Source organism: Paraburkholderia sp. GAS206C, assembly GCF_050435645.1.
GTDB lineage: Bacteria > Pseudomonadota > Gammaproteobacteria > Burkholderiales > Burkholderiaceae > Paraburkholderia > Paraburkholderia phenazinium_B.
Genome location: NZ_JBNDKR010000006.1, coordinates 403,289 through 460,959 on the forward strand (window position 1 = coordinate 403,289; position 57,671 = coordinate 460,959).

At 62.2% G+C, this 57,671-nt stretch carries 46 protein-coding genes and 2 tRNA genes (2 of these 48 running past the window's edge); 29 read left to right on the forward strand and 19 right to left on the reverse strand.

Going from position 1 to position 57,671, the window contains the following annotated elements:
- The 4 genes in view from P3T20_RS19060 to P3T20_RS19075 are tightly spaced (at most 48 nt apart) and all read left to right on the forward strand, a layout consistent with a single transcriptional unit that may run on beyond the window.
- Positions 1-342 carry the 3' portion of a DUF3613 domain-containing protein gene (locus tag P3T20_RS19060; protein WP_074264960.1) on the forward strand. Its footprint begins 18 nt before the window's first position, so only the last 342 of its 360 coding nucleotides appear in the window; its start codon lies beyond the left edge, outside the window; the stop codon is at positions 340-342.
- 1 nt (position 343) lies between these two features.
- A complete protein-coding gene (locus P3T20_RS19065) occupies positions 344-2,143 on the forward strand; it encodes a TadG family pilus assembly protein (protein ID WP_074264959.1) in 1,800 nt (599 codons plus the stop codon).
- 10 nt (positions 2,144-2,153) lie between these two features.
- Positions 2,154-3,545 carry a sigma 54-interacting transcriptional regulator gene (locus tag P3T20_RS19070; protein ID WP_429287544.1) on the forward strand — a complete coding sequence of 464 codons (1,392 nt, stop codon included), beginning with the start codon at positions 2,154-2,156 and terminating at the stop codon, positions 3,543-3,545.
- A 48-nt stretch (positions 3,546-3,593) separates the two neighbouring features.
- Positions 3,594-4,322: a DUF2968 domain-containing protein gene (locus P3T20_RS19075; protein WP_074264957.1), complete on the forward strand. Its 729-nt coding sequence runs from the start codon at positions 3,594-3,596 to the stop codon at positions 4,320-4,322.
- Positions 4,323-4,481: 159 nt separating this feature from the next.
- On the opposite strand, the gene P3T20_RS19080 is transcribed toward P3T20_RS19075, so the two are convergent.
- A complete protein-coding gene (locus P3T20_RS19080) occupies positions 4,482-5,699 on the reverse strand; it encodes a low temperature requirement protein A (RefSeq protein WP_429287545.1) in 1,218 nt (405 codons plus the stop codon).
- A gap of 137 nt (positions 5,700-5,836) precedes the next feature.
- Positions 5,837-6,019 (reverse strand): hypothetical protein, encoded by a 183-nt coding sequence (locus tag P3T20_RS19085; RefSeq protein WP_429287546.1) that lies wholly within the window; start codon positions 6,017-6,019, stop codon positions 5,837-5,839.
- Positions 6,020-6,229: 210 nt separating this feature from the next.
- Between P3T20_RS19085 and P3T20_RS19090 the strand changes: the two genes are divergently transcribed.
- Complete coding sequence (locus P3T20_RS19090) at positions 6,230-6,466, forward strand: hypothetical protein (RefSeq protein ID WP_074264954.1); 237 nt, start codon at positions 6,230-6,232, stop codon at positions 6,464-6,466.
- Between the two features lie 98 nt (positions 6,467-6,564).
- On the opposite strand, the gene hfq is transcribed toward P3T20_RS19090, so the two are convergent.
- Positions 6,565-7,026 (reverse strand): RNA chaperone Hfq, encoded by a 462-nt coding sequence (gene hfq / locus P3T20_RS19095; RefSeq protein WP_074264953.1) that lies wholly within the window; start codon positions 7,024-7,026, stop codon positions 6,565-6,567.
- Positions 7,027-7,496: 470 nt separating this feature from the next.
- Here hfq and P3T20_RS19100 point away from each other — a divergent pair, with 470 nt between their 5' ends.
- The 6 genes from P3T20_RS19100 to P3T20_RS19125 all read left to right on the forward strand — a co-directional run bounded on the left by P3T20_RS19100 (position 7,497) and on the right by P3T20_RS19125 (position 11,803).
- Positions 7,497-7,628, forward strand: coding sequence for a hypothetical protein (locus P3T20_RS19100; RefSeq protein WP_302050853.1), 132 nt, complete (start codon positions 7,497-7,499; stop codon positions 7,626-7,628).
- Positions 7,629-7,652: 24 nt separating this feature from the next.
- A complete protein-coding gene (locus tag P3T20_RS19105; protein ID WP_074264952.1) occupies positions 7,653-8,171 on the forward strand; it encodes a sigma-70 family RNA polymerase sigma factor in 519 nt (172 codons plus the stop codon).
- Positions 8,171-8,995, forward strand: coding sequence for an anti-sigma factor family protein (locus P3T20_RS19110; RefSeq protein WP_429287547.1), 825 nt, complete (start codon positions 8,171-8,173; stop codon positions 8,993-8,995). The genes P3T20_RS19105 and P3T20_RS19110 overlap by 1 nt, the downstream gene beginning before the upstream one ends.
- A 277-nt stretch (positions 8,996-9,272) precedes the next feature.
- Positions 9,273-9,731, forward strand: coding sequence for a hypothetical protein (locus tag P3T20_RS19115; protein ID WP_429287548.1), 459 nt, complete (start codon positions 9,273-9,275; stop codon positions 9,729-9,731).
- A gap of 19 nt (positions 9,732-9,750) precedes the next feature.
- Positions 9,751-11,328 carry an FAD-binding protein gene (locus P3T20_RS19120; protein WP_429287549.1) on the forward strand — a complete coding sequence of 526 codons (1,578 nt, stop codon included), beginning with the start codon at positions 9,751-9,753 and terminating at the stop codon, positions 11,326-11,328.
- 85 nt (positions 11,329-11,413) lie between these two features.
- A complete protein-coding gene (locus P3T20_RS19125; RefSeq protein ID WP_429287550.1) occupies positions 11,414-11,803 on the forward strand; it encodes a hypothetical protein in 390 nt (129 codons plus the stop codon).
- Between the two features lie 41 nt (positions 11,804-11,844).
- Here P3T20_RS19125 and P3T20_RS19130 read toward each other — a convergent pair whose 3' ends face one another.
- The 8 genes from P3T20_RS19130 to P3T20_RS19165 form a co-directional block, all read right to left on the reverse strand.
- Complete coding sequence (locus P3T20_RS19130; RefSeq protein ID WP_429287551.1) at positions 11,845-12,909, reverse strand: DUF1571 domain-containing protein; 1,065 nt, start codon at positions 12,907-12,909, stop codon at positions 11,845-11,847.
- 67 nt (positions 12,910-12,976) lie between these two features.
- Entirely contained in the window at positions 12,977-14,746 is a 1,770-nt protein-coding gene (locus tag P3T20_RS19135; RefSeq protein WP_429287552.1) for an AMP-binding protein, read from the reverse strand.
- Between the two features lie 87 nt (positions 14,747-14,833).
- Positions 14,834-16,135: an acetyl-CoA C-acetyltransferase gene (locus P3T20_RS19140; protein ID WP_429287553.1), complete on the reverse strand. Its 1,302-nt coding sequence runs from the start codon at positions 16,133-16,135 to the stop codon at positions 14,834-14,836.
- 142 nt (positions 16,136-16,277) lie between these two features.
- A complete protein-coding gene (locus tag P3T20_RS19145) occupies positions 16,278-17,195 on the reverse strand; it encodes a MaoC/PaaZ C-terminal domain-containing protein (RefSeq protein WP_074264945.1) in 918 nt (305 codons plus the stop codon).
- A complete protein-coding gene (locus tag P3T20_RS19150; protein WP_074264944.1) occupies positions 17,192-18,601 on the reverse strand; it encodes a 3-oxoacyl-ACP reductase in 1,410 nt (469 codons plus the stop codon). Before P3T20_RS19150 ends, P3T20_RS19145 begins: the two co-directional genes overlap by 4 nt.
- Positions 18,602-18,694: 93 nt before the next feature.
- Positions 18,695-21,193: an acyl-CoA dehydrogenase gene (locus P3T20_RS19155; protein ID WP_074264943.1), complete on the reverse strand. Its 2,499-nt coding sequence runs from the start codon at positions 21,191-21,193 to the stop codon at positions 18,695-18,697.
- Between the two features lie 154 nt (positions 21,194-21,347).
- Positions 21,348-22,214, reverse strand: coding sequence for a TetR/AcrR family transcriptional regulator (locus tag P3T20_RS19160; RefSeq protein WP_074266101.1), 867 nt, complete (start codon positions 22,212-22,214; stop codon positions 21,348-21,350).
- Between the two features lie 305 nt (positions 22,215-22,519).
- On the reverse strand, positions 22,520-23,737 hold the full coding sequence (locus P3T20_RS19165) for an MFS transporter (RefSeq protein WP_074264942.1): 1,218 nt from the start codon (positions 23,735-23,737) through the stop codon (positions 22,520-22,522).
- Between the two features lie 291 nt (positions 23,738-24,028).
- Here P3T20_RS19165 and P3T20_RS19170 point away from each other — a divergent pair, with 291 nt between their 5' ends.
- Positions 24,029-25,390, forward strand: coding sequence for a chloride channel protein (locus tag P3T20_RS19170; protein WP_429287554.1), 1,362 nt, complete (start codon positions 24,029-24,031; stop codon positions 25,388-25,390).
- A gap of 12 nt (positions 25,391-25,402) precedes the next feature.
- On the opposite strand, the gene P3T20_RS19175 is transcribed toward P3T20_RS19170, so the two are convergent.
- The gene (locus P3T20_RS19175; protein ID WP_429287555.1) at positions 25,403-26,569 is read right to left on the reverse strand and encodes an acyltransferase family protein; all 1,167 of its coding nucleotides are present in this window, start codon (positions 26,567-26,569) and stop codon (positions 25,403-25,405) included.
- A gap of 455 nt (positions 26,570-27,024) precedes the next feature.
- On the opposite strand from P3T20_RS19175, the gene P3T20_RS19180 reads away from it, so the two are divergent.
- The 5 genes from P3T20_RS19180 (at position 27,025) to P3T20_RS19200 (ending at position 33,651) form a co-directional block, all read left to right on the forward strand.
- The gene (locus P3T20_RS19180) at positions 27,025-28,773 is read left to right on the forward strand and encodes a methyl-accepting chemotaxis protein (protein ID WP_429287556.1); all 1,749 of its coding nucleotides are present in this window, start codon (positions 27,025-27,027) and stop codon (positions 28,771-28,773) included.
- A gap of 293 nt (positions 28,774-29,066) precedes the next feature.
- The gene (locus P3T20_RS19185) at positions 29,067-30,086 is read left to right on the forward strand and encodes a 2-keto-3-deoxygluconate permease (RefSeq protein WP_429287557.1); all 1,020 of its coding nucleotides are present in this window, start codon (positions 29,067-29,069) and stop codon (positions 30,084-30,086) included.
- A 174-nt stretch (positions 30,087-30,260) separates the two neighbouring features.
- Complete coding sequence (locus tag P3T20_RS19190; RefSeq protein ID WP_429287558.1) at positions 30,261-31,415, forward strand: pyridoxal phosphate-dependent aminotransferase; 1,155 nt, start codon at positions 30,261-30,263, stop codon at positions 31,413-31,415.
- Between the two features lie 62 nt (positions 31,416-31,477).
- Complete coding sequence (locus P3T20_RS19195; RefSeq protein WP_074264939.1) at positions 31,478-32,254, forward strand: transporter substrate-binding domain-containing protein; 777 nt, start codon at positions 31,478-31,480, stop codon at positions 32,252-32,254.
- Between the two features lie 17 nt (positions 32,255-32,271).
- On the forward strand, positions 32,272-33,651 hold the full coding sequence (locus P3T20_RS19200) for an FAD-binding oxidoreductase (protein ID WP_074264938.1): 1,380 nt from the start codon (positions 32,272-32,274) through the stop codon (positions 33,649-33,651).
- A 25-nt stretch (positions 33,652-33,676) separates the two neighbouring features.
- Here the strand turns inward: P3T20_RS19200 and P3T20_RS19205 are convergent, their stop codons facing one another.
- Both P3T20_RS19205 and P3T20_RS19210 read right to left on the reverse strand, forming a co-directional pair.
- A complete protein-coding gene (locus tag P3T20_RS19205; protein WP_074264937.1) occupies positions 33,677-34,987 on the reverse strand; it encodes an MFS transporter in 1,311 nt (436 codons plus the stop codon).
- A gap of 207 nt (positions 34,988-35,194) precedes the next feature.
- Positions 35,195-36,289 (reverse strand): tartrate dehydrogenase, encoded by a 1,095-nt coding sequence (locus P3T20_RS19210; RefSeq protein ID WP_074264936.1) that lies wholly within the window; start codon positions 36,287-36,289, stop codon positions 35,195-35,197.
- 109 nt (positions 36,290-36,398) lie between these two features.
- Here P3T20_RS19210 and P3T20_RS19215 point away from each other — a divergent pair, with 109 nt between their 5' ends.
- Positions 36,399-37,325: a LysR substrate-binding domain-containing protein gene (locus P3T20_RS19215; protein ID WP_074264935.1), complete on the forward strand. Its 927-nt coding sequence runs from the start codon at positions 36,399-36,401 to the stop codon at positions 37,323-37,325.
- Between the two features lie 167 nt (positions 37,326-37,492).
- Here P3T20_RS19215 and P3T20_RS19220 read toward each other — a convergent pair.
- Both P3T20_RS19220 and P3T20_RS19225 read right to left on the reverse strand, forming a co-directional pair.
- Positions 37,493-37,579, reverse strand: a tRNA-Leu gene (locus tag P3T20_RS19220).
- A gap of 222 nt (positions 37,580-37,801) precedes the next feature.
- Positions 37,802-37,888 (reverse strand) — tRNA-Leu (locus P3T20_RS19225).
- Between the two features lie 273 nt (positions 37,889-38,161).
- On the opposite strand from P3T20_RS19225, the gene rnr reads away from it, so the two are divergent.
- The 4 genes from rnr to P3T20_RS19245 all read left to right on the forward strand — a co-directional run bounded on the left by rnr (position 38,162) and on the right by P3T20_RS19245 (position 43,393).
- Complete coding sequence (gene rnr / locus P3T20_RS19230) at positions 38,162-40,660, forward strand: ribonuclease R (protein WP_074264934.1); 2,499 nt, start codon at positions 38,162-38,164, stop codon at positions 40,658-40,660.
- Between the two features lie 172 nt (positions 40,661-40,832).
- Positions 40,833-41,582 (forward strand): 23S rRNA (guanosine(2251)-2'-O)-methyltransferase RlmB, encoded by a 750-nt coding sequence (gene rlmB, locus P3T20_RS19235; protein WP_074264933.1) that lies wholly within the window; start codon positions 40,833-40,835, stop codon positions 41,580-41,582.
- Positions 41,583-41,721: 139 nt separating this feature from the next.
- Positions 41,722-42,417, forward strand: a complete 696-nt coding sequence (gene rpiA / locus P3T20_RS19240) for a ribose-5-phosphate isomerase RpiA (RefSeq protein ID WP_074264932.1) — start codon at positions 41,722-41,724, stop codon at positions 42,415-42,417.
- Positions 42,418-42,970: 553 nt separating this feature from the next.
- Positions 42,971-43,393, forward strand: coding sequence for a helix-turn-helix domain-containing protein (locus P3T20_RS19245; protein WP_074264931.1), 423 nt, complete (start codon positions 42,971-42,973; stop codon positions 43,391-43,393).
- Between the two features lie 63 nt (positions 43,394-43,456).
- Here the strand turns inward: P3T20_RS19245 and P3T20_RS19250 are convergent, their stop codons facing one another.
- Positions 43,457-43,669, reverse strand: a complete 213-nt coding sequence (locus tag P3T20_RS19250; RefSeq protein WP_143787519.1) for a hypothetical protein — start codon at positions 43,667-43,669, stop codon at positions 43,457-43,459.
- A 418-nt stretch (positions 43,670-44,087) separates the two neighbouring features.
- On the opposite strand from P3T20_RS19250, the gene P3T20_RS19255 reads away from it, so the two are divergent.
- The 3 genes from P3T20_RS19255 (at position 44,088) to P3T20_RS19265 (ending at position 48,995) form a co-directional block, all read left to right on the forward strand.
- Positions 44,088-45,206, forward strand: coding sequence for a sugar transferase (locus P3T20_RS19255; protein ID WP_074264929.1), 1,119 nt, complete (start codon positions 44,088-44,090; stop codon positions 45,204-45,206).
- A gap of 268 nt (positions 45,207-45,474) precedes the next feature.
- Complete coding sequence (locus P3T20_RS19260; protein ID WP_254368846.1) at positions 45,475-46,689, forward strand: polysaccharide biosynthesis/export family protein; 1,215 nt, start codon at positions 45,475-45,477, stop codon at positions 46,687-46,689.
- A gap of 92 nt (positions 46,690-46,781) precedes the next feature.
- The gene (locus P3T20_RS19265; protein WP_074264928.1) at positions 46,782-48,995 is read left to right on the forward strand and encodes a GNVR domain-containing protein; all 2,214 of its coding nucleotides are present in this window, start codon (positions 46,782-46,784) and stop codon (positions 48,993-48,995) included.
- A 76-nt stretch (positions 48,996-49,071) separates the two neighbouring features.
- Here the strand turns inward: P3T20_RS19265 and P3T20_RS19270 are convergent, their stop codons facing one another.
- Positions 49,072-50,463, reverse strand: coding sequence for a calcium-binding protein (locus P3T20_RS19270; RefSeq protein WP_074266098.1), 1,392 nt, complete (start codon positions 50,461-50,463; stop codon positions 49,072-49,074).
- Between the two features lie 323 nt (positions 50,464-50,786).
- Between P3T20_RS19270 and P3T20_RS19275 the strand changes: the two genes are divergently transcribed.
- The 3 genes from P3T20_RS19275 to P3T20_RS19285 all read left to right on the forward strand — a co-directional run bounded on the left by P3T20_RS19275 (position 50,787) and on the right by P3T20_RS19285 (position 54,709).
- The gene (locus tag P3T20_RS19275; RefSeq protein ID WP_074264927.1) at positions 50,787-51,890 is read left to right on the forward strand and encodes a glycosyltransferase family 4 protein; all 1,104 of its coding nucleotides are present in this window, start codon (positions 50,787-50,789) and stop codon (positions 51,888-51,890) included.
- Complete coding sequence (locus P3T20_RS19280) at positions 51,878-53,095, forward strand: glycosyltransferase family 4 protein (protein WP_074264926.1); 1,218 nt, start codon at positions 51,878-51,880, stop codon at positions 53,093-53,095. The genes P3T20_RS19275 and P3T20_RS19280 overlap by 13 nt, the downstream gene beginning before the upstream one ends.
- Before the next feature lie 63 nt (positions 53,096-53,158).
- Positions 53,159-54,709: a hypothetical protein gene (locus P3T20_RS19285; RefSeq protein ID WP_074264925.1), complete on the forward strand. Its 1,551-nt coding sequence runs from the start codon at positions 53,159-53,161 to the stop codon at positions 54,707-54,709.
- A gap of 25 nt (positions 54,710-54,734) precedes the next feature.
- On the opposite strand, the gene P3T20_RS19290 is transcribed toward P3T20_RS19285, so the two are convergent.
- Positions 54,735-55,655 (reverse strand): glycosyltransferase family 2 protein, encoded by a 921-nt coding sequence (locus P3T20_RS19290; protein ID WP_074264924.1) that lies wholly within the window; start codon positions 55,653-55,655, stop codon positions 54,735-54,737.
- A gap of 376 nt (positions 55,656-56,031) precedes the next feature.
- Here P3T20_RS19290 and P3T20_RS19295 point away from each other — a divergent pair, with 376 nt between their 5' ends.
- Positions 56,032-57,671: the 5' portion of an acyltransferase family protein gene (locus P3T20_RS19295; protein WP_167379389.1), read on the forward strand. Its footprint extends 412 nt past the window's final position; 1,640 of the gene's 2,052 nt are visible here — the first part of the coding sequence; the start codon lies at positions 56,032-56,034; the stop codon falls past the right edge of the window.

A 57,671-nucleotide genomic window follows, 5' to 3' on the forward strand; every position in this document is an offset into this window, starting at 1 on the left:
AAAACAGGCAGGGCGCGTATCGCGGGCCTCTCGCTGACAACTGCTATGGCGGCGCTCGCATTGACGATAGCCGGCGGCGCGGATTCCGCCTATGCGGAGAGCGACTCGGCACAGCAGCCTCCGCGGAGCAGCGAGATCGATCACTCAACCAAAGAGTGGCTCGCGCTTCAGCGCAGCAATGCAGAGGCTGCACCCGCCCGGCCGATGCTCGGCGCGGAAGCCGGCCTCGCTTACAAGCGGTATCTCGAGTCGTTCAATTCGAAGATTCCCGATTTCTTCGGTTCCTCAGTCAGTCAGGCGGGCGCAGGCGGTTCACAGGGCGGCACGCTGCCGCAGAACTGATATGTCGGCATCCGAACCATCTCTCCGTTTTGTCCGGCGTGTGCGCTTCGCGCACCGGCGCCGCGCGAGCCATGTGTCGATGCGGCGCCAACGCGGCGTCACGATACTGATGGCTGCGCTTTGTCTCGGATTGACGGTGGTGGCGCTTGGCGCGATCGATATCGGCAACCTCTACTTTGCGCGGCGGGAGATGCAGCGGACCGCGGATATGGCGGCGACGGCTGGTGCGCAGACCGTCAGCAACGGTGGGGCATGTGCCTCGGCCACCACTTCGGCGCAGAACAATGCGGTGAAGGGCAACAATTTGTCGACGAGTGCCACCGTGACTGTAGTGTGCGGCCGCTGGGATCCGTCGGCCAATGCCGGTCAATCCTATTTTTCGACTTCTGGTTCGCCGATGAATGCGGTGCAGGTCACCGTCAGCGAGAAGGTGCCGTACTTTTTCCTGGGACCGGCGCGCAACGTCCAGGCCGTCAGCACGGCAGAAGCGACCAACGTTCGCTCGTTTTCGATCACCTCCGCCGTGGCGACCCTCTCGGGTGGACTCGTGAATGGCCTGTTGAACAGCCTGCTCGGCACTAACCTGAATCTGAGCGTGGCGTCTTATCAAGGACTGGCTACTACTCAGATCAAGCTGGGTGACCTGGCTGCGGCGATCGGTGTCGGTTCGATGACTCAATTGCTCAACACCAACATATCGCTTCCGAACCTGGTCTCAGCGATGGTCACGGCCGCGAGCAAGAGCACGTTGGTGGGCGCGACGGCTATTACCGATCTGGGTACGATTCAGGCTGCCATTCCGGGCGGACTGCAAGTCGCGCTCGGCAACACGCCAGGCACCAACGGTTTGTTAGCCGTAGCGCTCGACGATCCGCAAGCGGCGGTCAGCGCTACCGTGAATGCGCTCGACGTATTGATGGCGGCCGCCGAGATTGCCCACGGCAACTCGGCCATCAACCTCAACACCGCGCTTAATCTAGGTCCGTTAGCGAACATTTCGGCGCAGGCGAAGATCATCCAGCCACCGGTCATTGCAGTGGGCGAAGCCGGGACGTATGCGAACGGCACCCCACGCGCGAGTGCGCGTTCGGCGGAAGTGCAGGTCTATCTGAACGTCAACCTGCTGAATTTGAGCTTAGGCTTGACCTTTCTGGGACTGCCGGATCTCGTTAGCGTCAGTGCCTTGAACCTGCCGATTTACATCGAGGCGGGGTATGGAACCGCCACTTTGACAAATACGATGTGTACTACTCAACAGGCCACGAGCCAAAGCACCATTGTCGCGAACACTGGCATCGCGGGTCTATGCATCGGCGGGGACGCGCTGAATAACTTCACGAATACGACCACTGCGATGCAGTGCAACCAGCCGGCGACGATCACGTCCGTGAACGCGCTGGGGATGTCAGCTGTCAACGTATCGGTTGGATCGTCCTCGCCGGCATCGGGCCTGAATCTCACCTTGCAGCCGGCGCAGACCACGCTCACCTTCAATGGCGTGCCGAACAGCAGCACCGCATACCAGTCCACTAATACCAACGCGGTCGGCTCGGCCGCTGCCGGCTTGCTGACTCAACTTGCAGCGCAGATGGCCACTTCGATTCATGCAACGCTGCTTGGTGGCGACGTCAGCGCGGCGGCAGCGCCTTTGCTTAGTGCACTTGTCTCCGTGCTCAATCCGATCCTGGCCTCGCTCGACGCGCTCCTCGTCCCCTTATTGCAACTGCTGGGTGTCCAGATCGGCGTAAGCACGGTCCACGACCTCGGACTCGCCTGCGGCCAGGCCCAACTGGTTTACTGATTCTTCGCCAATGAGAACCACCGCCAAAATCGACGAACTCGATATCTACGTCTGGGAAGGTAAGGCCGACATCGTCGACCGGGTCGCACGCTGCATGGCGAGCTTCGATGTCGAAGTGATCCGCGCCGACGATATCGCGATCTCCCCCGAACGCACTGCACTGCGCCCGTCGCTCGCCATCATCAGCGTGTCGGTGATCGACAGCGGCGCGCTGATCCTGCGCGACTGGCAAGCCGCCCATGGCATGCCAGTGGTGTGGGTCGGCGCGGCGCCGCGCGATCACGATCCCGCGATGTACCCGTCCGAGTATTCGCACATCCTGCCGCTCGACTTCACTTGCGCCGAATTGCGCGGCATGGTCACCAAGCTCGTGCTGCAATTGCGCGCCCATACCGCGCAGACGCTCGAGTCGAGCGCGCTGGTCGCCAATTCGGAATGCATGCAGGCCTTGCTGCACGAAGTCGCCACGTTCGCCGACTGCGACACCAGCGTGCTCGTGCATGGCGAGACCGGTGTCGGCAAGGAGCGCATCGCGCAGCTTCTGCACGAAAAGCATCGCCGCTACGGACAGGGCCCATTCGTGCCGGTGAACTGTGGCGCGATTCCTGATGGTCTCTTCGAATCGCTTTTCTTCGGACATTCGAAAGGCTCGTTTACCGGCGCGGTGGTGGCCCACAAAGGCTACTTCGAGCAGGCCGACGGCGGCACCCTGTTTCTCGACGAAATCGGCGACCTGCCGCTCTATCAACAGGTCAAGCTGCTGCGCGTGCTCGAGGACAGTGCGGTTACGCGAATCGGTTCGGCGACGCCCATCAAGCTTGACTTCCGGCTCGTCGCCGCCACCAACAAGCACCTGCCGCAGCTCGTCAAGGATGGCACCTTCCGCGCCGATCTTTACTACCGGCTTGCGGTGATCGAACTAAAAATTCCCTCGCTCGAAGAACGCGGGGCGGTCGACAAGATCGCGATCTTCAAGGCGTTTATCGCCTCGGTAGTGGGAGCCGAACGGCTCGCCACGCTGCCGGATATTCCTTACTGGCTGGCCGACGCAGTAGCCGATACTTATTTCCCCGGTAATGTGCGCGAACTGCGCAACCTCGCCGAGCGGATCGGCGTGACCGTGCGCCAGATCGGCGCGTGGGATGCGGCCAGGCTGCATCGGCTGCTGGCGCTCGCGCGCAGTAGCCAGCCGGTGCCCGCGGAGAGCGCGGCAGAAGTGCTGGTGGACCGCAGCAAATGGGACATGGCCGAACGCAACCGCGTGCTCGCGGCGCTTGAAGCAAATGGTTGGCGCAGGCAAGATACGGCGGGCACGTTGGGCATCAGCCGCAAGGTGCTTTGGGAGAAAATGCGTAAGTATCAAATTTTCGACGAGGAGCCCGAAACCCGCGAAAGTGAGTAATAATGAGACAAGATGTAACAAAACAAAAACTGTTCAAGCAGGAATTACATGGACCACAAGTCGAAACTTCGACAGATTGCCTTGGGCGCTCTGATAACGCTCGGGACTGTGCAGGGCATCTATGCGCAGTCTCTGCCGGATAGCGGAGCAAGCGCCGCGGTCGTTTCCCAGCCGGGTACGACAGCTCCGTTGCCCGCCACGACCCAGGACCAGCAAGGGCAGAGCGCAGCGCTGACAGCGGACGAGGCAAAGCAATCCGCTGCCGGCAACGTCGCGGAATTGCAGCAGATGATCCGGGGTTCGGATCTGAAGGAATTGCGCACGACGTACAACGGTAGCTACGGCGCGAGCATGCTGTTCTACCCGCAGGAAATGACGTACTACGTCGCGCTGTTCCAGCAGAAAACCTTCTGGCGAGTCATCAAGACCGGGGACGAAACGCGCGCCGAGATGATCTACAAGGACTTCGCCCGTCAGACCGTGCAGCTGTCAGACATCGAGATCCGCCGCACCCGGCTGGAGGCGCAAAAGGCCTTCACCGACCGGATGATCGCGTTGTCACAAGACCGCGCCAACCGTCTGCAGGCCGACCTTACTGTCGCGCGTCAGCAACAGAACATCGTCGACAATCAGCAGCAGCAGACACGTGCCGAAGCTACGGCGCTTGCGCAGCAGAAGAGCGCCGCCCAGGCCCAGTTGCGCGATGCGCAGCGTCAGGTGCAGGAACTGCAGCGTCAACTGGATAGCGGCTTGCCGACGACCGGGACGCAGCACTGAGCGTAACGCCAGGCTCATCGCCGTCGCGGTAAAACATGACCTCGCCCGGTTCGCCGTGCGGGGTTTTGTTGCTTTTGCGGCGCCGTTCGCCGCGTGCCACGCGCCGGCCGTTCGCCTGTCTGCCGCAGGGTAGCCGCCAGTCGGGAGCGACGCGCGCGGTTACTCCACGCGAGCAGGCTCCTCAGCCTGCGTCGAGCCGCGGCGCGACACGCTCTCCCAGGCGGCTACCACGATCATCACGACAGTCGTGAGGCCGCCCGTCATGAGCAGATCGGTGTGAAATGCGAATGGTGCGAGAAGCGCGAGCAGCACCAGCCCCACCACGTGCGATAGCGGAAACAGGCCATAGACGACGCGTTTGTACAACCCGTTGCCCGCCACGTAGATGGCCGGGCCGCCGAGCAGCAGCCACGCCGTCGGCCAGTCGATACGCTCGGGCGGATGCAGGATGATGAGGTCGTCGGCGGCGGCCGACACGATCACGCCGGCTATCAGGATCACGTGCACGTAGTGGAAATAGGCTGCCATCAGGCCAGGCTCGCGCGAGCTTGCGATGGCGCGGCTGCCGGCGCTGCTGCTGGTGTCGAAGTAGACCCACCACATGGCGACGCTGCCGGCAAAGCACACCAGAAACGCGATGATCGAAGGCGCGGTCCATGTGGCCAGATCCGACAGCGTGCCGCCCGTCACCACCACCGACTCGCCAAGCGCGAGAATCACAAATGCCTGGCAGCGCTCGGCGATGTGGCCGCCTTCGGTGGTTCGCCAGTCCGCGCTGGTCGAGCGGCCAAGCACCGGTAGTGGGAAGCCGAACATCGGCGAGAGGTACTCGCATAGCACCGCTACGCTCCAGCAGGCGAAGCGCGGCATGCCGTCGAGCAGACCTCCCGCGATCCATGCGACGCCTGAAATCGCGAGCCATCCGCAGATACGCCGGAAGTTCGCGGTGAGCGCATGGTCGCGGCCCAGAAACCCCAGCACGACCAGACTACGGCCCACCTGGATCACCACATAACTGATCGCGAAGACGAGGCCGCGCTCGCCGTAGGCGAGCGGCAGGCTCGCGGCCATGACCATGCCGATCACCATCACCGCAAACAGCAGCAGACGGACCTGGATGCGCTCGGGATCGAACCAGTTGGTGACCCAGCAGGTGTACTGCCAGCCGAGCCAGACCGCGAACCACAGGACCAGCGTTTCGAGCGCGCCGAACGCGCTCAGGTTATGCATCAGCCGATGCGAGAGTTGCGTGACGGCAAACGCGTAGATCAGGTCGAAAAACAGTTCGACGTTGGTAACGTGGGCCTCGTGCCCGTCGCGTTCGCGCAGGAAACGCGCGGGGGCGCGGGTGAGCCCGCGGGCGGTGTCGCTGGACATGCTGTCGTTCCTTCTTGCGGGAGCGGGCAGGGTGGTTCGGTGGCTTTCATGCTGCGTGCTATTGCGCGGGCAGCTGTAGGGCGCAGTAAGTCAAAGTCAGGCGCGGCGTGCGGCAGCGTGCCGGTCAGACGCTGTGTCTAGTGGTGTTTCTTCGCTTTGTCGGGGTGATGGGTTGCCGGAGGCACAGGCGTGGGATGCGGCCGCTCGGTGGGATCGACCGCGATCGGGTCGCTCGCGGGGAAGGTTTCGTCGAGAGCCTCATCGAGACGGTCTTCGGCCGTTTGGGCGGGCGGCGGCGCGTGTGGCTTCGGCTTGGACATGTCCTGCTCCGCAAAGAGTGTCGAACGGTCAGGATAGCGCAAACCCGGCGCCGCGTTCCACGGCTTTTCTGTGGGCCGATGCGCCGCACGAAGCCACAAAACGTCACAAAAATGCTTGAAATTTGGGCCTTGTGACTCGTCTTGGGTGTGTCGCGAGAGACGGCCGGCATCGGTCGCATCCGGGCGGCTCAAAGACGAGGTGGCGCAGCTATGGAATCGAACGGATCGCGGCAGGCGCAACGCTTAAACGCACTGCATGTCGTGGAAGCGGAACTGGAACACCTCGACTGGGCCACACAGCAACCCATGCAGCGCATCCTGAACGCCGGCTATTGGCGCCGGCGTGTGCTCGCGGTCAAAGCCGGGTACGAACTGACGCACCAGCAGGGGGTGCGTCTCGAGCAGATCTTGCAGCGTCTGGGGAATGCGGCGCAATCGGCCGGCTGAAGCGGTGGGGTAACCGGGCGAGCCACTCAGGCCAGCGAAGCTGGCCAGTCAAGCGGATCAAGCAAGGCGGACCAGCCGGCCCGCCTCTGCAACACGACCTATTCCTGACCGTTGTTGTTGCCGTTACCGTCGCCATTGCCCGTGCCGAACAGGCGCCGGCGGCGCGTGACCACTACCGGGCCGTCCGAAGGCGCCCGGTCAGAAGACGGCGTGCGCTCGGCAGGCGGCTGGGCGCCATACGATTCGCGCGGCTCACGCGGTTCGCGGTGTTCCCGCGGCTCGCGCGAGCCATGCGGGCCGCGCGTGGTGTGCTCGCCGTGCGACGGCCGTCCGGCCCGCGGCGCGGGACGCGTGCCGGTGTCGAGCTGGATGGTCGAAATGGCGCGCTTGTAGATGCCTTGCAGGCCGACCGGCGTGCGCAGCATCACCAGATATTGATCGAACGACTCAATACACCCCGTCAGGCGAATGCCGTTGACAAGATAGATCTCGACGCGCTTTCTTTCTTTGCGCGCTGCGTTCATGAAGTCGTTTTGCGGATGCGATTCTGCGGATGCCATGGACAAGTCAGGTAAGAAGGACAGTTGCTCGCCGCGATTCTACCCTTTTCAGGGAAAAGCGCGCGGGGGGAGCGTTCTCTGCGTCCACTATAACGGCTTGCGCGGATAGAAGCATCTGATAACTGGCCCTCGTAACGTTGAGTTACCAATCTGGCGGGAGTCTGGCGGAGGAAGGCTGGCCCGGCTCCCGGCATTGCCGCCGCTCCACCTTGCCGCGCTTTATCTGCAAGAGGGCGGAATAAACCTGCTGTCGCGGCGTTAACGTTGCATGGGCGGCGTGTTCGTCGGCGCCCTGCTTCGACTTAGCCCGCGTCCGGACGGCCCTGCAGGCGGGCCAGTCTCGACGCGCCGGCGGTCACGGTCCGCTGCGCCCGTCGCGTGGCAATTCAACGCATGACACACCGCAACATCCCGGCATCCGGTCGCAAACCGGCGCGGGCCCCAAAGCGGGTGTCGTCAGGAGACTGCATATGAAATTGTCCCAACTGGTTTCAACCGCGTGCGTCATCGTGGCGCTCGCGCTAACAGCCTTCGGCACCACGGCTTGCACGACAGCGGATTCGTCCGGCGGCGGAAGCACGAGCAGCACTGGCGGTTATTAACAGCCCGCGCGCGCCGTTCGCTGCGTGAAGTTCGAAGCGGAAGTGATTTCATGGCTCCCGCAGTTGCGCCGCTATGCGCGCGCACTGACGGGCGATACCGCATGGGCAGACGATCTGGTGCAGGACACCGCCGAGCGCGCGCTTGCACGCTGGGCGGCGTTCCGGCCGAACAGCAATCTGCGCGCATGGCTGTTGACGATCCTGCGGCATCTCTACATCGATCAGTTGCGGGTGCGCCGCGAGGTCACGGTCGATGAGGAAACCGCGCCGTGGCGCGATCTCGCAGCGCCGCCCGGCGAAGTAGACGGGCTGGTATTGCGCGATTTGCAACGGGCACTGTATTGTCTGCCGATCGAGCAGCGCGAAGTGCTGCTGCTCGTGTGCGTCGAGGAATTGACTTATCAGGAGGCGTCGATTGCGCTCGGCGTGCCGATTGGCACGGTGATGTCGCGCTTGTCCCGTGCCCGCGAGCACATGCGTGTGCTGCTGACCGAAGGGCCGGCGCGCATCCCCACGCCGTTGAAAGTAGTGAGAACGCCGTGATGAGCCAAGACGACCACGATTCCGCTCTTCCCGATTCGCTGAAACCGGCGGATTTGCGCGCGCTCTCGGCGTTCATCGACGGTGAGTTGCCGCAAGGCACGCGCGCGGCCGTTCTCGAACATCTCGCCGACGATCCGGAGGCGGCCGCGCGGGTGGAAGCGTGGCGGGCGCAGAAATCTGCGTTGCAGGCCTTGTGCGGCGGTGTATCCCAGCGCGATGCGGGCGATGTCGCGCCGTCGTTCGTAGTCGTGCGCGTGCCGCCGCCGTGGTGGCGCCGCGTCAGTCTCGCGGCGTGCTGGCTGGCTGCGGGCGCGGGCCTTGCGCTCGCAGCGGGACCGCTCGCGTCGCGCTTGCCGAGCGGTTGGATCGGCGCGCAGCCGCTGAGCTTCGCCCGACGTGCGGACGTCGCCTATGCGGTCTATACGCCCGAGCAGCGTCATCCGGTCGAGGTCGCGGCTAGCGAAGAACAACATCTGATTAGCTGGCTCTCGAAACGGCTGAATAGGCCGCTCTCGGTGCCGTCGCTGCAGGAGTACGGTTATTCGCTGGTGGGCGGCCGCCTGTTGCCGGGCGAAGCGGGGCCGGCGGCGCAATTCATGTACGAGAATTCGGACGGCGCGCGGCTCACGCTTTATGTGACCGGGATTCCAGACGATGAAACTGCCTTCCGGCTGTTTCGCGAAGGCAACCGGCGCACCTTTTACTGGGTGAACAGCCACATGGGCTACGCGTTGTCGGGGCCGATCTCGGAGGGCAAGCTACGCGAGATCGCCATTGACGTGTGCGGCTCGCTGGGCGGCAAACCGTCGTCGTGGAAAGAATAGACCGGCGCGGCTGGCGCGCCGCCCGACACCTGGCGGCAAGGCCTGCTGAAACATGATGTAACGCAACCGGGCCGCGCGCCCGGCGCATCATCGGAATAGCGTTGTCCGGCATTTCGTTTACTCGTTGCAAGCCCATGCTAATGCGGCTTCTGCTTGCGCCGCTTGCGCGGTTTTAAGCAGACAGCCGCTGGGCGGATGCGAGGCGAAACGACGTGGTCTTTACGGCGACGGCCGCGAGTGCGGACGCAACACCGAAGCGTCGGGACAGGACGGAATCATGCGTTATATCAAAGGACGTTGGGCAGTATTAGCCTTGTGTGTCGCGTGTGCGGGGCCGGTAGCAGCGCAATCCAGTGAGGACGGGCCGCCATGCCAGACGGTCGCGGGTCAGGCCGAAATCAATGGCGCCATGCAGCAGATCACCGGACTCGCGTGCCAGCAACCGGACGGCACCTGGCAGATCGTGCAGGGTGATGACAATGCCGTGGCGCTGTATCCAGCGGGACTCTATCCGTACTACGATCCGTGGTATTGGAGCGGCGTCGTGACCGTCGGATTCGGTGGGCCGTTTATTTTCGTCGACCGGTTTCATCACCGCTACGCGCTGGATCATATTCACTTCAGCCGGGTGGGATTCCGTGGCGGCAGGCCGGCCGGCGGTTGGCACGGCGGCGGCTGGCACGGTGGCGGTGGCATGCATGGCGGTTGGGGCGGCGGAGGTGGGATGCGCCGGTAGTGACAGTGAAGGAGACGTTTTGACACGCATCTTGCCGCCGAATATCGCGGAAGCCCAGTTCGACCGGGCACTTGCCGAATGGACGGCGATTGTCGGCGAGGAGAACGTCGTGTCCTCCGGGATCGACCTCGCGTCGTATCGCGATCCGTTCGCACCCGGTCAGGCCGCGGCGTTCTCTGCATCTGCCGCGCTGCGGCCGGATTCGGTCGAAGCAATCCAGGCCATTCTGCGCATCGCGACGCACTACCGCATTCCGCTATGGACTGTGTCCACCGGCCGCAACTTTGCCTATGGCGGCGCCGCGCCGCGGCTGACGGGCTCAGTGGTGCTCGATCTGCAGCGGATGAACCGCATTATTGAGGTTAACGAAACGCTGGCTTACGCGCTCGTCGAGCCCGGCGTCAGCTACTTCGATCTGTACGCCTGGCTACGCAGCAAGGGCTACCGGCTGTGGGTCGATCCGCCGGCGGCCGGCTGGGGCAGCGTGATCGGCAACACGCTGGAACGCGGCTTCGGCTACACGTCGTACGGCGATCACGCTGCCACCCAGTGCGGCATGGAGATCGTGCTGGCTAACGGCGATGTCGTGCGCACAGGAATGGGAGGGATCGACATCGGCACCTCCTGGCAGACCTATCAGCCGGGCTACGGACCATCGTTCGACGCGATGTTCATGCAGTCCAACTACGGTGTGGTCACGAAAATGGGCGTGTGGTTGATGCCCGCGCCGCCCGCTTATCTGCTCGGCGAAATCCAGTTTCAACATGAGCAGGACCTCGAAGCGATTGTCGAGATATTGCGGCCGCTGCGCCTCGCTGAGACGATTCGCAATAACGCGGTGATCGAAGGCGGCCTGCGCCGCGCGGCGGGTATCACGTCGCGGACGCAGTGGTATGACGGCCCGGGCGCGATGCCGGAAAGCGCGCTTGCGGCGATGCTTGAGCACCTGAAGGTCGGCCGGTGGAATCTGCACTTCGCGCTGTACGGCACACCGGAGGTGATCGACGCGCAGTACGCGCTTGTGAAGCGTGCCTTCGCAGAGGTGCCGCAGGCCCGCTTTCTGGCGAGCCGCTATAGCGGGGATGCGCAGCCGTCCGGTGGCGGTGACCGCAACATGTCCGGCATTCCCGCGATGACCGCGTTCCGCATGCTCGACTGGCGCGGCGGCGCGGGTGCGCATGTGGACTTCTCGCCGATATGTCCCGCGACCGGGCGCGATGCGATGCGTCAATACACGATGGCGAAGGCGCGCGCGATCGAATACGGCTTCGATTACTACGGTGGCTTCACGGTGGGCACGCGCCATTTGCACCATATTTTTGCCGCGATTTTCGATCGCGACGACGCGCAGCAGGCGGACCTCGCGGGCGATCTGCTGCGCGTGCTGATCAGCGACGCGCGCGCGGCCGGATATGGCGAGTATCGGACGCATCTTGCGTATATGGATTTTGCCGCGGCGCAGTACAACTTTAACGACGGCGCCCTGCTGCGTTTGTCGGAAACGATCAAGGACGCGCTGGATCCAGCCGGGATTCTTTCGCCTGGGAAACAGGGTGTATGGCCGGCGGCGTGGCGTGACCGGCGTGGTTATACGTGAGTGATGTACAACAGATGTCAGCGCAAAGGCGCAACGGCGGATGCGATGAAGGCTTACGTCTGAGTGAATCACGCAGGTACGAACGATGGACAGGCGTACATTTCTGATGACCGGCGCGTGGCTCTCTGCGACAGGTTCTGCCTGGCCGTGGATGGCTCGCGCCGCTAGCGCGCCCTCCACAGTCGCGGTAGTGGATGCCAGCCTCGTGGACGCGAGAACGTTCTCAGTCGATGCGGGCCGCGGCGCGATGCCGGTTTTCGAAACCGGCGACGACATCGGCATGCTCTGGTACACGACACTTGCACCGCGGCTCGCTGCGACGCCAGGTTTGCTGGTCGGCGTCACGCGCGCATCCGATCATTTCGTGCTTCAACAACTTGCGTTGCGTTCGGGCCGGATGGTCGAACACTCCCGTCATCAGTACGCGAGAGGCAGCGCCGCGATTGCATTCCTGATGGGCCCGCGCGAAAGCTGAAGCGGTGGCCGGCGGCGTGGTGGCAGCACCGCCGTTATCGCTCAGAACTTATAGGCCGGGTTTTTCGGATCGAACGTCGCATCGTCGAAGGTCTTCGGCGTAATGCTCTCGAAGACGATCTTCTCGAAGATCTTCCCGTCGTTCGCGTAGGACTCGGCCGTGCGGAAATACGGATGCCGCAAATCGAGCCCGAGCGTTTCTTTCTTCGCATAGAACTGCGGCTGACCGATGGGCGTTTCGTATGTGAAGGTAACGACCCGTACCTCTTCGATAGTTTGCACACTGATGTGGGTAGAGCGCGGCACGCCTGCCTCGACGTATTTTTTCCCTTCATCCAGATACTGGCCGGCGATGTATTCGGTGCCGAGATCGCGCACCTGGTGGTTCGATTGCGAGCGAGCCAATGCGCCTGTCGTCGAAGTCCACAACGGCATCACGCCCAGTATGCCGCCCAGGTGCCCATACATTTCATCGGCCCGTTTGGACTCGTCGTAGATGATCTCCTGGCCTGCATGCGCGCCATCCGGCAACCATTTCGCGTAGATTCGCAGCGGGTCGTGAGCGATGCGCACCAGCATGTGATCGGGCTTGTCCGGCCACTCGCCCTTGAGACGCTCCCAGCGCAGCATCGTGAATTCGTACGATGGGTAGCCGTTCGGCCCGTCCTTGATTAAACGCGGCAGCGTGAGCGGATCGAGCGACTGGAACAACGACGTGAGTTGCGCATCGTCGAGCTTTTCCAGTTCGCCGCTTTCCTGCGCCTGCCGCAACCAGTGCACCTGTTGGTCGAGGGTCAGCTTGCCGGCCTGCGATGGCGGCGTGGAGGGCGCCTGCGCGGTGCTGGCAGCGCCGGCGTCCGCCGAGGCCGGTGCGCTGGCGGGTTGCGGGGCCGATTGCGCGAATGCCGCAGCAGGCGCCAAACCCAGCGCCGCGCCGGCGAGCAACGAGGAGGCCAGTGCGCGCCGCAGCAGGTGCGCGGTGCGCCTGAGCGCCGGTGCTGATGCGGCCGGAGCAGGCTTGAGCGATGGATGTAAGCTACACCCATCGTCAAGGGGGGGAAGGTAATCCAGACGGTGATCCAGGCTGCACGAGCGGCAGTGCTTCATTCATCTCCCTCCAGATCCAGTGTTGGCGGAATCGCGCTCGGTCATGCCGTTCGAGGCGTGCTTCCTCTCAGGCACGCTTTTCTTTCGCGAGTTCCTCGTCGCGTAGCGCCCGCCGCAAGATTTTGCCGACATTGGTCTGCGGGAGTTCGCTGCGGAACTCGACGGCCTTCGGCACCTTGTAGCCGGTCAGATTCTTGCGGCAGTGCTCGATGACCTTCTCAGCGGTCAGCGCGGGATTGCGCGAAACGATGAACACCTTGACGCGTTCTCCCTGCGCGGGGTCGGGAATACCGATAGCCGCCACTTCGCGTACATCGGGGTGCATGGCGATCACATCCTCGATTTCGTTCGGATAGACGTTGAAGCCGGAGACGAGAATCATGTCTTTCTTGCGGTCGATCAGGCGCATGAAACCGCGTGAATCCATCACACCGATGTCGCCGGTAGCGAGCCAGCCATCTTCGTCGAAGACCTTGGCGGTTTCGTCGGGCCGGTTCCAGTAGCCTTTCATCACCTGCGGACCCTTGACGCACAGTTCACCCGCTTCGCCGATATTGGCCCAGGCACCGTCGTCTTTCTTGAAGCGCACCTGGGTGGAGGGCGCCGGCAGGCCGATCGAGCCTTCGCAATCGCGCAGGTTCTTCAGGTCCACCGGGTTCATCGAGACGATCGGCGAGCATTCGGTGAGGCCATAGCCTTCGATGATCGGCTTGCCTGTCACCGCCTTGAAGCGCTCGGCGACAGCCTTTTGGGTCGCCATGCCGCCGGCCATGGCGAGTTTCAGGTTCGAGAAGTCGCGCTTCCTGAACTCCTCGTTTTCGAGGAACGCACTGTAGAGCGTATTGACGGCGGTGATGCCGGTGAATTTCTCGTTGCGGATGATCATCATCACGCGTTTGGTGTCGCGCGGATTGGCGATCAGGATGTTGCGCCCGCCGAGTCCCATGAAGATCATCGCATTCACGGTCAGCGAATAGATGTGATAAAGCGGCAGCGGGGTGAGCACGGTCTCGATCTCGCCGCTCAATTGCCCCTGCGACCAGACCTTCGCCTGCAGCAGGTTGGCGATGATGTTCTGATGCGTGAGCATCGCCCCCTTGGCGACGCCGGTCGTGCCGCCCGTGTATTGCAGGAACGCCAGATCGCCCTGCGTGAGACGCACTGGCGTCAGTGGTTTCGTATAACCGATGGCGAGCACGTCGAGCAGACGCACCGCCTTTGGCAGGTAATACTTCGGCACCATCTTTTTCACGTGCCGCAGCATGAAATTGAGTAGCCGTCCCTTGAGATTCAGGCCGTCGGCGAGCAGGTCGCCGAGACCGGTGACCACCACGTTCTGCACGCGCGTGCCGGGCAGCGCCTGTTCGACGGTCTTCGCGAAGTTCTCGAACACGATGATGGTCTGCGCGCCGCTGTCTTTCAGTTGATGCGCCAGTTCACGCACCGTGTAGAGCGGATTGACGTTGACCACCACCGCACCAGCCTTCAGGATGCCGAACAATGCGACCGGATACTGGAAGGTGTTGGGCAGCATGATAGCGACCCGTTCGCCCGGTTTGACGCCGATGTCCTGCAGCCATGCTGCGAAAGCCGTGGCCTTGCGCGCCAGTTCTCCATAGGTCAGATTGGCGCCGACACTCACATACGCAACCCGTTCGCGGAACTGCGTGGTGCATTCGTCGAAGAACTGCACGATCGATTCGTACTGCCGCACGTCGATTTCGTGTGGCACATCCGCTGGGTACGACGCATACCAGATGCCGTCGGTATTCGGTGCGCGCGGTGCCGGTTTGGCATCGAGAGGCGGAGTCGGTGCCGACTGGATAGGTTGGTTCATCTTTTGTCTCCTGAAGCGAAACGCTTCATCTGTGTCTGTTATGTATGCCTATGGCTGGCGATGTACGGTGCAAATGCATGGCGGGAGCTAGCGTTCGAGAATCGCAACAACGCCCTGGCCGCCCGCTGCGCAAATCGAAATGAGACCGCGCGCCGTGCCAGCCGGTTTGTCGAGCTGCGCAAGCATCTTCGCGAGGCCGGCGACAATTCGTCCACCGGTTGCGGCGAATGGATGACCGGTGGCGAGAGAGCTGCCGTTGACGTTCAGTTTCGCACGGTCGATCGCACCGAGCGTTCCGGATAAGCCCAGTTGTGTGCGGCAGTACTCATCATCCTGCCACGCTGTAAGCGTGCATAGCACCTGGGCCGCAAAAGCTTCGTGAATCTCGTACAGGTCGAAGTCCTGCAGGCTGAGTCCGGCGCGGGCCAGCATGCGTGGCACGGCGTAGGCGGGCGCCATCAGCAGGCCCTCTTTTTTGTCGAAGTAGTCGACCGCAGCGGTCTCCGACCAGCTCAGATAGGCGAGCACCGGCAGGCCGTGTTCTGCAGCCCACGCTTCGCTGGCGAGCAGCACCGCGGAGGCGCCGTCGGTGAGCGGCGTCGAATTGCCGGCAGTTAGTGTGCCGGCATCGCGGTCGAACACGGGTTTCAGGCCGGCCAGTTTTTCCAGCGTCAGATCGGCGCGCAGGTTGTTATCGCGCGCGAGGCCTTTGTAGGGCGTCATCAGATCGTTGAGAAAGCCACGTGTGTAGGCGTCGGCGAGCTTGCGATGGCTCTCGTAGGCCAGTTCGTCCTGCGCCTCGCGCGCAATGCTCCAGCGCTTGGCCATTAGCTCGCAGTGCTCGCCCATCGAGAGGCCGGTGCGCGGTTCGCCATTGCGCGGCAGGAGCGGTTTGAAGAACATGCCGGGCCTTAGTTTGGTCAGTGCGCCGACCCGTTGGCCCGGCGTCTTGCCGCGATTCGCTTCGAGCAGGATCTTGCGCATCCGCTCGTTGACGCCGATCGGCGCGTCCGAGGTGGTGTCGACGCCGCCTGCAACGCCCACTTCAATCTGTCCCAACGCGATCTTGTTGGCAACGAGGATGGCGGCTTCCAGGCCGGTGCCGCAGGCCTGTTGCACGTCGTAGGCTGGGGTTTCTTTCGCGAGGGTTGTTGAGAGGACCGACTCGCGCGTGAGGTTGAAGTCGCGCGAATGCTTGATGACCGCGCCCGCTGCCACTTCGCCGAGGCGCTCGCCGTGCAGGTTAAAGCGGTCAACCAGCCCTTGCAGGGTGAAGGTCAGCATGTCCTGGTTCGAGGCGCTCGCGTAGGCGGTGTTCGAACGCGCAAACGGAATCCGGTTGCCGCCGATGATGGCGACGCGTCGCACAGCGGGAAGCGGGTGGGACATGCGTGACTCCTTGCAGGGTGAAGCGGGTTGATTGGGTTGAGCGGTGGCCACGACTGCTGCGTGGATGGGCCGTTTGCAGCTTTGCGGGTATGGCGCACCGCGAGCTCAAAAGGGCGAACGATGGGTCATGACGGTGGCCGGTTCATAGAGATGTCCATTGAAAGCGGCCGCGCAAATGCGGTTTGTCACCAGCCGCGTCGCGCACTTCCAGTTCGCGTGTGCTGGGCGAGGGTGAGCTGGTCCATAACGAGGCGTCGCCGGGCAGCAGCATCGGCAGCTTGAATTCCGCGCTGATGACCGCTTCGGCGAGCGGCTTGGGCGGCTGCAGTGCGGCGGCGCTGCGCGCGAGCGTCCACATGCCGTGTGCGATGGCGCGTGGGAAACCAAATGCCTTGGCCGTCAGCGTGGTCAGATGAATCGGGTTGTAGTCGCCGGACGCATGTGCGTAGTCCCGCCCGAGTTGCGCAGGAAGCTGCCAGCGTGCCACTCGGTGCAACGTGTCGCGTTCGATCTCGAGTGCGGCCAGGGGATCGCCCATTGGGGCGGCACCGCGCTTCAGATAGACGCTGTCGCCGTCCCACACCGCTTCGCCGCGCCGGTACAGGCGCGTATGCAGTACGAACGCCTGACCCTTGTCGTGACGCAGCAAGGCACCGAATTCGACCTCAACCCGCAACGCCTCGTTGTACGCGAGCGGTCTGCGCAGCCGCACGTGATTGGCGAGATGCACGAGCCCGAGCGCGGGCCATGGGAAGGCCGGATCGGTCAGCATCAGCAGATGCAGCGGGAAGGCGAGCAGATGCGGGAAGGTCAAGGGCACGCCGTGCTCGGGGATAAAACCGCAGACCCGCGCATAGCGTTCGATCGCTGCCGGCTCGAGCGGCGCCGCCGGACGCACGAGCCGCAGCGCCGGCAACTGGGAGGGGCGGCCGCGTTTGATCAGGCCGGACAGCGCGCGTGCATACAGCTTCGCCGGCGCGGGTAACGCCTCGATGACCACCGTCTTCGGACGCACCGCGCCGTAAGCCTGGCCGATGCCGGAGGGCTCGTGCATGCTCATGCTCCGATCAAGCTTTGACCGCAGACGCGCACCACCTGGCCGGTGACGCCTGCCGATCCAGGATGCGCGAGCCACGCAATAGTCTGGGCCACGTCCACAGGTTGGCCGCCCTGACTCATCGAATTCATCCGGCGTCCGGCTTCGCGGATGGCCAGCGGAATTTTTGCGGTCATCTGCGTTTCGATGAAACCGGGGGCCACGGCGTTGATCGTGATGTTTCGTTTGCCTAACGGGATAGCCATGCTTTGCACGCGGCCGATCACGCCCGCTTTCGAGGTTGCGTAATTGGTCTGACCCATGTTGCCGGCGATGCCGCTGATCGACGACACGCACACGATGCGGCCGCCGTCGCGCAGCGTCCCGGCCGCGAGCAGGGCGTCGTCGAGGCGTTCCTGCGCGGACAGATTGATGTCGATCACGCTGTGCCACGCGGCTTCTGTCATGCGGGCGATGGTTTTGTCCTTCGTGATGCCGGCGTTGTGCACGACGATGTCGACACCGAGTTCATCGAGCGCCGCGGCGATCTGCGCGGGTGTCTCGGCGGCGGCGATATCGAAGGCGAGGGCGGTACCGCCGAGTGGCCGGATGGTGGCGTCGAGCGCGTCTTTGGCCGAGGGGATATCGATGCCGATGACGTGCGCGCCTTCGGCTGACAGGGCACTGGCGATCGCCGCGCCGATTCCGCGTGCCGCACCGGTTACGATCGCGCGTTTGCCGGCGAGAGGTTGAGCCCAGTCGAACGTGGTTGCGTGAGAGGTGCCGTTCGCAGCAACGCGCACCACCTGACCCGAAACATACGCCGAGCGTGGCGACAGAAAAAAGCGCAGCGTCGCCTCGGCCTCATGTTCAGCGCCTTCTGCAACGTAGACCAGATTCGCCGTGACGCCGCGCCGCGCCTCCTTGCCGAGCGAACGCGTGAGTCCTTCGAGCGCACGTTGCGCGGTCCATTGCCGCGAGCTCGCGCACGCTTCGGGCGGTCGCCCAAGCACAACGATGCGGCCGCATTTGCCGAGCGAGCGCAGCGTGTCGTGGAAGAACGCGAACAGCGTATCGAGCTGGCCGCTGTCTTCGATACCGCTCGCGTCGAAAATCAGCGCGGCAACCCGTCCATGCGGTCCGGCTTCGGCGGGCTCGAAGCGGCCCGTCATCAGACCATGACGCGCCGCGAGCGATACCCACAATCCGGCGCTTTGGTGCGCGACGCTGGTGAAACCGGTGCGCGCGATCACACCCGCCAGTGCATTGAGCAGACGCGGCTCGCGCCCCGCGCCGATCGCCACGAGTCCATCGAACTCAGGCTGGTCCGCGCGATAGCGGCGCAATACCTCGGGCTTCGGCAAGCCGATCGAGCGCGCGAGGCGCGCGCCGAACGGCGAGTTCACGAAGTTCAGGTAGGTGTCGTTCATCTTCTGTTGCTCCGCTGGCCAGTCGGGGTTGCTTTCGTATGCCTGGGTTTCAGGTTTGGATTACGTGATGCATCAGTGTGCACGGCGCAACGCTCAGGCTGCAAGCTGCATCGCTTTTTCCAGTGCCTCCTTGCGCCGCTGCAGCGCTTCGAGCATGCCGAAGTCCGGTTCGAAGTCGTCCACCTTGATGACCTCGGCGCCATAGCGGGCATAGTCGTCGAGCACTCGCCGCTCGTCGGTGTCGAGCAGACCCTGCTGTTGGGCATTGGCGGTCCACTCCGCGAGATGGGCGAGGCTTTGCGGCATCGGCGCGAGCAGGCCCTGCTTGACCGCATCGCGCAGCTTGCGATCGATGGCGTCGATACTCGGACTCAGCGCGAACAGCAGTTCGCCGTACCCGAGCGGGTCGACGTCAGGATGCGGCACATAGGAGTCGGATACCAGCCGTTCACGCGCTGCGCCCGGCGTTTGCATCAGCTCGGCGATTGCCGTTCCGAGCGTGTCGGAAGGCGCACGATGTGGCAGGCCGAACGGAAACGCCAGCAGACGCACGAGACCCGCGGCGAGACGGTTCGGATAGTTAACCAGCACGCCGTCGATAGCCTCCTGCGCCTGATGCAATGCATCCTCGACGCCCCAGCGCACGAGCGGCAGGTCGCTTTCCTGACGGCCTTCGTCCTCAAAGCGCTTGAGTGTCGCCGAGATCAGATAGAGCTGCGACAGCACGTCGCCCAGCCGGCCGGAAATCCGCTCGCGCCGCTTCAGATCGCCGCCCAGCACGAACATCGATACGTCGGCGAGCAGCGCGAACACCGTGGAGATACGCGTGGCTGCGCGATAGTAGGGGACCAGCGGCGCATACGCACGCTGCGGTCTCCTGATGAATGCGCCGGCCGTGATGCCATAGATGAAGCTGCGCACGACGTTCGACAGCGTAAAGCTGACATGCCCGAAGAACGCTTCATCGAATTCGCGCAGCGCTTTGCCGCGGTCTGCTTCGCGCGTCGCAGCCATTTCCTTGAGCACATACGGGTGGCAGCGGATGGCGCCCTGGCCGAAGATGATCAGGCAGCGCGTGAGAATGTTCGCCCCTTCGACGGTGATCGACACCGGCACCTGCTGGTAGGCACGCGCGAGAAAGTTCGACGGTCCCATGCAGATGCCCTTGCCGGCGGTGACGTCCATGCCGTCGTTGATGACCTTGCGGGCGCGCTCGGTGACGTGATACTTCGCGATCGCCGAGATCACCGAAGGTTTTTCGCCGAGATCGACTGCGTGCGCGGAGAGTCGCCGTGCCGCGTCCATGACGTACAGGTTGCCGCCCATGCGGCCGAGCGCTTCCTGTACTCCTTCGAACTTGCCGACCGCGGTGCGGAACTGGCGGCGCACGGCGGCGTAGGCACCGGTACCGCGCACGGCGATCTTCGCCATGCCGACATTCGATGACGGCAGCGAGATCGCGCGGCCCGCGGCGAGGCATTCCATCAGCATGCGCCAGCCGTTGCCGACCTGATCGCGTCCGCCGATCACCCAGTCGATCGGTATGAAGACGTCCTTGCCCGAGTTCGGACCGTTCTGGAACACGGCGTTGAGCGGCCAGTGACGGCGGCCGATGTTGACGCCAGGATGACTGGTCGGAATCAGCGCGCAGGTGATGCCGGGTTCATCAGTAGAACCGAGCAGATGATCGGGATCGAGCGCACGGAACGCGAGGCCCAGCACGGTCGCAATCGGTCCGAGCGTGATGTAGCGCTTGTCCCAGGTGACGCGAAAGCCGAGCGTCTCGCGACCTTCAAAGGTGCCCTTGCAGACGATGCCCACATCGGGAATTGCCGCGGCATCCGAACCCGCGTAAGGACTCGTCAACGCGAAGCAGGGGATTTCGATGCCGCGCGCGAGACGCGGCAGGTAGTGGTTCTTCTGCTCTTCCGTGCCGTAGTGCATCAGCAGTTCGGCCGGCCCGAGCGAGTTCGGCACCATCACCGAAACGGCGGCGGCCGAGCAACGCGTGGCAAGCTTCATGATGACCTGCGAATGCGCGTAAGCGGAGAACTGCTTGCCGCCGTACTGCTTCGGAATGATCATGCCGAGGAAGCCGCGCTCCTTGATGTATTGCCAGGTTTGCGGCGACAGGTCTTGCCAGACAGCGGTGGTTTCCCAGTCGTTGGCGAGATCGCACAGATGCTGGCATTCGACGTCGAGAAACGACTGCTCTTCAGCGGTGAGTTTCGCGGGGCCGTGCCCAAGCAGGGTGTCCCAATGCGGGCGTCCGGAGAAGAGTGCAGCGTCCCACCAGACCGTCCCTGCTTCGATGGCATCGCGCTCGGTCGGCGACATCTCCGGCAGGATCTTGCGAAAGATCTCGAGCACCGGCTTCGAGATCCAGGCACGCCGCAACGGCTTGAGCGTGAGAACAAGCGCGGGCAGCACGAACACGATGGCGAGGATAGCCGTAGCAACCGGCCCCGCCGCGCCGCTCAGATGCGCGGCGGCGACCCATACGATCAGGAAGGCAAGCCACCACGAGGCGCGGGCCTGCACATAGACGAGTGCCGCAGCGGCGAGAACCAGCACTAAGAAGAACCATGACATGGCGTTTCCTCCTGATTTGATGGTGCGCGCGGACGCGTCCGCAGGATGCGGAAGGTTCGCATTGTTTGTTTGACAGCACATGCGGTGCCAGGTGCACCGCGGCGCCGGTGGGAGACAGGGCGGTCACATCCGGGCCGGCCCGGACGTGACCTGCTCAGGCTGCGCCGTGCGCGACGTGCCGCAATGAACCGCTCAGGCCGCCACTCAGTCCACCGCCCAGGCGTTCCGGTTCACGTGACAGCGCCTCGGGTTCGGTGGCGCCCAGCGCAGCCGCTGCGTTGCAGCCGCTGCCACTGTCCTGACCGTCGCCCGTACCGTCGGTGGCATCGCCCAGTACGGCCGCGAAGGCGGCCAGCTGGGTCGCATCGGGTAGCGGCGCCTTGAGCGCGGCGACCATCAGCGAGGCGAGGCGCGCGATCAGTTGCAGATCGTTCATCGACTTGCCTTGCGAGAACTCCGTGATCAGGCTGTCGGTATCGGTGCCCGCCAGTACGCCGGAGAGCGCGCCGATCGCAAAGTGCAGGCGCCAGCCGAGTTCGTCGCGCGGCAGATGCGGCAGCGCGCGCTGGAACGCTGCAAAGAAACGCTCCGCCACCAGGGCGTAGTGTCCATTCAGAAAGTCGCGAATGAACGACGACGGATCGGTGTACGCGCGTCCGAGCAGACGCAGGAACGCCTTACCGCCCACCCGCGGATCGCGCGACAGCCGCAACGCCGGAATGAACATCGCGCCCAGCACGTGCTCGCAGGTAAGCCGGGGACCGAGCATGCCGTCGAAACGCTCGAGCAGCTTGACCCGTTCCTGGTTGAGGCGGTCGAGGCGACGCGAGAGCATCGCGTGAATCAGCGCTTCCTTGCTGCCGAAGTGATAGTTGACCGCTGCGAGATTGACCTCGGCGCGCGAGGTAATCTGACGCAGCGACATGGCCTCGTAACCGCATTCAATGAACAGCGTTTCTGCGGCATCGAGGATGCGAGACTTCGTGTCGCCGGTGTGCCGGCCTGTCGTACGAACTGCCATGTTGCGTCTCCCAATTACCGGTTGCCCGGCCGCAAACAAGCGATTCAAATGCGCATTTGAAACGCGCGTTTTTTTCAGGATAAGAAGGTTATGGATCATCGGGCAAGGGCTCTCTATGGACGGACTCCTCTAAAAAAGCACCGCTGCGGTGCATCAAATGCTTCGGACACCGCACGGTTGCTGTTCCGGTTGCCGAATAAAAAAGGCCGTTCCGATAGCAATCGGAACGGCCTCGCGGGTACTGCCTGGCGTGGCGGCCTGGGGCCGCCTATAAGTGTGTTTCGCGTCTTTCGGTGCTGCTGATACTAAACCGCTGCAACCTCTTTGGCAGATTGTGTCATATCTATGCCTCGACGTTCACGACTAAACGGAATAAGTACCGCAATTGCCACGGCGACGATACCGATCACCACGGCCATGACTAGCGCATAGTTGTTGCCGTGTTTCTCGGCGAGGCCTGCCTGCAGCGGCGCGTTGACCGAAGCGAGCAGGTTGCCGAGCTGGTACACGAGGCCCGGGAAGGTGGCGCGGATTTCATCCGGCGAGATTTCGTTCAGGTGGACCGGGATCACACCCCAGGCGCCTTGCACCGAAATCTGCATCAGGAACGCGCCGACCGCCAGTAGCACCGGCGTGGTCGAGAACGCCCACAGCGGCAGAACCGGCAGTGCGATCAGTGCTGCGATAAAGATCGCGCGCTTGCGGCCGATTTTCTCGGAGAAGAAGCCGAAGAAGAGGCCCCCGCAGATCGCGCCGATATTCAGCACGATGGAGATCAGCGAGACCGTATGCGCATCGAAATGATGCTGTTCGCGCAGGAAGGTTGGGTACAGATCCTGTGAGCCGTGCGAGAAGAAATTGAACGCGGTCATCAGGATGATCGAGTAGATCGACAGCGTGACGTTCTTCTTCAGCGTTGCAAGCAGCCCTGGCCTTGCGCGCTTTTCCAGCGTTTTGAACGCCGGCGACTCAGGCACGTGCGCGCGCACATAAAGCACCAGCAGTGCAGGCAGCACGCCGACCATGAACATGCCGCGCCAGCCGATGTATTGATACAGCACGCCGAACACGACCGAGGCGAGCAGATAGCCGCTGGGATAACCGGCCTGCAGCAGACCGGAGACGATGCCGCGCGATTTGGCCGGCACGGTTTCCATGGTCAGTGCGCCGCCCACGCCCCATTCGCCGCCCATGGCGATACCGAACAGCGCGCGCAGCACGAGCAGTGTGGTGAGGTTGGGGGAGAAGCCGGACAGCAGTTCAAGCAACGAATAGCACGCGATGTTGACCATCAGCGTGGGGCGGCGGCCGAATTTATCGGCGAGCCAGCCAAAGATGAGTGCGCCGACTGGGCGCATCATGAGACTCAACGTGATGCCAAAGGCTACGGTTTTGACGTCCGTACCGAATTCGCTCGCGATATCTTTCAGGATGAACACCATCAGAAAGAAATCGAATGCATCGAGCGTCCACCCGAGATAGGCGGCGATAGTGACGTTTTTCTGTTCCCGAGTCCAACTCATGTGTTTTTTCTCCAAGTCTCCGAACAACCCGTGCCTTACGGCGGATCGCAAGGCGACCCGCGCGCCCCGTGCAGCGGGCTCGCAGGGAGTGTACGCCGACGGTTAAGCGTCTGCATGCTTGAAATGCGGTTTCTCAGTAGATGTCCCTAATGTCTGCACGTCCCCGAGCGCGTGCTGGCTATAGATATATTCATAAAATGAATCAATAAATTATAAAAATAAATTTGCCTCATGCTGTGGTGCGGCATACGATGACGGCATCCGAAAATAGCTCCTATCATTGCTCTCACCATGTCCACCAGACCGATCCCCTCCGAGCCTGCGGCTGATCACCGAAGCCCGTTCGCCGTGCTTGTCAGCGTGACCTTGCTCACCGGCGTCGGCGCAGGTCTCGGCGGCATGTCGCTGGCGCTGTTGCTGCACTGGATCCAGCACGTTGCGTTTGGCTACAGCCTCGAGCACGTCATCAGCAACGAGAGCTTCCTGAGCGGCGTGAGCGGCGCGGCGCCCGAACGGCGAGTGCTGGTGATGGTCGTCTGCGGCCTTGTCGCCGGTCTCGGCTGGTGGGCGCTGTATCGCTACGGGCGTCCGCTCGTCAGCATCAAGAAGGCGGTCAAATCGGAAGATCCGCGTATGCCTGTCGTCAGCACGGTGATTCATGCCGTGCTGCAGATCGTGACGGTCGCGCTGGGCTCGCCGCTTGGCCGCGAGGTGGCGCCACGCGAGATCGGCTCGGTGTGGGCCGGCTGGCTGTCGCATCGCGCGGGGCTGACGGTTGCCGAAAGCCGCATCATGGTGGCGTGCGGGGCCGGGGCGGGGCTGGCTGCCGTCTATAACGTACCGTTAGGCGGCGCGGTGTTCGTGCTCGAAGTGTTGCTGGGCACGTTCGGCTGGGCCGCGTTGGTGCCGGCGTTGGCGACGTCTTCGATTGCCGCCGTGGTCGCCTGGATCGGTCTGGGCGATGAGCATCAGTATTCGGTTCCGCAGCTGCTGCTGAGCACGCCTCTGGTCGTCTGGTCGGCGCTGTGCGGTCCCATTTTCGGGCTGGCGGCGTGGGGCTTCACGCAACTGACCACCCGCGCCCGCGCTCATGCGCCGAAGGACTGGCGACTGCCGGTTCTGGCGCTCATCAACTTTGCCATCATCGGTGTGCTGGCCATTGAGTTTCCGCAATTGCTCGGCAATGGCAAGGGCCCGGCGGGTCTGTCGTTCAATAGCGAGCTGACGATCGGGCTGGCGGCGGTACTGCTGATCCTCAAGGTTGCGATCACGGCCGGCAGTCTGCGTGCCGGTGCCGAAGGCGGTCTGCTGACGCCGGGGCTCGCGAACGGCGCATTGCTCGCGATCGTGCTTGGCGGGATATGGAACATGATCTGGCCGGGCACGTCTTCGGGGGCTTTTGCGATTGTCGGCGCGGGGGCGTTTCTGGCCGCATCGATGCAGATGCCGTTGACGGCGGTGGTGCTGATTCTAGAGTTCACTCGTGTGAGCCATGACTTTCTTGTTCCCATCCTGCTCGCGGTGGCTGGCTCCGTGTCGACCTTCAAGCTGCTGGCGACCGTATGGGCGGCGCGCAACGTGCCGGCCGCGGCATCGGCGAAGCCGGCGGGCGCGGTGATGGCGAGGTCGGCGGGCGAGGGTTATGAGGGGTAGATACCGCCCAGCTCATATTGGTGCATCTTCGGCTTGCATCAGCTTAATTCTACGGTGACTCGCTAGCCGTCTTCGTATGAATGCCTGGGCAGGCCTTTCAATCATCGAGAAAGCATATTTTGAAGACACCAGGGTTACGGCAATAAACCCGAGAAAGAACCAGACGCTTCTATAGGGCACAGCTACGCCAGTTTCGCGACAGACCAGCATAATGCATAGCTGGATAGGGAAGTGAAGCAGATAACTGGAATACGTCATATTCCCCGCTGTTTCAATAGCGCCGCGAATCCTCGCCGGAGGACTGAAATATTCCGACATAAAATATACGCTGGATAGGGTTGCCGCCATCAGGAAAAATTTTGGCTGAATTTCAAGTTCGGGTCTGCTGTTAAGGAAATGCCAACCGGCTATCATTGCAATGACCAAGAGAAAAGAAGCCCCCGCCGCCGTTCGGTGTCTCCGCATAAACGGAGCCGCCATCGTCAGGACCCCGCCGGCATAGAACAGGGCCAGGCACTGAAGTACTGGGCTTGACACGCCGAAGCCCATTGCAACGGCAGTTGCAACCACCACCATTCCAGAGAGAAAGATGTTATTTAAAAAAATTCGCAAAAATGCATAGAATATAAAATATATCAAGATTTCCACCGAAATCGACCAGATCGGACCGTTAAATCCAACTGGAGCCGTACCGATCCAGCTGCTCGCCATGAATATCTGGAGAAAGAATTCCCTAAAATTATTGTTCTGATAAACAAAATAAACGCCGCTTTTCCGGAAGTAAGCGTACTGCAGAAGCGCTACAGCCAGAAGCGTGACGAAATGAAGAGGATAGAGCCGGGATAGTCTGTAGACAAAGAAATTCCATCCTGAAATCGATCCCGTTGCTATCGCCTCACCGTATTTCCAGAAGAAAATATAGCCGCTTATGCACCAGAATATCTGGACCCCAAGGTATCCGTATCGATATATCGGGAGCAATAAAGAATAGAGCGGTTGGGTCGACGGCGAAAATTCAACGGGCTCGCTGCCAAGATATGAAAAGTGTTTGTAATGCCAGACAAGAATCGCGAGTGCAGATACAAATCGTATGCATTCGAGACCTAATATTTTGCTCCGTGATTTTTCGCCTTCGGTGTTGCTTTCAGAGAGGATGCTGGCGGGTTGGGTGGCCGTCATGCTGTCGATCCTTTGGAGCGGAGAAGAATGCCTGCGGGTTGACCGCGGGATGGCAATTGCATCTACTGCACGACCAAAGTCGCCATCGTTGTGATGGACAAAACGGCTTTGCAACTGATCCTAACCAGCCGCTAACACGTGAACTGTTGGTTGGCGCACAGTCAGCCGTGTACGGCGCCCTGTAGGCGGGCTTTAGCTCCCCGTTCTTTGCAGCTGCCTGGATTCTTCACGCCACCGCAACCTGTCCGCCCCGACGGCTCCAACGAAGTGGCAAGCGCGCTCCACATCCGAAGCTTGTGTTTGTTCAGCTCTATTCGATGTTCATAAAATACGAACGAGAAAAAGAAAACGATTGAACATCGGCTGTGGGGCCATTTCGATTAAAGTTCGGCCATTTCAACCCGATATACATAGGACAAGTAGATAGAGACCACATCTGCCGGGGGACAAAAAGCATGTTGAAAAACCTGTCGATTCGCGCCAGCCTTAACCTGATGATCGCGTTGTTCGGGATCCTGCTGGCTGTAGGGGCTGCGGTCGGGCTTTTATCAATGCGTGATGGCAATGAATCCTTGCGCCAGATGTACACCGTCGATACGCCTGCCGTGGCTGACCTCGAGGGCGATTCCGTCAAGTTGCTGAACGCGCGGCTCGCGCTTGCGACCTACGCGTCGCTTGCCGAGCTGAAGGATCAGGCGGGCCAGGACGCCGTGCTGGGCCGCTTAAGTATCTACCTGCAGGCTTCCAACGATTACCTGTCGCACTATTTGAGCCATGCAGGCCATGGCGATGAGGAGCAGGCCCTCGTCAAGGACATGCAGGACAAGCGTGCCGCGTTCCTGCATCAGGGCCTGGAGCCAGCTCTCGCCGCGATCAAATCCGGCGACACGCAAGCCTTCGTGCAACTTCAGGCGCACGTCATGCCAAAACTGTTCAACGTGTATTCGACGGCGATGGCGGCGCTCATCAATGCGCAACTCGATCGCGGTGCGCGTCGCTACCAGGATGCGGAAAACCGCTTCCACATGGTCAGCCTGGCGGTCGCCGCCGGTCTCGTAGCCGCACTGCTGCTCGCCTTGGGCGGCCGCATGATGCTGATGCGTGCGATCGTCGATCCGGTCAACGCGGCGATCGGGTATTTCAACCGTATCGCCGAGGGCGACCTGACGGGCCGGATCGTCGCCACGGGCGCCAACGAGATGAGCAAGCTCACGGCCGCGTTGCAAAAGATGCAGGATTCGCTGCGTGCAGCGATCACCTCCGTGCGGGGTGGCACCGAATCGATCAACGTTGGGGTGAACGAAATTGCCGCGGGCAATGCCGATCTGTCGCAGCGCACGGAAGAGCAGGCGGCATCGCTCGAGCAAACGGCTGCGAGCATCGAAGAACTGACCTCGACGGTCAAGCAGACCGCGGAGAACGCCAGGCAGGCGAGCCAGCTCGCGCAGAGCGCATCAGGGCTCGCCGTCAAAGGCGGTGAGCTGACGCAGCAGGTGGTGGGCACGATGCAGAACATCGTCGGTGATTCGCACAAGATCGCCGACATCGTCGGGGTGATCGAAGGCATCGCCTTTCAGACCAATATTCTGGCGTTGAACGCAGCGGTGGAAGCCGCCCGCGCGGGCGAGCAGGGACGTGGCTTCGCGGTGGTCGCGAGCGAGGTGCGTGCGCTCGCGCAGCGCAGCGCCGGCGCCGCCAAGGAGATCAAAGGATTGATCGCCGAGTCGACCTCCCGGGTGCAGTCGGGCTCCGAGCTGGTCGACCAGTCAGGCACGACGATTACCGAGATCGTCCAGTCGATCGCACGCGTGAGTTCGATCATGAACGAGATCGCGGCGGCTTCGGCCGAGCAGAGCGTGGGCATCGATCAGGTCAACCTCGCCGTCGCGCAGATGGACGAGGTGACCCAGCAGAACGCGGCATTGGTCGAGGAAGCGTCGGCCGCTGCGCAATCGATGGCTGGACAGGCCCGCACACTCAGCGACGCAGTAGCGGTGTTCAGGGTCGCCGAGACGGGCACTTCGACGGTGTCGCGAGCCGTGGTTCCGCAAATTGCCTCGCAAAGCGCATCACGCCGGCCTGCAGTGGTCGTTCGCACGCCGCCAGTCCGTACAACGAAGGCAAAGCCGTCACCTGCCGCCGCTGCAGACAGGCCGACGGCCATCGTCGCGGATACCAGTGCTACGGACTGGGAGAAATTCTGAGTCCGGATTTCGCGGGACTTTGAAACGCCTGCGCTCAAATCACCGCCGCGACCCGCCGCATGGACCCGCCCGAACCTCGTCGCGGCGGCACTCTCCTTTGGGAATCATACGGACCGCCGATAGCGCGGTGCACGCTCATCGCTTTGCTCTTATTCTCACGGGTACGCGCAGGGTTTACGTGATACCGCAGCGCCAGTTTATTCGCCTAATATATTCAAAATATTGAATTCAAAATGCAACGAATAACGATCATGTAGTCAGGGACAACGCGGTGTACCCAGGAGACGGTAAGCATGCGTATTTACCAGTTCATCAATAAGGTGCCGGGCGGGCTAATGGTGGTTCCGCTGTTTATCGGCATGCTGATCAATACATTCTGTCCGAACGCTTTAAAAATCGGCGGCTTTACCCAGGCGCTGACTAATCAGGGATATCCAACTGTCCTTGCGATGTATCTGTTCACGGTCGGCACCAAGATGACCTTGCGAGCGGCCCCCGGCATGCTCAAACGCGGTTTCGGCATTCTGCTTTCGAAGGTGGGTATCGCGGTTCTGATTGCACTCGCCATTTCGCATTTCTTTCACGGTAATTTTCTGGGACTCAGCACGCTCGCGGTGCTGGCCGCCATGAACGACACCAATGGCGGTATGTTCCTCGCGCTGACAAGCACCTTTGGCAGCAAGGAAGATTCCGGCACGTATGTCGCGCAAAGCATCGAGACGGGTCCGTTCGTGACGATGATCGTCCTTGTCGGCGCCGGCCTCGCCAATATCCCGTGGCTGACCATGCTATCGGTTATCGCGCCGATTTTCGCCGGCGCGATTCTTGGTAATCTCGACAGCGAACTGCGTGATTTCTTTGGCAGGCATGAACCGCTGATCGTGCCGTTCATGGCCTTCACGCTGGGACAGGGGATCAATCTCAAAGCGGTATTTACGGCAGGTGTGCCAGGCATCCTGCTGGGCGTGGCCGTATTTGTCGTCACTGGCATCGTCTGCATCTTCGCGGACCGGTTGCTGGGCGGCTCCGGCGTGGCGGGCGCCGCCGCGTCGAGCACGGCAGGCAATGCAACCGGCACGCCGCAGGCGATCGCGCTGGCGGACCACTCCTATGCGGCGATCGCGCCGGCTGCAACCATCCAGGTGGCGGCATCGGTGATCGTGACCGCCGTGCTTACGCCGATTCTGACTGCCTGGGTATTCCGGAAACAACAAAAGAAACAGCTGCAGCCGGACGCACAGATCGATCGCGAGAACCGCGAATCGCAAGCCGACGAAGATCACTATCCGCCGCCAATCGGTGCAAATGAGTGAGCAGGCGATGCGCCGTGTCTTACGCCGGCGCTTTGAGCTTTGAGTCCATGACATCCGCTCATGGACGCCATGACAAACTTTCGATTGGCCGCTGATATCGGCTCGGGCTAAATTCCTCCGCACACCCCGGATGCACGGAAGCGTTCATCCGAACCCGATCCCCGAGGAGGACCCATGCGAAGCGCCAGCGCGCCCCGTTCGAAGCTGCCCGACGTCGGCACTACGATCTTTACCGTGATCGGTCAGCTCGCGTCCGAGCACGACGCGCTCAACCTGTCACAGGGCGCACCGAACTTCGCGCCGGATCCGGCGCTTGTCGAAGGCGTGGCGCGTGCGATGCGCAACGGACACAACCAGTACGCGCCGATGGCCGGCATCGGGGCGCTGCGCGAAGCGCTCGCCGACAAGACCGAGCGCCTGTACGGCGCGCGCTACGATCCGCAGACCGAAGTCACCGTGATCGCGAGTGCGAGCGAGGGGCTGTATGCCGCGATCAGCGCGCTCGTGCATCCTGGCGACGAGGTAATCTACTTCGAGCCGTCGTTCGACAGCTACGCGCCGATCGTGCGGATGCAGGGCGCGACGCCGGTCGCCATCAAGCTCGCGGCGCCGGACTTCCGCGTCGACTGGGACGCGGTCGCCGCCGCGATCACGCCGCGCACGCGGATGATCATCGTCAACACGCCGCACAACCCGACCGCGACCGTGTTCTCGGCCCATGACATCGAGCAGCTCGCGAGGCTCACGCGGCAGACCGACATCGTGATCCTGTCCGACGAGGTCTACGAGCACATCGTGTTCGACGGTGTGCGCCACGAGAGCATGGCGCGGCATCGCGAGCTCGCGGAGCGCAGCGTTATCGTGTCGTCGTTCGGCAAGTCGTTTCACGTGACCGGCTGGCGCGTCGGCTACTGCTTCGCGCCTGCCGAATTGATGGACGAGATCCGCAAGATCCATCAGTTCATGGTGTTCTCGGCCGACACGCCGATGCAGTTCGCGTTCGTCGAGCACCTCGCACAGGCCGACAGCTATCTGGGATTGTCCGCGTTCTATCAGGCAAAGCGCGACCTGCTTGCGCGCGAGCTCGCGGGTTCGCGCTTCGAGCTGTTACCGAGCGAAGGCTCGTTCTTTATGCTCGCGCGCTTCCGGCATTTCTCCGACGAGCGCGATAGCGATTTCGTGTTGCGCCTGATCCGCGACGCGCGCGTTGCGACGATTCCGCTGTCCGCGTTCTACACGGATGGCACCGACCCCGGCGTGATCCGGCTCAGCTTTTCGAAGGACGATGCGACGCTGGTTGAAGGCGCGCGCCGTCTGAGCAATATCTGAGGCCGTCGACGTACGGCAGCCACCCGCCCGACTATTCACGATTCCAATAGAAGGACATCACGATGAAGCACCTGAAAATCTGGCTTGCGCTCGCCTGCGCGTTCGGTTCCTGTGCGGCGCTCGCCGATGCGCAGACGCTGCGCTTCGGCCTCGAGGCGCAATATCCGCCGTTCGAATCGAAGGCGCCGAACGGTGAGTTGCAAGGGATGGACATCGATGTCGGCAATGCAGTGTGCAAGGCCACGAAAATGACGTGCGCGTGGTCCGAGACGTCGTTCGACGGCCTGATTCCGGCGCTGAACGGCCGCAAGTTCGACGCGATCAATTCGGCGATGAATGCGACCGACAAGCGGCGCGAGGCGATTGACTTCACGACACCGATCTACCGCGTGCCCACCGAACTGATCGCGCGCACCGGCAGCGGTTTGGTGACGACGACGGAATCGCTGAAAGGCAAGCGCATCGGCGTGCTGCAGGGTTCGATCCAGGAGACGTTCATGAAAGTGCACTGGGAACCGGCCGGCGTCATCGTGGTGCCGTACCAGGATCAGAACCAGGTGTTCGCGGATCTGACGTCGGGCCGCCTCGACGGCACACTGCTGCTCGCGCCGGCGGGCCAGCCGTTCCTGCAGCGTCCGGACGGCAAGGACTTCTCGTTCGTCGGGCAACCGGTGCACGACGACAAGATCCTCGGCAGCGGGATCGCGTTCGGCGTGCGCAAGGGCGACGACGCGCTGAAGGCGAAGCTGAACGAGGCGATCGCGAAACTCAAGGCGGACGGCAGCGTGAAGTCGCTCGGCGCGAAATACTTCGGCGATATCGACATCTCGACAAAGTAACGCCGGACGACGATGCGATGCCAGACAATCAGATCGACGCCGCGCTGACCGCTGAGTTAGGCGCGGACGTCGTCACGCGGTCCGAAGACATCGAGCCGCGTTTTTTCACCGCGTACAACGAAGCGCCGGGCGTCAGACCGCGAGCGCTCATCCGGCCGATGTGCGTCGACGACGTGTCGCGTGCGCTCGCGCTCTGCACACGGCTCGGGCAACCGGTGGTCCCACAGGGCGGCATGACCGGACTCGCGCGCGGCGGCGTCGCGCTGGGCGGCGAGGTCGTGCTATCGATGGAGCGCTTCGCGGGCATCGAGTCGCTCGACGCGGCTGCAGCGACGATCACGGTACGCGCCGGCACGCCGCTGCAGATCGTGCAGGAAGCGGCCGAGGCGGCGGGTTTCACGTTCGGCGTCGATCTCGGCGCGCGCGGCTCGTGCCAGATTGGCGGGATGCTCGCGACCAACGCGGGTGGCACGCGCGCGATCCGCTACGGGCTGATGCGCGAGCAGGTGCTCGGGCTCGAAGCGGTGCTCGCCGACGGCACGATCGTGTCGTCAATGAACCGGATGCTGAAGAACAATGCCGGCTACGATCTGAAGCAGTTTTTCATTGGCAGCGAGGGCACCCTCGGCGTGATCACGCGTGCGGTACTGCGGCTGCATCCGAAGCTCGCCGCGAGCGCGACTGCGTTGGGCCGCGTCGCCGATTATGAAGCGCTGCTGCGGCTGTGGGACCGCGTGCGTGCGCGCCCCGATGTCGTCAGCTTCGAAGCGATGTGGCCGTCGTTCTACGCGCATGTGGCTGCGAACACATCCGGTGTCGTCGCGCCGTTCGCGGCCGACGGCAATTTCGTGGTGCTGATCGAATTCGCGACGAGCGCACCGGATGGCGACGCCGCGGCCGGCCTGGAGGCGTGTCTTGCCGATGCCTTCGACGCGGGGCTGATTGACGACGCGGCGCTCGCGACGTCGGAGCGGCAGGCGCGCGATATGTGGGCGCTGCGCGAGAGCCACGCGATCGATGAGTTGCCGCATCTGGCGGGCTTCGACGTGAGTCTGCCGACGGGTGAGCTCGGCGCGTTCGCCTCGCGTTGCGAGGCCGAACTGCGACGGCGATGGCCGGACATCACGTGCCTGTTCTTCGGGCATGTCGGCGACGGCAACGTGCATGTCGGCGTATCGCTGCGCGAGATGGACGGCGCGACGGTGGACGCGCTCGATCACTGCGTCTACGCGGTCGTGCAGGCGATGGGCGGATCGATCTCGGCGGAGCACGGCATCGGTGCGCTGAAGCGCCCGTATCTTGGCTGCACGCGCAGCGATACGGAAATCGCGCTGATGCACCGCGTCAAGGCGGCGCTCGATCCGCTCGGCATTCTGAATCCCGGCAAGGTGCTGTGACGGGAGGGCGGGGCAGAATCCCCGCTCAGTGGCTGTGCCGTTCGGCAACAGGCGAGGGTGGCTGCTTCGACTGCCGGCTCAGCATCACGGTGACGACGGCCGACACCGCCAACGTCGCACCCACCACATACAAGCCTGCTGCATAGCCGCCCGTTACGTTCTTGAGCCATCCGATCGCGAACGGGCCGACGAAGCCGCCCAGGTTCCCCACCGAATTGATCATCGCAATCCCCGCAGCCGCGCCGGCGCCTGACAGGAACATGCTGGGCATCGCCCACAGCGGTGCCTTGGCTGCACTGATGCCGATGTTCACGATTACGAGCGCCAGGATGATCATCAGCGCTGTAGTCGCGCTACCGGCAAAGATGAATCCGAGGCATGCCAGGATACATGGGATGACAACGTGCCACGTGCGCTCTTCCGTGCGGTCCGAATGCTTCGCCCACCAGATCATCGCAATGACCGCGAGAATGCTCGGCAGGCCTGCCAGCAGGCCCGTTTCGAACGATCCGAAGCCATACTGGCGAATAATCAGCGGTGCCCACAGTCCAAGCGTATAAAGTCCTGCCGACGTGCCGAAGTAGATCAGCGCCAGCGCCAGAACCCGTGGGTCGCGCAAGGCGGTGAGTGCACCGGCGGTGTGGCCGGCATGTGACTGCTTCGCTGCTGCTTCCGTCGTCAGTTTTGCGATCAGCCATTCGCGCTCTTCCGGCTGCAGCCACTCCGCTTTCGCCGGTGTATCCGTGAGGTACTTCAGCACGCAGAAGCCCAGGATGATTGCCGGCACCGCTTCGAGAATGTAGAGCATCTGCCAGTCGGCAAGTCCGGCGAGCGGAGGCAGTTTCATGATCGCGCCGGAAATCGGCGAGCCGATCGCGGTGGAGATCGGCGCCGCGGCCATGAACCATGCTGCAGCGACCGCGCGTTGACGCAATGGGAACCACAGACTGAGATACAGAATGATGCCGGGAAAGAAGCCCGCTTCGGCGACGCCCAGCAGGAAGCGCAGCGCGTAGAAGCTGTTCGGGCCGATCACGAATGCGGAGGCCGCCGACACGATCCCCCATGACACCATCACGCGGGCAATCCAGCGGCGCGCGCCGACCTTGTGAAGAATCAGGTTCGACGGCACTTCGCACAGAAAATAGCCGATGAAAAACAGTCCACCGCCGAGACCGAACGCCGTCGGCGACAGACCGATAGCCTTGTTCATCGACAGCGCCGCAAACCCCACGTTGACGCGATCCAGAAAACTCACGAAATACAGCAGCATCACGAACGGGATAATGCGCAGCATGAGCTTGCGCGAAACCCGGCTTTCGAGTTCGGAAATCATTGTCTCCTCCGTGGAGGCTTGAGCAGTGCTCTATTCAGAAACGGAGTTGAGTTACAAAGCGCGTCGTGGCCGTCCGGTGCGGCTCTCCTGTTTTTTTCGGCGCGCTTGCCGGTCAAACCCTCGTATCGCCGCGCTCGGGGCGAGCGGGGCCACGGCCGCCGGATGACGGCCGTGCGTTCCAGACTCCTGGGGAGCCGCTGTGGAGAGTTAAGCTGCGTTGGCCGAGGGCACTGCGGCTTTTTCAATGAAAGAGCAGACGGCCGCGGTCACCTGCGCGGTCGTTGCCGTGCCGCCAAGGTCGCGGGTGTGCAGCGATGTATCGGCAGTCACCGCTTCGACGGCTTGCATCACGCGTTTTGCCGCGTCGAATTCGCCCAGATGTTCGAGCAGCATCACAACCGACCAGAACGTGCCCACCGGGTTGGCGAGACCTTTGCCCATGATGTCGAACGCGGAGCCGTGGATGGGTTCGAACATCGACGGATAGCGGCGTTCCGGATCGATGTTGCCTGTCGGTGCAATGCCGAGACTGCCGGCGAGTGCCGCGGCGAGGTCGCTGAGGATGTCGGCGTGCAGATTGGTGGCGACGATCGTATCGAGCGAGGCGGGACGGTTGATCATGCGGGCGGTCGACGCGTCCACCAGTTCCTTGTCCCATTTGACGTCCGGGAATTCCTTCGAAATCTGCAGCGCAATCTCGTCCCACATCACCATGGCGTGACGTTGCGCGTTGCTCTTCGTAATGACGGTCAGCAGTTTGCGCGGACGGGATTGCGCGAGACGGAACGCAAAACGCATGATCCGCTCGACACCGGCGCGCGTCATCATCGACACATCCGTCGCGGCTTCGATCGGGTGTCCCTGGTGGACGCGTCCGCCTACGCCGGCATATTCGCCTTCCGAGTTTTCGCGGACGATGACCCAGTTCAGGTCCTCCGGCCCGCAGCGCTTGAGCGGTCCGTCGATACCCGGCAGGATGCGGGTCGGACGCACGTTGGCGTACTGGTCGAAGCCCTGGCAGATCTTGAGGCGAAGGCCCCACAACGTGATGTGATCGGGAATGTCGGGATCGCCCGCCGAGCCGAACAGGATCGCGTCCTTGTTGCGGATCGCGTCGAGCCCGTCGGCGGGCATCATGACGCCGTGCTCGCGGTAGTAGTCTGCGCCCCAGTCGAAGTTCTCGAATTCGAATGCGAACGACTTCGTCGTCTTTGCCAGTGCTTCGAGCACCTGCGCGCCGGCCGGGATGACCTCCTTGCCGATGCCGTCGCCAGGGATGGTCGCGATGCGATAGGTTTTCATGTCTCCGTCCTTCAGGTGTTGTACGAATGAATGAACTCTACCTATCTCCGGGCGCAAAAACCGGTGCTACACTCAAAGCATCTTTAACTTTCATTCACAAGTGAAAGCCATGCGAGATACGGTCGATCCGTCGGATTTGAGCTTTTTCTCGACGCTTGCGGCGTCCGGCAGCCTGAGCGCCGCCGCGCGGGAACTGGGACTGACGGCAGCGGCGGTCAGCAAGCACCTGACGCAGATGGAAAGTCGCGCGGGCGTGGGGCTGATCAACCGCACGACGCGGCGGATGATGCTGACGCCGGAGGGCGAGTTGTACCTCGAGCATGCGCGCCGGATTCTCGACGAGATCGACGAACTGGCCGAATTGCTGGGTACCGCGAAGAAAAGTCCGAAGGGATTGCTGCGCGTGAACGCGACGCTTGGCTTTGGGCGCAGCCATGTCGCCCCTGCGATTTCGCGCTTTGTCGCGAAGCACCCGCAAGTATCGGTTCAGCTTCAGCTATCGGTCACGCCGCCTCCGCTGACGGACGATACGTTCGATGTCTGCATCCGCTTCGGCGAGCCGCCCGATACGCGGGTGGTCGCGCGTCGTCTGGCGACGAACCGGCGCTTGCTGTGTGCGGCGCCTTCGTACATCGCCGCACGTGGGATGCCGGTGACCGCGCATGACCTGACGCGGCACAACTGCATCGGCATCCGCCAGGGTGACGAGGCTTACGGCGTGTGGCGTCTGACTTCGGGCAGGGGAGCGTCACGCAAAACGGAGGCCGTGCGCATCAACGGCACGCTGACGACGAACGACGGCGAAATCGCGGTGAAGTGGGCGCTGGAAGGACACGGCATCCTGATGCGGGCCGAGTGGGACATCAAGCAATATCTGGCCGATGGGTCGCTGGTCCTCGTATTGCCCGATCACGACACGCCGAACGCGGATATCTTCGCCGTCTATTCGCAACGGCACCAGATGTCCACGCGGATTCGCGCGTTTGTCGATTTCATCGCCGGGGATCTTCGAAGCGAAGCGGGCGAACTGGGGTGAAACGCAGCCACGCTCATTCGGAGCCCAACTGCATTTGTCGACATACGATGGCGTTGCTGGCTTGCGCAGACAAGAACGCAGGCAACAGCGCAGGCAACAAAAAACCCCGTAAGACGTTGATCTTACGGGGTTTCTCGAACTTCGCCGGCTTATGCCGGAACAACCGATGGTGCCCAGGAGAGGACTCGAACCTCCACGGTGTTGCCACCGCTAGGACCTGAACCTAGTGCGTCTACCAATTCCGCCACCTGGGCACATTTTCAAGCTAAACCGTTATTTTAACGGGACGACTCAGCGTGTCAATGGGGACTTCAACAACCGCTTCATTGCACCGTCCGGACTTTCAGGTATCGAATCAGGTTCGATACTGACTTCCGCACTGCCGATACCCTGTTATTCATTCGAACAAGTTCAAACGAACCGCAGAGCCTCACACAAAAAGCAAAGCCGCTCGGAAGCGGCTTTGCTTTTGAATCTGGTGCCCAAGAGAGGACTCGAACCTCCACAGTGTTGCCACCGCTAGGACCTGAACCTAGTGCGTCTACCAATTTCGCCACCTGGGCAGGTGTCTGTACAACAGAGACCGCTATTATAGCGACAGCTTCAAAGCTGTCAAGCATTTCGAGAAAGCCTCCGCATGGCGTCGGATTGCGGTTCACGGCAAGTACTGCAGCAAGTATTGACGCGCCGCTTGGCGCGCAATACGGGTGTTAGAATGCCTCGCAGTAGTTCGTTGGCACGGTGCCCAGGCCCGTCGGACTCAGCTTTGAATGAGCCAGACCCGAGCAGTCAATCGCAGGTGCAACAGAGCCGCGTCATAACGCCGACCGACGTCCATGCAACGAGAAAAAATCATCGACAAGCCCTTGAGCAAATATCCGTACCCGATTCCGAGCCGCGAGGAAATCCTCGGCGTGCTCCGCACGAGTGAAGCGCCGCTTGCAGCGAATGACATTGCCGAAGCGTTGTCGATCAAGCGCCAGGAGCGCGAAGGATTTTTCAAGCGTCTCGCGGCCATGGAGCGCGACGGCCAGATCCGGCTCGATCAGCGCAACCATTACCAGCTTACGCATCCGTCCAATTTTGTCGGCGGCCGAGTGCAGGGCCATCGCGACGGCTACGGTTTCCTCGTGCGCGACGACGGTCAGGACGATCTGTTCCTGCCCACCGGCGAGATGCAGAAGGTCATGCACAACGACCGCGTGCTGGCGCGGATCGTCGGTTATGACCGGCGCGGACGGCCCGAAGGCCACATCGTCGAAGTCACGGACCGCGCCAACAAGCGCGTGATCGGGCGACTGCTGAACGAGAACGGCGCGCTGATCGTCGCACCTGAAGACAAGCGAATCGGCCACGACATCCTGATCACGCAGAACACCAAGAAGGCCAAGGTCGGCCAGGTGGTGGTGGTCGAGCTGACGGATTTCCCGAGTCGCCATTCGCAGCCGCTTGGCCGCGTGGTGGAAGTGCTGGGGGATATCGACGATCCCGGCATGGAAATCGAAATTGCCGTGCGCAAGTACGGCGTGCCACACGAGTTCAGCCAGGCCGCGCTCGACGACGCCGCAAGGCTGCCGGACGAAGTGCGTCCCGTGGATATTCGCCATCGCGTCGATCTGCGCGATGTGCCGCTCGTTACGATCGACGGTGAAGACGCCCGCGACTTCGACGATGCGGTGTACTGCGAGCCAATCGCGGTCGGCAAGGGCGAGGGCTTTCGCCTGATCGTGGCGATCGCCGATGTCTCGCACTATGTGCATCCGAAGAGCGGTCTCGATGTGGACGCGATCGAACGCAGCACCTCGGTCTACTTCCCGCGCCGCGTCATTCCCATGCTGCCGGAGAAGTTGTCGAACGGCCTGTGTTCGTTAAACCCGCACGTCGACCGTTGCGTGCTGGTGTGCGACATGGTGATCACCGCGCGTGGCGAGATCAAGGCGTACCAGTTCTATCCCGGTGTGATGCACTCGTCAGCGCGCCTGACCTATACCGAAGTCGCCGCGGTGCTGAAGAACACCAAGGGCCCGGAAGCAACGCGCCGCGCGGCGCTGTTGCCGCAACTGCAGAATCTGTATGGCGTGTACAAGTCGCTGTTCGCCGCCCGGCAAAAACGCGGCGCGATCGACTTCGACACCACCGAGACTTACATCGTCTGCAATGCGCAGGGCAAGATCGAACAGATCATCCCGCGCACGCGCAACGACGCGCACAAGCTGATCGAAGAATGCATGCTGGCCGCGAACGTCTGCGCGGCCGACTTCATGAAGCGCAACAAGCACCCGGGCTTGTACCGCGTGCACGCCGGACCGACCGCCGAAAAGCTCGAGAACCTGCGCTCCTTCCTGCGTGGCATGGGCCTGACGCTGGGTGGCGGCGACTCGCCGCACGCGAGCGACTACGCCGCGTTGATGGCGCACATCCGCGACCGGCCCGACGCGCAGATGTTGCAGACCATGTTGCTGCGCTCGATGCAACAGGCTGTCTACAGTCCGGACAATATCGGCCACTTCGGTCTCGCATATGAGGCGTACGCGCACTTCACGAGTCCGATCCGGCGCTACCCCGATCTGCTGACGCACCGTGCAATCTACGCGGTCCTGCAGGGGCGCAAGTACACGCCGGAAGCGCCGCATGGCGTCGATCTGAATACGGCGCTGTCGCCGCGCGCCCGCGCGATGCAGCAGGCCGACGACGAAAAGCGCGGCCGTACGCGTTCGAACAACGTGGCGATCTGGGAGGAGCTCGGCTTGCACTGCTCGGCCAACGAGCGTCGGGCGGACGAAGCCTCGCGCGACGTCGAAGCCTGGCTCAAGTGCTACTTCATGCGCGACAAGCTCGGTGAAGAGTACGGCGGCATGGTGAGCGGCGTGACTTCATTCGGCATTTTCGTGCAGCTCGATGCGCTGTTTATCGAAGGCCTCGTGCATGTCACCGAACTGGGCTCCGATTACTTCCAGTACGACGAGATCAAGAACGAGCTACGCGGCGAACGCACGGGCATCCGCTACCGCCTGTCGGACCGTGTGCGCGTGCAGGTGAGCCGCGTCGATCTCGACGCACGCAAGATCGACTTCCGGCTGGTGCGCGATACGCCGATCAAGTCGCCGGGTGCGCGTCCCGCGCTCGCCGACAAGGCTGCCGTTGAAAGCGGCGGTGCACGTGTACGCTCGCTGGCGCCGGCCGAAGCCGGCGCGGGGGCACGCCGAAAGAAGGCCGCACCGGCACCGACGCTCGCGGTCAAGGAGGCGCGCGCGGCACGCAGCGCCGCCAGGAAACACGGCGCCTCGGCCAAGTCTGCTTCTTCTTCGAAGGCACAGACACGCAAGAAGCGCTGAGCTCACACGCAAATCGCGTGGCGAGTCGGCACCAGCAGGCTCGCTGCAGCGGGTTCGCCGCGCGCAACCGGTACAGGTTCATGTGCCGGTTGCGCGCGGTCTGCATTTCGGTTTGTCTTTATCCCAGTAGCGCAGCCGCGTCGCGGCGCGCTCAATCAAAGGTTGTTCAGTCATGTCACGTCTCAAGGTTCTATACGGTTTCCACGCGGTGACCGCCCGTCTGCGTCACGATGCGTCCACGGTCGAAGAGGTCTATTACGACGCGACGCGCAAAGACCGCCGCATGACGGAGTTCCTGCACACGGCTAAGGAAGCGGGCGTGCGTCTGATTGCTGCCGACGAAACGCGCCTGTGGGGCCTCGCGCACACGGAGCGCCACCAGGGCGTGGTGGCGCGGGCAGGGGACATGCCGCTGGCGCAGAATCTCGCGGAGCTGCTGGATGGCATCAACGGTTCGCCGCTGATTCTGGTGCTCGATGGCGTGACCGATCCGCACAACCTCGGCGCGTGTCTGCGGGTCGCCGATGCGGCTGGCGCGCATGCGGTGATCGTGCCACGCGATCGTGCTGTCGGCCTGAACGCGACGGCCGCGAAAGTGGCGAGCGGCGCGGCCGATACGGTGCCTTACATCACGGTGACGAATCTGGCGCGCGCACTGCGCGAACTGAAGGACGCGGGCGTATGGGTGGTGGGCACGGCGGGCGAGGCGAGCAAAAGCCTGTATGAGACCAGGCTCGACGGTCCGGTCGCGCTCGTGATGGGTGCGGAAGGCGAGGGCATGCGCCGTCTGACGCGCGATACTTGCGACGAAGTCATGCAGATTCCCATGGCCGGCAGTGTGGAAAGCCTGAACGTGTCGGTCGCGAGCGGCGTGTGCCTGTTCGAAGCCGTGCGCCAACGCTCGGTGAAGGTCAAGACCTGATTCAGGACGCGGCATGCACGATGACCGTCGTGCCGCGCCGGGTCTTCCGGTCCCGATTGTGCCCACTTGCCGGATAAGTGCGAGCGGCGCATGCTAGTCCGGTAAACTTGCGGTTTTCCGCCTCTAGCCAGCAATTCCCATGACTCAAGACGAACTCAAGCAACTGGTCGGTCAGGCCGCCGCCGACTACGTGAACGCCAACGTACCCGAAGGCGTCGTGATCGGCGTCGGCACCGGCTCGACCGCCAACTGCTTTATCGATGCACTGGCCGCCACGAAGCACCGTTATCGCGGCGCCGTGTCCAGCTCGCTGGCGAGCACCGCGCGCCTGCAGTCGCACGGCTTCAAGGTGCTCGATCTGAATGAAATCGAATCGCTGCCGGTCTATGTCGACGGCGCGGACGAGATCGACGCCAGCGGTGCGATGATCAAAGGCGGCGGCGGTGCGCTGACGCGCGAGAAGATCGTGGCGTCGGTGTCGGAAGTGTTCGTCTGCATCGTGGATTCATCGAAACGCGTCGATGTGCTCGGCCAGTTTCCGTTGCCGGTTGAAGTGGTGCCGATGGCACGCACCGCAATCGGCCGCCGCGTGATCGCGTTGGGCGGCGTGCCGGTGGTGCGCGTGACGAAGGACGGCACGCCGTTTATTACCGACAACGGCAACGAGATCATCGACATCAAAGGGCTGAAGATCGCCGATCCTCGCGCGCTCGAAGCACAGATCAATGCGTGGCCAGGCGTCGTCACTGTAGGTCTCTTCGCAGAACGCGGAGCGACCCTGTCGCTGCTTGGCACCGACACCGGCGTAGAAACCATTCGCTACACGCCGCGCTAAATAAAGCTGCGCGTTCAAGGCACCGCACCGCGTCAGGCGCGACGCGGTGACGGTGGCGCGAATGCGCATCTCCCAGGCGACCCGCCGCGCCGTCATCCTCTCCCGGTTGCCGGCCCACGTCCTCTCTCCTCTGCGCCAGCCTGCTCCGATCGCGTTTGCCGTTCCCCCACATTCAACGTTCCGCTTTCGGCTAGTCGACAAACCCTCACATTTTGCTGTCTCTCGATTGCGGAGTGTGGTCGGGCGCACGCTCTGCGGACGGCGCTCCTTTTAAACTCGGTCTCGTGGCGTTGGACAGTTACGCCCAGGTGAAGTCGCGAAAGCGATGAGCGGCACTGTTCGCCTCATCGTCCGGTGACCACGCCGGCGGTACGGATCGATTAAATGCTTTCGAACTGTTAGCAATTCGTCATCCTTATTAAAATGAAAAGATTGATATGGGTAATTGCCGTCATTCAGGGAGAGGGAGTCGTGAGAGAACAGCGCTCGCTGTCAGCCCGCATTGACCAACGCCTAAAGAATACGATCTTCTGACAAGGAAAATTCAAACAACATGAATGCCGATCGCCTTTCGGGCCAGGTCCCCGATATCGTTGAAGCTTGGGCTGCGTTGCAGAGCAAGGTGCCTCTCAAGCCTATTCGCAATGAGCAGGAATACGAGCAGCTGACGCAGCTCGCGAATGCGCTGACGAACCACCTTCACGGCGACGCGGACAATCCGCTAACGGATCTGCTCGGCGTTCTGTCCGCTCTGATCGGCGGCTGGGAGTCTCGCCAGGTGGTGGTGCCCAGCGCGGAGCCGCGTGAGGTGCTGCGCCATCTGCTGGAAACCCACGGTCTCAAGCAAAAGGACCTGGCCGATATTGCCTCGCCCACTGTGGTCAGCGACATCCTCGCAGGACGCCGGGCAATCAGCAAGAACGTGGCAAAGGCGCTGGCCGTGCGCTTTCGAACAGACGTCAGCGTTTTTATCTGACGCCACATCAAGGACGTTGAATCGCCCGCACGAAAGTACCGGGCGTGTTTCAGCAATGCATGACTAATTGAAAATTCGTTTTCCTAATGAATCAGCATTGTGCGAATTAATTCGCCGGGTCTGATTATTAAACGGGCGCGAGGCCTCTGTCCTGGCGTTTCGCATTTCAATCGCACGCTGCTTTTCACGCTGCCGGACACCCAAAACGCGAACTTCTTCGGCCTTTACACGAGGAAGGCGGCCACACGTTTTCTTGACAATCTTTTGAAAATTCATCGCTGCTTCTTTGGACGATTTTCCGTCGTCGCCGATGAAACCGTGCGGTTGGTGTGATGCCGCACGGAATGTATCCGGTCGAGGACGTAGCTTATTACTGTGGACTGAAAGAGTGCTTAACCGGTGGATAAAACGGTGACGCGCACCGGCACGGAGTACCCGTGAACGAGTGTGCATGCTCCGCGCTGAACGGCGTGGAAGAGCCGAACCCCGGGGCAAGCTGCCGTTCGGGATCAACAAGGTGCGGTCGATGGGATACGTCGGCGTGGACGATAGGGCGCGTCTCGCCGCTAGCGATACAGGAAGCGAGCTTTCCGTCGCTGGTCTATGGCCATCCGGATGGCAAGCGCAGTAACCATGTGTCGCGACGAGGCCGAAACGCTCGGTGCGGAGAACGTTAAGGTTTGGGGTAACCGAAATGTCAGAACTAGTCCATCGAGTGATCGACATCGTACTTATCGTACTGGGTGCGGTCGGCGCGTTGCATCTGAACCTGCCGCAGGCAGGTCATCCGCATCAGCTTGATCCTTCACTGGTCGCGTTCGTGGCCGCGCTTGCGTTGTCCGTGTTTCCTGCGTGCGGAACCTACCCGTCGCGACGCACCCGCTCGGTGGTGAGTCTCGCGAGCCGTACAGCGTTCGCGTGGCTGGCAGTGCAGCTCTGCGGTCTCGCCTTGCTGTACGCCATTCATCGCGAGAATCAGGTGTCCATGCCGTGGTTTCTGTACTGGACGCTGACGACCGGCATCTCGCTGCTTGGCTCGCATACGTTGATCTTTGCTGAATTCAACCTTGCCCGGAATGCAGGACTGCGCCTGTTCCGCACCGCGACGGTCGACGCGCCGCAGTTCAATACGAGTTCCGCGGGATCCGCGGCACCCGCTAGCGCGGCGAGCTCCGGCAAGACCGGTCTGGACTGCGCAGGAGCAGCGCGACAAGTGGTCAAGCGCGGCTTTGACATCGTGTTCGGCACCTTGCTGATTGTCTCGCTGCTGCCCGTGTTCGCGCTGCTTGCGGTTCTGGTGATGAGCGACGGCGGTCCCGCGACGTTCGGACACGTTCGCGTAGGACGTAACGGCAAGAGCTTTCGTTGCCTGAAATTCCGTTCGATGGTTCTGAACGCCGATCAGGTGCTCAAGGCCTTGATCGAAAGCGACCCACAGGTACGTGCAGAGTGGGAACGCGATTTCAAACTGAAGAACGATGTGCGTATCACGCGGATTGGGCGGTTTCTGCGCCGCACGAGTCTCGACGAATTGCCGCAGCTGTGGAACGTGGTTCGCGGCGACATGAGTCTCGTCGGACCACGGCCCGTCATCGATCAGGAGCTGGAGCGCTATGGCGCAAACGTCAGGTACTACCTGATGGCCAAGCCTGGCATGACCGGCTTGTGGCAGGTGAGCGGGCGCAGCACCACGGACTACGCGACGCGGGTGTCACTGGACGTCGCATACGTAAAGAACTGGTCGTTGCTGCGCGATGTCTCGATTCTGTTCAAGACTTTCAAGGTTGTTTTCAAAGGTAGTGGGGCGTACTGAAACAGCGGGCCGGGTTGGTTGAAGGTGATATGGCGGGTTGATTTTGGGGGGCCGGGTATCGTCGGCGATGAAGGCGGTAGCCGTCCCGGACTAGAGCATAAAAAAATCTACATAGCGGTGTGTGCGTCTCAGCGGGGGCAGTGGCTTGGGCGCGCGACGGAAGGGAGTAGCGATGATGTCATGCAACAAGTTGGGTTCGGAAAGGACCACGAACGCATCAAAGTCAAACGTGCTGATCGAAGCGCCGGCGGCCGAGGTACACGATTCATTGACTCAGTCTGACGCTGGGCGTCATCCGCACCGGGTTAGGGCCGCGTTCACCGGCGTTGTGCTGGCGGCATGCCTGGCAGGCTGTGCGTGGTCGCCGGGGATGTCGTACAACGCTCCTTCAGGGGTGGCCAATCAGACACCCGCGAACACTGGCAACAGCACAGTCGACAGCGGCATGCGCACGACGGCCGATGTTCACCCAAGTAAGGGCGCCGACGCGCCGCCAGCGGGCAAACTGATCGAAATCACCGACGACCTTGTTGAGACGGAACGCGCCGAACGCTCGAAGGCCGTGCCCGAAGACGTCACGCAACTGTTTGCGAAGCCTGCGCCCTACACGCTGGGCCCGGGTGACATATTAAGCATCGTCGTATGGGATCACCCCGAGCTGAATATGCCCGGAGCCGCGGCGACCAATGGACCGGAAGCGACTGGCACCGATTCGATGACCTCGGGCTATACGGTGGATGCGGGCGGCATGATCCAGTATGCCTATATCGGTCCGCTGAAGGTTTCAGGGCTCACCGAAATGGAAGCGCGCGATGCGCTGGCCCAAAAGCTCAGCCGTTTCGTGCGGGCGCCTCAGGTCACCTTGCGGATCGAGGCCTACCGGAGCAAGCGGGTCTATATGGACGGCGCGGTCAGGAATCCGGGCGTGCTCGCTCTTAACGACATGCCGATGACTTTGCCTGAGGCGATCAATCGTGCCGGCGGATTTACGCCGATCGCAGACCGGTCGACGGTCGCGATTACGCGTGGCGACAAGACTGTGGTTGTCAATATTCCCGACATGATCGCCAAGGGTGTGAATCCCGATAACATCGAGTTGCGCAGGGGTGATCTGGTGCGCGTCTTCGCGCAGACCGACACGAAAGTGTACGTTTTCGGCGAAGTGAACAAACCCGGAAGTTTGACGTTCAACAACGGCCGGATGAGCCTGAATGAAGCGTTGGGCGATGCCGGCGGCATCAGCCAGACCTCGGGCGATGCTTCGCAGGTCTTTGTCGTGCGTGGGCGCGACGCGGGCAAGCCGGTGGTCTACCATCTGAATGCCGGGTCACCGGCTGCGATGGCGACCGCAGATGGCTTTGCGTTGAAGCCTAATGATGTTGTGTTTGTCGATGCGTCTGCGCTGGTCAGGTGGAGCCGCGTGATGGGTCTGATTGTGCCAAGCACCCAGGCGGCGGCCGCTAGCCGGGCCGTTGGTTACTGATGAGCCAACTATTTGTCCGGCCAGGTGGCAAGGCATCCGGTAGCGCGTTGGAACAGGCGCGGCCGGAACGCGTGGGAATGGGGAGAGGGCGCATGAAATACCGTGATACGTCAGTCGATACGATAGATATAGGCCCCCCGCAGGGCGACCACCTTGGTAGCTATATAGACGTCCTGTATCAGAACCGCGGCTTGATCTTCCTGATCACCGCTTGCTTTCTCTTTGTGGGTGCGGCTTATGCACTGCTTGCAGCGCCCGTGTATCAGGCCGACATTCTGATCCAGGTCGAGGAGAATCCGACCGCCGCCAAGGACGCCCTGGGCGACGTGAAGTCGATGTTCGCCGTCAAGACGGCCGCTTCGGCCGAGATCGAGGTTTTGCGTTCGCGGCTGGTGATCGCAGGAGCCGTGACCGCTGCGCAACTGAACCTCAGCGCGGTGCCGCGCTATTTTCCGGTGGTCGGCCGGTGGATTGCCAACCATCTGAATGACCTGTCCCACTCGGGCCTGGGCGGCTATGCATGGGGTGACGAGCGGATCGGCGTTTCAAAATTCGATGTGCCTGACGCGCTGCAAGGCGAGAAATTCGTCCTGACGCTGCAGAAGAACGGCAACTATTCGCTGAAGTACAAAGATATCGATTTGTCCGGGCGCGTCGGCGAGCTCATGCAGGCAGACACGGAGTACGGGCCGATCGCTCTTCTCGTCGACCAGGTTGTCGGAAAGCCGGGCGTACGTTTCGAACTGGTTCGGACTTCCGAGCTTTCCGCGATCCAGGATGTGCAATCGGGCTTGCTGATTGTGGAGAAGGGCAAGGACTCGGACGTGATCGGCGTTGCGCTGGAAGGCACCGACCCGAAGAAGATCAGCGCCATTCTCAACGCGATCGGCACGGCATATGTCCGGCAAAATGTCCTGCGGACCCAGGAAGAGGCGCAGAAGTCGATCACCTTCCTCGATGGTCAGTTGCCTGAACTGAAGACCAAACTGGAGACCGCGGAAAGCGAGTTCAACACGTTCCGCGCGAAGAACGGGACGGTGGATCTGAACGCAGAGGCCGCCGCGCTTCTGCAACGCTCGGCTCTCGCGCAAGGCAAGGTTGCCGATCTTCAGCAGCAGCGGGCGTTGCTTCTTGCGCGGTACACGTCGGAAAACCCAGCGGTGATCGCCGTCAATGACGAACTGGCCGAGGCCGAAAGGGAGGTTGGCGGCATTGCCTCCGTCACGCGGCAACTGCCGCCCATGGAGCAGAGCCTGCTGCGGCTGCAGAGAGAGGTTCAGGTAGACACCACCATTTACACGAACCTGTTGAACACGCGTGAACAGCTCCGCCTGCTCAAGGCAGGTAAGGTGTCGAATGTGCGACTGGTCGACCCGGCGATCGTGCCGGATAGTCCGGTTCGTCCGAAACGTGCGCTCGCGTTGATCGGAGCCCTGATGGCGGGCCTGTTCGTGAGCGTCGCGGTGGTATTGCTCAAACGCAAGGTCTTCGACGGCATCACGGCTCAGGACGATATCGAAACAGGAACGGGGCTGGCCGTGTACGCCACCATCCCGCGCAGCAAGGTGCAGGAAACGCTCACGCGGAGCCTCCAGACCAACGTCGACTCGAACCTGGTGCTAGCGCATTCGGCAAGCGGAGATGCGGCGATCGAAAGTCTGCGAAGCTTCAGAAGCGCGCTTGAATTTGCGCTGGTCGACGCACCGAACCGGATCGTCCTGCTCGCCGGGCCGACACCGATCGTCGGAAAGTCGTTCGTGTCCGTCAATCTCGCGGCGCTGATCGGCGCATCGGGACAGCGTGTGCTACTCGTCGACGCCGACCTTAGAAGGGGCACGTTGCATCAGTACCTCGGGGTGCCGTGCAGCCCGGGCATTTCGAATATCGTCACGCGTGGCCGTACGTTCGAAAATGCGGTACACCGCAACATACTGCCTGGCGTCGATTTCGTTGCTAACGGCGGCTACATGCAGAGTGCGAGCGAGATTCTCAAACATCGGAACTTCCTCGCGTTCGCCCAGCAGGCCGACAGCGAATACGACGTGGTGCTGATCGACGCGCCGCCGATTCTGCCGGTAGCCGACTCGGGCATCGTGGCATCTCTCGCCGGCATGGTGTTCGTGATTGCGCGACACGGCGTGACGACGGTTGAAGAGCTGCGCGAATCCGCGCGCAGGTTCGAGCAGATCGGCGTGCCGATTCGCGGCGTGATTTTCAACGACGCGATGCCGACGAGGCCAGGCCGCTACGGAAGGGCGTATACCACCTACGGCTACGCCAGCCATGGCAATGACGTGCCGACGTAGGGTTGACTGATTCGCAAGTGAAAACCGCCGCGCGAGACGCGGCGGTTGCACTTTCAGGTGCTAACTTGGCAGGTGCTCAGGTTCCCGGTGTATTCGCCGGTGTGATTTCGAGCAGAATGACATGATCGGGTACATCCACGGTGAGTTGGCGCAGGTCGCGATGGCTTGCGCCCGGCGTTGCCGAAACGAGTGGATCGTAGACGTCGATACGGCTTACCTGCGCGCCGAGGTCCAGTTCGACGCTGGCGGGTGGGCTGGTGAGCGGCTTTCCCTTCTCCCGGTTCCAGATCGGCGTTTCGTTCCATAGCGCCAGCACGAAGCGACCATCCTTTTTCTGCAGCAACAGGCTGTTGGCCGATACCGGCATTCCCTGGAGCGTATACGCGAGCGTGCCTTGCGATGCGCCGTTGGCACGGTGCGGCGCGCCGTCGTTCAGGATCGACGTGAGATTGCGGATCGCCTCGGCCACCGGCTTGGGACTGTTGTCGTTGCGAAAGAGGCCGTAGTGCATCTCGCCGCTCTTGCTGTCCGGGTCGGGCTTTTCGTCGAGCAGTTCGTAGACGTAGGTCCGCTTCACGCCCGCCGCCGCTGCGTCCATGTAGCCGTTGAGAATGCCTTTGGCCTGGGTCCGCTCGTCGACGCCGATCATGTACCAGCCCGCCTGAGGCATCGAGAAGTAGCCGAACTCGGTGATGACGAGCGGTAGATGGTACTTCTTGACGACATCGATGGCCGAGCCCATCCACCTGTCGCCGTTCGCGTTATAGGTGGGTTGTTCGCCGTTTTGCGGGTAGACGTGCTGATTCGCGTAATCGGCCGAATCCGCGCGTGTGTCGACCGTCTTTTCGTCGTAGCCCGTGAGATCGTAGACGGGTACGCCCTTGAGCTCAGGCGTAGCGTGTACGCGTGTAAAGATCTCGCGCTGCACGGCCAGTCCGGCGGCCGTGCCCGTGAGGCCGTGATAAGGGATGGGCCAGTTGTTGATCTCGTTGAAACCTTCGACGGCCGCGACGCTGCCAGGCACGGCGGCGTTCAGCTTCGCCGCTTGCCCGATCGCTTCCACGAACTTCGAGCCCGTCAGGAAGTTGAATTTGACGCCGCGTTGCGCGAGATAGACATAAGTCGAAAACGGCGGCGAGTCGCCGGGTGCATAGTCGCGAACGTAGTGGATCCCGAGCCATGCCAGATCGTCGGCGACGTTGTGCACATTGACGTAGGCGCCATCGGTGTAGTTCACGTGCGTGATGACAGCGAGCGTTTCGATGAAGGCGTCGGTTGGCATGGCGTGCACGGCATCGGCGGCTTGCACCGTCGATGCGCATGCGAGCGCGCAGAGGCTGGCTGCGAGGCTTGCGGCGGTGCGCACGCCAAACGCCCTGTAGGGCCTTTCCCGTCTCGCGTGTCGCGCGCCGGGAGGGGCGGCTGGGCTGGCGAGCACGTTATGGGCGGTTGCTGCGGAATGCTTCACGGGGACTCCTTGCGCGGGAAGGTTGCCGGTTCCGCGCGCTTTGCGCCATGCCGGCAGCTCGATGGGTTCACCTAGTATGGAGGCGTATTCATCGATCATTTTGATGCGTGGTGGCGTGCTTCGTGTGTGGGGCGGCGAACGGATAGGGCGCCCCCTCTGAAAACTGGCGTTGCATGAGCGACGGCGAACATTTTTCTGGCGGTGGGTCGGTCACACTCTGGGCCATAAGACCTGTATCACATGGTCTGCCGAATCTGGTTGTGTGTCGCGGTGACTTTGCGCACGCGTAACGACGTACTTTGAGCGATGCCCGGAACCCGCCGATGAAATCCCTGCATATTCCGAATCTGGTAATCAATGGCCGATTTCTGGGCCGACGCGCGACGGGCGTCGATCGCTTTGCATTCGAGACCATTCGGGCGCTCGACCAGATGATCGAAGTGGGCGATCCGCTCGTCGCCGGACTGAGGACCGAGATCGTCGTGCCCGAAGCACTGGCCGATATGGCCAATCCGTTCAGGCACGTCGGACTGCGGGCGAGCGGTAAAGGCGGCGGTCTGCGTTGGGAACAGCTGGCGTTGCCGAAGGCCGCATCCGGACGGTTGCTGGTCAATCTCTGCAACTCCGGGCCGCTGCTGTACGGCCGCCAGGTGACGGTGCTGCACGACGCGGCGCCCGCGCGCGTGCCGGACAGCTACAGCCGCTCCTTTGTCGCCTGGTACCGCCTGATGGCGCCGCGCATCGGCCAGGTATCGCGCCGCGTGCTGACCGTGTCGGAATTCTCGCGGCGCGAGTTGAGCGACGCTTACCGGATTCCTGCCGGCAAGATTGGCGTCGTGCCCGAGAGCGGCGAGCACATGTTGCGCGTCCAGCAGGAGCAAGGCGCCGTGAAGGCCACGCTGAACGGACGTCCGTTCGTGCTTGCGGTGGGAAGCCTCAACCGGCATAAGAATTTTCGTCTCGTGGCCGAGGCCGCGCGCCTTATTAACGATGCGCAGTTCGACATCGTGGTGGTGGGCGGCGGCGATGCGCGGGTGTATGGAGCGGGCCAGAATGCCTTGCCCGAATTCGTGAAGCACCTCGGTTACGTGAGCGACGGCGAACTGGCAGCGCTCTACCAGCGTGCGGCCTGTTTTGTGTATCCGTCGCTTTACGAGGGTTTCGGGCTTCCGCCGGTCGAAGCGCTGGCGCTCGGTTGTCCCGTCATCGCCTCGAGGTTGCCGGCCGTGATGGAAGCGTGCGGCGATGCCGTGCTTTATACCTCACCGGACGATCCCGCGGAACTGGCGCGCCTGCTTGAACAGATCACCGGCGACGCTGCGTTGCGCGCGAGCCTGCGTGAGCGGGGCCGCGCGCGTACCGCGGAACTGACCTGGCGTGCCACCGCAGTCAAACTGATCGAGGAGATCTCGCCGTGGCTAATGTAACGCTTGCCGCAACCCTTGCAAGCGACACACGTCGTTTCGGCCGGGTCGCCCTTGTGCACGACTGGCTCGCTGCATACGCGGGTTCGGAAAAGGTGGTGGAACAGATTCTGCAACTGTTTCCCCATGCCGATCTCTACAGCATCGTCGACTTCTTCCCGGAGTCGCAGCGCAGTGTGCTGGGCGGCAAGCGCGCCCATACTTCATTCATTCAACACTTGCCGCGGGCGCGCAAATCGTTTCGCGCTTATCTCCCGCTCATGCCGCTGGCGATCGAGCAGTTCGATCTCTCGTCTTACGACCTCGTGATTTCGTCGAGCCATGCCGTGGCCAAGGGCGTGCTGACCGGACCGCATCAGGTGCATGTGAGCTATGTGCATTCGCCGATTCGCTATGCGTGGGATCTGCAGCATCAATATCTGGCCGAAGCCGGCATGCAACGTGGAATGAAGAGCTGGATCGTGCGCCTGCTGCTGCATTACATGCGTATCTGGGACCAGCGCACCGCTCACGGCGTGGACGCTTTCGTCGCCAATTCGGCCTTCGTCGGAAGGCGCATCCGCAAGGCTTATGGTAGCGACGCCACCGTCGTCTACCCGCCGGTCGATGTCGAGCGATTCGAGCTTGGCACCCAGCATGAGGACTTCTATCTGATTGCCTCGCGCATGGTGCCGTACAAGCGGATTCCGCTGATCGTCGAGGCCTTTGCGGCGATGCCCTCGCGGCGTCTCGTGGTAATCGGCGACGGCACTGATTTCGCGCGCGCCAAAGCGAGCGCGACGCCCAACGTGACGCTGCTCGGCTATCAGCCCGATGCGGTGCTGGTGGACTACATGCAGCGCGCGCGTGCCTTCGTTTTCGCCGCGGAAGAGGATTTTGGCATTTCGGTGGTCGAGGCACAGGCCTGCGGCACTCCGGTGATCGCTTTGGGCCGCGGCGGTGTACGGGAGATCGTCGTCGATTCGGCGGATCCCGAGCGCGGCACCGGGCTGTTCTTCGAAGAACAGACTGTGGCGTCCATCGTCGATGCGGTGGAGCGTTTCGAGCAGCGCCCGGCGTTTCGCGGGGAAGTCTGCCGTCGCAATGCGTTGCGCTTTACAGCGGAACGGTTCAAACACGAATTCATGGATGTCGTGGAACGCGCGATGCATGACAACAAGGGGTTCGCCGATGCACAGCCGGCGCTCCAGTACCGACGCTCCGCATAAGACGGTGCAGCAACAGGATCGTTCGCGCATGAGCGTGCGGTGAACGGATAGGGGTTCAAGCAAGTGGAACTGACGGTATTTGGGATCCTGGTGATCGTCACCGGCATGGTGGCGCTCTACACGTCGCATAGCGGCGTGGTGTACGGAATGGCGGTGTACTCGCTGTTCGGTTGTGCGCTCGCGCTCGGATTGGGCGGAATCGGCATCCTGCCCCCGCAGCTCTTTCTCGCATTCTTCGTCCTGAAGGCCTTCCAGATGGGGGGCGGGAAGAAGATTAACGAGGCGTTCTCGATGGATCAGCCGGGCTTCTGGCTGCTGTGCAACTGCGTGTGGGCAAGCGTGGGCGCCATGCTGCTGCCGCGCCTGTTGCTCGGTACGACGCTCGTGTTTCCCGTCGATCGCAGTACCACGGAAATTCTGCTGAAGCCGCTCGCTCCCGTCTCGGGCAATCTGTCCCAAGCGGTGTATTGCATTGGCGACGTGCTGGTGTATTGCTGCATGTATGCGTTTCTGAAGTGGCGTGGCACGTACAGGACGCTCGCCAACGCTCTCCTTCTGCTGACCCTGCTCGACGTGGTCGCGGGCGTGCTCGATGCCGTGTCGCACATCGCCGGCATGGACATTCTTTCGTCCGTCAAGACTGCCCAGTTCGCCGACCTGAGCGGCGAGGAACTGGGTGGACTGGTGCGCATCAGCGGCACGTTCAGCGAGACGTCCGCATTCTCGACCTTCACGCTGCCGTTGTTTGTCTTTTGCCTGAACCTGTGGCTGGTCGGGTGGCGTCAGAAACTGGCTGGCGCGCTGGCTGTTGCGACGGGGATACTGATGTTGCTGTCCACGTCGGGGAGCGCCTATGTCGGGATGGCCGGGTATCTGGTCGTGCTGGTGTTCAGCCGGCCCGGTCTCGTCACGCGTGACGCCGCCGCACGCAAGCAGCGCATGTGGCTCATCTCGGCCTGCCTCGGCATGCTCGGAGTGATCTATGTCATGCTTTTCCTGCCGGCTGTGGTAACGACGATTGGCGATTTTGTCGACGCCGCGATCCTGAGTAAAGCGGGCAGCTCCTCCGGCGTCGAACGGATGGGGTGGAACAATCAGGGCATCACCAACTTCTTCGATACCTATGGGATAGGCGTTGGATTGGGCAGCATCCGGGCATCGAGCTTCCTGGTGGTCTTGCTGGGGAGCCTGGGTGTGGTGGGTGTGGTCTGCTACGGGATATTCGTGGGCAAGTCTTTGCTGTCGCCCATGCCAACCCATTACTCGTTCACGGAGCGCGCCGTCTGCTACGCGTCCCGGCACGCCATGATCGCAGCATTGATCGTGGCTTCGACTTCGGCCGGGGTGTTCGAGCTTGGCTCGTGTTTCTACCTGTTTGCGGCCGCTGCGGGCGCACTCTCGCCGCTTGCATCGACGGGCGTGTCGAGGCGCCAGACACGGGTTGCATCTGCGGCCTATGTCTGGCCCAGTCACAACGCGGAACCCGTCATGCACGCAGAAGCTGCGAACGTAGAAACGGTGAACGTGGAAAATGTCGAAGTGGTGATGGAGCCGCGGCGCGGCCGCAAGCGTTCTGTCGAAGAGAAGCTTGCGAGAGTGCGCCGGACCTTTTAGGACCTTTTGGTCCGGCGCGTCTGAGTTACAGCTTGGCCGCGCGTTCGGGCGTCAGCCTTCCGCGCAGAAAGTCCCACAGGCCGATCAGATTGCCGCTCAGACGGCCCCGACGGTCGACCCAAGGCTCCGGCGCAACGCTTCGCACAATATTGCTGCCCACGTTACGCAGAACATGGTCAAGCGCATCGCGCAACGGCATCGTATTCTTTCTCACCAGATAGAGCGGATTGATAACCTGCGAATAGCCGAACTTGCGCCCAGATACTCTTCCGCGCTTGACGCCCAGGTGCACCCCGAGCGCAGTATTGATGCGAACCACGCGGCTGCCCAGATTCCAGATCTGGCCTCCAAAGTCGCGGTCCTCCTGCCAGCCATAGAGAACCAGGCGCTCGTCGAAGCGAAGGCCTGCAATGCTGCGCGCCCGGAATGCCATATTGCATCCATAGGGACCGCCCGTCGAAGTGATGGATAACCTCTCCGGAATTTCATTCGTCCTGGCGAGGATTGCCCGTCCCTCTTCGAAAGAATAACCCGGTCCATGGATGCCATCCGCGATGACGGTTCCAGTCACGCAGGCAATCGAGGGGTCGCTGTCCATGACCTTGAGGACTTCCTGAATCCATGTGCCATGCATCAGGAAATCATCGTCCAGAAAGATCACGACATCGAAGCCGTCCGGCACATGGTTCAACGCATTGTTACGTTGCGCGGGGAGGCCGGGCTTCCCCTTGATCACGAGTATTCCGGGGTGGCTGGCCACGTTGCCCACATCCTCATCCGACACGCAGGAGACAATGGTCAGGTCCGGCTTGACAGTCTGCAAATCGACGAAGGCGATGACATGCTCAAGGAGTTCGGCGCGGCCCCGCGTGGCGAAGATCAGGCAGATTCTTGATCGTTTGCCGGGAGAGGAGCCTTTGTCGGGGCTTATTTTCACAGTTTCCATCCTCAGTTCCTATGCTGGAGCCAACTTCCGCGGTCTGGTCTCGGGCTGAAAATCCCAGATGCCACAAGCAACGCCAGCCCGCATATAGGAGGGCATGGTATGGGTGACGCAGATACAACACTGCTGCCTACCGCACACGCAAGCGCACGCGTCTCGAGCGGGGGCCGCGGTGAGTGTGTTCCGCATGGAATGTGCCGAAAGGACGCTGCCTGAGCATGAAGGATGGTTGCGCTTACGTGGGGTAGGTCGCAGTACGCGTACTGGCGAGCCGATACTATTCAGGGACAAACTGACCGGCGCTGCGTCGCGCGTCGTCATCGAGCGGACCAGCCATTGGCCAGGCCCGCAGTCAAAAGAATGATTGGGGGAATTCCCGGTGAGCGTCACATTACGCAGGCCCGTGGCCGGCTATCGGCCGGACATTGATGGATTACGCGCGGTCGCGGTTATCTCAGTCGTCATTTTTCATGCGTTCCCGACAGTGTTGGCCGGTGGCTTCGCCGGTGTGGACATCTTCTTCGCGATCTCCGGCTACCTGATTTCGCAGCACATCATCGAGACGCTCGATCAGGGACGTTTCAGCCTGATTGACTTCTACGTACGGCGGATCAAGCGCATCTATCCGGCGCTCATCACCGTGATGGTCGCCACGCTTGCGGCGGGCATCGCGCTGATGGCCTCGGGCGAACTCAGGCAGCTCGCCGCGGATGCGCTCGCGAGCGTCGCGTTCGTCGCGAACATCTATTTTTATATGACGCGCGACTACTTTTCGCAGGGCGCGTCGGCAAGCCCGCTATTGCATCTGTGGTCGCTCGGCGTGGAGGAGCAGTACTACATCATCTGGCCGGTAGCGCTGTTCGTGCTCTGGCGATTCACGAGCCGGCGCGTGGCGACGTTTGCGATCGCGGCGGCCATCTTGCTCTCGCTTGCCTGCAGTATCGTGCTGAGCAGGACGCACGCTATCGCAGCGTTCTATCTGCCGCTCACGCGCTTCTGGGAATTGCTGTTCGGTTCCGCGCTCGCATGGGCGCAGTTTCATTCCGCCAAACGCGCCGCCATGCCTGCAGGCGACACGGTGCAGGCAGGCCGCCTGACGCTGCGCGATCTGGCCTCGGCGGCAGGCGCGATTCTCCTTGCCACGAGCTTCGCGCTGTTCGATCCGGGTACGGTGTTTCCGGGCTGGCGTGCGGCACTGCCTGCCGGCGGCGCTACGCTCATCATTGCCGCGGGTCCGGCGGCGTGGTTCAACCGGCGCGTGCTTTCCGTCAAGCCGATGACCTACATCGGACTCGTCAGCTACCCGCTCTATCTCTGGCATTGGCCGATACTGGTCTTTGTGCGTCTGTTGAGCAGCGATACGCCAACCGTTGCCATGCTGGTCGCCGCCATCGTCGTCGCCTTTGCGTTGTCATCCATCACATTCAGGTTTATCGAGAGGCCTGTGCGCTACAGCCGCGTGGTGCAATGGTATCCGCTGCGCGCAGCGTGCGTTCTCGTCGCGATGATGATGGGCATCGGCCTGTCCAGCTACGCGATCTCGCGCGACAACGGCTTGCCCGGCCGTTTCCCCGATGCGAACTTTGGTGCGAATCCGGAACACTGGGCATCCACCGATGCGTGCAAGAAGGCCTTCCCGGCCTCCGAGCTATGTGTAATGCCCGCGCCCAACGGCCGTCCCGAGATTGCCTTGCTCGGCGACAGTCACGCCAATCACTTTTACGATGGGCTGCAACCGGCATTGGCATCCGACGGGGATAGCCTCTTTGCGGTCGGCGCCGGCAATTGCCCACCGTTCTCCGACGTCGACATTTATCTTGATAAACACGTCAAGCATTGCTCGGAGCTGTTCCGCAGCGTGCTCGATTACGTTGTGAATTCGCCCGACGTCCATTCGGTGATCCTGTCGAGCTATGCCATTTCGACGATCGCGGGTGGCCTCGACTATGGCGAGGGCGACACCATCCGTCTGCTGACAGCGGACAGCGGCCGGGCGGGTCTGACGACGGTAGGTCAGAG

Coding starts and splice junctions, on each gene's coding strand:
- P3T20_RS19065 (WP_074264959.1), top strand. CDS start 344: ATGTCGGCATCCGAACCATCTCTCCGTTTTGTCCGGCGTGTGCGCTTC.
- P3T20_RS19070 (WP_429287544.1), top strand. CDS start 2,154: ATGAGAACCACCGCCAAAATCGACGAACTCGATATCTACGTCTGGGAA.
- P3T20_RS19075 (WP_074264957.1), top strand. CDS start 3,594: ATGGACCACAAGTCGAAACTTCGACAGATTGCCTTGGGCGCTCTGATA.
- P3T20_RS19080 (WP_429287545.1), bottom strand. CDS start 5,699: ATGTCCAGCGACACCGCCCGCGGGCTCACCCGCGCCCCCGCGCGTTTC.
- P3T20_RS19085 (WP_429287546.1), bottom strand. CDS start 6,019: ATGTCCAAGCCGAAGCCACACGCGCCGCCGCCCGCCCAAACGGCCGAA.
- P3T20_RS19090 (WP_074264954.1), top strand. CDS start 6,230: ATGGAATCGAACGGATCGCGGCAGGCGCAACGCTTAAACGCACTGCAT.
- hfq (WP_074264953.1), bottom strand. CDS start 7,026: ATGGCATCCGCAGAATCGCATCCGCAAAACGACTTCATGAACGCAGCG.
- P3T20_RS19100 (WP_302050853.1), top strand. CDS start 7,497: ATGAAATTGTCCCAACTGGTTTCAACCGCGTGCGTCATCGTGGCGCTC.
- P3T20_RS19110 (WP_429287547.1), top strand. CDS start 8,171: ATGAGCCAAGACGACCACGATTCCGCTCTTCCCGATTCGCTGAAACCG.
- P3T20_RS19115 (WP_429287548.1), top strand. CDS start 9,273: ATGCGTTATATCAAAGGACGTTGGGCAGTATTAGCCTTGTGTGTCGCG.
- P3T20_RS19125 (WP_429287550.1), top strand. CDS start 11,414: ATGGACAGGCGTACATTTCTGATGACCGGCGCGTGGCTCTCTGCGACA.
- P3T20_RS19130 (WP_429287551.1), bottom strand. CDS start 12,909: ATGAAGCACTGCCGCTCGTGCAGCCTGGATCACCGTCTGGATTACCTT.
- P3T20_RS19135 (WP_429287552.1), bottom strand. CDS start 14,746: ATGAACCAACCTATCCAGTCGGCACCGACTCCGCCTCTCGATGCCAAA.
- P3T20_RS19140 (WP_429287553.1), bottom strand. CDS start 16,135: ATGTCCCACCCGCTTCCCGCTGTGCGACGCGTCGCCATCATCGGCGGC.
- P3T20_RS19145 (WP_074264945.1), bottom strand. CDS start 17,195: ATGAGCATGCACGAGCCCTCCGGCATCGGCCAGGCTTACGGCGCGGTG.
- P3T20_RS19150 (WP_074264944.1), bottom strand. CDS start 18,601: ATGAACGACACCTACCTGAACTTCGTGAACTCGCCGTTCGGCGCGCGC.
- P3T20_RS19155 (WP_074264943.1), bottom strand. CDS start 21,193: ATGTCATGGTTCTTCTTAGTGCTGGTTCTCGCCGCTGCGGCACTCGTC.
- P3T20_RS19160 (WP_074266101.1), bottom strand. CDS start 22,214: ATGGCAGTTCGTACGACAGGCCGGCACACCGGCGACACGAAGTCTCGC.
- P3T20_RS19165 (WP_074264942.1), bottom strand. CDS start 23,737: ATGAGTTGGACTCGGGAACAGAAAAACGTCACTATCGCCGCCTATCTC.
- P3T20_RS19170 (WP_429287554.1), top strand. CDS start 24,029: ATGTCCACCAGACCGATCCCCTCCGAGCCTGCGGCTGATCACCGAAGC.
- P3T20_RS19175 (WP_429287555.1), bottom strand. CDS start 26,569: ATGACGGCCACCCAACCCGCCAGCATCCTCTCTGAAAGCAACACCGAA.
- P3T20_RS19180 (WP_429287556.1), top strand. CDS start 27,025: ATGTTGAAAAACCTGTCGATTCGCGCCAGCCTTAACCTGATGATCGCG.
- P3T20_RS19185 (WP_429287557.1), top strand. CDS start 29,067: ATGCGTATTTACCAGTTCATCAATAAGGTGCCGGGCGGGCTAATGGTG.
- P3T20_RS19190 (WP_429287558.1), top strand. CDS start 30,261: ATGCGAAGCGCCAGCGCGCCCCGTTCGAAGCTGCCCGACGTCGGCACT.
- P3T20_RS19195 (WP_074264939.1), top strand. CDS start 31,478: ATGAAGCACCTGAAAATCTGGCTTGCGCTCGCCTGCGCGTTCGGTTCC.
- P3T20_RS19200 (WP_074264938.1), top strand. CDS start 32,272: ATGCCAGACAATCAGATCGACGCCGCGCTGACCGCTGAGTTAGGCGCG.
- P3T20_RS19205 (WP_074264937.1), bottom strand. CDS start 34,987: ATGATTTCCGAACTCGAAAGCCGGGTTTCGCGCAAGCTCATGCTGCGC.
- P3T20_RS19210 (WP_074264936.1), bottom strand. CDS start 36,289: ATGAAAACCTATCGCATCGCGACCATCCCTGGCGACGGCATCGGCAAG.
- P3T20_RS19215 (WP_074264935.1), top strand. CDS start 36,399: ATGCGAGATACGGTCGATCCGTCGGATTTGAGCTTTTTCTCGACGCTT.
- rnr (WP_074264934.1), top strand. CDS start 38,162: ATGCAACGAGAAAAAATCATCGACAAGCCCTTGAGCAAATATCCGTAC.
- rlmB (WP_074264933.1), top strand. CDS start 40,833: ATGTCACGTCTCAAGGTTCTATACGGTTTCCACGCGGTGACCGCCCGT.
- rpiA (WP_074264932.1), top strand. CDS start 41,722: ATGACTCAAGACGAACTCAAGCAACTGGTCGGTCAGGCCGCCGCCGAC.
- P3T20_RS19245 (WP_074264931.1), top strand. CDS start 42,971: ATGAATGCCGATCGCCTTTCGGGCCAGGTCCCCGATATCGTTGAAGCT.
- P3T20_RS19250 (WP_143787519.1), bottom strand. CDS start 43,669: ATGAATTTTCAAAAGATTGTCAAGAAAACGTGTGGCCGCCTTCCTCGT.
- P3T20_RS19255 (WP_074264929.1), top strand. CDS start 44,088: ATGTCAGAACTAGTCCATCGAGTGATCGACATCGTACTTATCGTACTG.
- P3T20_RS19265 (WP_074264928.1), top strand. CDS start 46,782: ATGAAATACCGTGATACGTCAGTCGATACGATAGATATAGGCCCCCCG.
- P3T20_RS19275 (WP_074264927.1), top strand. CDS start 50,787: ATGAAATCCCTGCATATTCCGAATCTGGTAATCAATGGCCGATTTCTG.
- P3T20_RS19290 (WP_074264924.1), bottom strand. CDS start 55,655: ATGGAAACTGTGAAAATAAGCCCCGACAAAGGCTCCTCTCCCGGCAAA.